Source organism: Streptomyces sp. TRM68367, from assembly GCF_014495685.1.
Lineage (GTDB): Bacteria > Actinomycetota > Actinomycetes > Streptomycetales > Streptomycetaceae > Streptomyces.
On the sequence record NZ_JACTVI010000016.1, the window covers coordinates 1 to 56,342 of the forward strand.

The window sequence follows — 56,342 nt, forward strand, 5'->3', positions numbered from 1 at the left end:
TGGCTGGTGGAGCTGCCGGACGCCCAGTCGGCCTGAGACTTCGGGGCGGCCTGACCCGCGCGGGGGGCGGGTCAGGCCGCCCCGAACGCCGTGAACGCCCACCCCGTGGCCTGGTGCAGCGCGTCGCCCGGCAGCGCCGCACGGGCGTCGCGCAGCGCCTCCGCCAGCGACAGACCGGCGCTGAGCCCCTTGTGCAGGGTGAGCATCAGCGGCACCACCGCGGCGTCGTTGACGGGCGCGCTGCACGCCACCACGCCCGCCGTGCCGAGCGGCAGCGCGCCGTGACCAGGCCGAGCAGCTCGTCGGCGCCCACCGACGCGAACCGGGCGGTGTCGCAGCAGGACAGGATGATCCGGTACGGGCTGCGGTCCAGGCGCTCCAAGTCGTGCACGACGATCGGCCCGTCGGCCATCCGCAGCGCGGAGAACAGCGGGCTGTCGGCGCGGAACGTGCCGTGCGCGGCGATGTGCGCCAGCGCCGCGCCGTCGAGTTCCTCCAGCACCCGCGGCACCCGCGCCCCGGCGCCCTCCAGGACGGCCGCACCGGCGTACCGGTCGGCCAGTTCGGCCACTTCCACACCACCGGTCGCCAGGCCGGGCCCGCGCACCAGCACCTGGCGGCCACCGGGCGGCGGCGCGGTCTCCCGGGCGCGCAGCCAGCTGCTCGCCGACGGCGACACACTCAGCACCCGCTCCCGCAGAGACGGCAGCAGCGCCCACGGCACACGGTGCAGCCGCCCCGGCGGTACGACCACGACGGGGCCGGTCCCCAGCTGCGCCGCCGCCGGGCCGAGCAACAGCTCCTCCAGACGCCGCCCCGCGGCCTCCACCAGCGGCAGCCGCGCCTCGGCACCCGGATGCGCCAGCCGCCGCAGCCCGGCCTGCACGTGCTCGGCCTCCGTCTCCGCCTCGGCGAGCAGCCCCGCCTCGAACCGCCGCACCCGACCCTGCGCGCACAGCAGCACGTGCACCCGCCCGTCCAGCACGGCGAGTTCCACCAGCCGTACGTCGTCGCCCAGCCGCCGCAGCAGCCTGCCCACGTCGAACCGGTCACCGCCGCCGGGCGCCGCGCCCCTCAGGTGCAGGGTCCGCGCGCGGATCTCCCGCTCCAGCCGCCGCTGCTCCCGCTCCAGGGCCGGCACGGGCCGGCCCTCCATGCGGGCGGCCTCGGCGCGCGCGGCGATCTCCCGGAACGCGGTCATCTCGCCGAGCAGCGCATGGTCGGCGGGCGGCCTGGTGGGCGGCGTCGACAGGGCGGTGGCCCGCCAGCGCTCGCTCCACAGCAGCAGCCGGCGCGGCCCGCCGGAGACCAGACTGGCCCGCTGGGCCAGCGCGGCCAGCTCCGCGCCCTGCGCGCTGGCCCGGGCCCGCAGTTCGGAGGCGCCCAGGGTCATCCGGTGGTCGTCGAGCACGTCCAGGCCGCGCCGGCCCGCCTCCAGCACACCCCGCGCCGACCCGGCCGCCTGCGCGCGCAGCGCCTGCGCCACCCAGCCCGTCATCCGGGCGAGCGGCGGACCGCTGCGCCTGCTGCGGGCGGCGACGGCCAGATGCCGTTCCGCGTCCGCCGTCCAGCCGAGGTCCAGCGCGATCCGGCCGGCCAGCAGCGAGGCCTCCGGGGCGGCCGGCGCGCCGAAGGAGGCCAGCTTCTCGGCCACCGAGGCCGCCTCCGCGACCAGTCGGCCCGAGCCGCGCCCGGCGGCCGCCCGCGCCTCGATCAGCACCAGCCGGGCGTGCGTCTCCCACCAGGTGCGCCGCTGCCCCGCGAACAGCCGTACCGCCAGGGCCGCGCGGGCGATCGCGGTCTGCGGATCGCCCGCAAGGCGGGCCGCCTTCGCGGCGGCCAGCAGCAGCTCGGCCTTGCGGGTCGACTGCCCGCCGATCCCGTCCAGCGCGGCGATCGCCCCGTCCGCCTCGGCCAGCGCCTCGGGGGCGAGCCCGGCGGCCATCAGGACCTCGCAGCGCCGGATGTTGAGCATGAACGTCGGGGTGCCCAGCTTGGCGTACCGCTCCTCCGCCTCGTCCAGCAGCGCCAGCGCCGCCGGGATGTCCCCGGACCGGAACGCCGCGAGCCCCCGGCTCTCCACCGCGTCCGCCTTGTCGTGCTCCTGGCCCGTGGTGTCCCACAGCGCCTCCGCCGCCGTGAAGTCGGCGTCCGCCCGCTCCACCGCGCCGAGCGCCAGATGCACGGTGGCCCGCAGGGTCAGCGCTCGCGCCGTCCAGATCACATCGTCCGCCTGCCGCAGCACGGGGACGGCCCGCCGTACGTCCTCCAGCGCCTCCCGGTGGCGGCCGAGCACCCACCACACGTACGCCCGCTTGTACAGCACCCGCGCCCTGGTGTGCCCGCTGCCCCGCCCGACCCCCTGCTCGAACGCGGCCAGCCCCTGCCGGGTACGGCCCGCGTGCACCAGCGCCACGCCGAGCGTGCCGAGGATGTCCGCCTCCCGGTCGGCCGACTCCGCGCGCGCCGCCAGGTCCCGGGCGCGCCGCAGATGCGTCAGGGCGAGCCTCAGATCGCCGAAGTCCCGCTGCCAGATGCCGATCACCTGGTGGGCGATCGAGGCGTGCAGCGGTCCGGGATCGGCGTCGAGCACCTTCTCCGCCCGGGCCAGCGCCTCGCCCGGGTCGGCGAACACCATCGGCAGCAGTTCGAGAACCGAGTCGCTTCCCGCTGTCACCCCTCGGATGGTAGTCGCCACGCTTGCCCACCACACTGGTTTGACCCTGTATCAAACGACGGCCCCGTGGCTCTGACCAACGACCGCCCGCGGCCGCAGCCGCCTCGCGGCCCGTCCGGGCCGTGCACACCGCGACCCGGACGGACACCGTCGTCTCAGCGGGAGGACACGCCATGGCACCACAGCGATTCCATGAGCAGTTCGACCAGATCCAGCGCTCGATGCCCGACATCCCCCTGGCGATGGGACCGGACGACTCCGCCGAGTTCCTCTACGAGAAGGGCGTCGTCCTCGTCCGCGACGGCGAGGAGGCCCGGCTCGTCGAGGACTCCGTGCGCGCGCACTTCACGGCAGCCGCCGACCTCGACCAGAACCAGGTACGCCGGGCGGGACCCGGGACCAACCGCAGCGGCATCACCCGCATCAGGGTCGGCGACCCCGGCGAGGGCGGCCGGGGCGCCGATCGCACCGTAGCGCGGGCGCTGCGGGCCGTGCGCGAGCAGGAGGTCCGGGCCGGGCGCCGGCTGGTCACCCGCAACCACGTGGTGCACATCGCGGTCAACGCCTGCCCCGGCGACGAACCCGTACCGGCCCCGCTCAGCCAGCCGCCGAACCCGGCCGCCGCCGAAGCCTCCCACGATCCGGACACCGCCGTCGGCGTCCTCGTCGTCGACACCGGCCTCGTGCACGACTACCGCTGCTACCCGCTGCTGGCCCACACCCACGGCGACGCCCAGACCGCGGAGTGCGACGACAAGGGCGTCCTGCAGGAGTACGTCGGCCACGGCACGTTCATCGCCGGACTGGTCGCGGCTGTCGCCCCCAACACCGACATCACCGTCAGCAACGCCCTGACCGACGCCGGCGCCATCCTGGAGTCCGAGTTCGGCCAGAAGCTCTTCGAGGCCGTCGACGACGGCTGGCCCGACGTGCTCAGCCTGTCCGCCGGCACCTCCAACGGCCGTACCGACGGCCTGCTCGGCCTCGAGACCTTCGTGCGGGAACTGCGCGCCCAGCGCACCCTGCTCGTCGCCGCCGCCGGCAACAACGCCAGCGCCACCCCCTTCTGGCCCGCCGCCTACGCCACCCTGCCCGGCTACGAGAACGCCGTGCTGTCGGTCGGCGCGCTGCGCGGCGACGGCGAGTTCGGCGCCTGCTTCAGCAACCACGGTTCCTGGGTGCGGGTCTACGCCCCCGGCGAGCGCCTCACCAGCGCCCTCACCGGCTTCGACACCCCGGTGCCGTACATCTACCAGCACTCCACGTACGACGCCTGCCGGTTCGGCTTCGGCTACGCCTGCACCTGCCGGCACCCGCGCCACACCGGAGTGCTCAGCGACCAGACCGCCGCCAACAAGCCGGACCAGGTCATGTTCGAGGGGTTCGCGCAGTGGAGCGGCACCTCGTTCGCCACCCCCGTGGTCGCCGGGATGATCGCCGCCCACATGACCGCGCACAAGGAGACCGACCCGCGCGCGGCCCGGCGGCAACTGCTCGCGGCCGTCGCCGACGTCGCGGAGGTGCGTGGCGCCCACGTACCGGCGCTGCTGCCGCCCACCTGGAGCCCGGTCGCCGTCGAGTCCCTCCCCACCGGCGCATGAGGACCGAAGCAGCCCCCTCCACGGCGTACGATGACTTGCCGTACACGAGGGGTGGGGCCGTGGACCGTATGGATGTCGGGGCGCTCGTCCAGTCCGCCGCCGACGGTGACGCGGCGGCCTGGAAGGCGCTGGTGGAAGGGCTCAGCCCGCTGGTGTGGTCCGTCGTGCGCGCCCACCGGCTCTCCGACGCGGACGCGCACGAGGTGTACCAGACCGCTTGGTTCCGCTTCGCCCAGCACCTCGGGCGGATCCGTGAGCCGCACAAGGCGGGCGCGTGGCTGGCGAGCACGGCCCGCAACGAGTGCCTGAAGGTGCTGCGGAGCTTGAGGCGGCTGACGCCCACCGACGATCCGCAGCTGCTGGACCGGGTCAGCGAGGACCGTACGCCGGAGCAGTCGCTGCTCGACTCGGAGGAGGCGGCCGCCGAGAGCGAGCGGATCCGGCGGGTGTGGCAGGAGTTCGAGGAACTGGGCGAGCGGTGCCGGGAGTTGCTGCGGGTGCTGATGGCCTCGCCGCCGCCCAGCTACCAGGAGGTGTCCGCCGCCCTGGGTATCGCGGTGGGCAGCATCGGGCCGCTCAGGCAGCGCTGTCTGCGCCGCCTGCGGGCCCGGCTCGAGGCGCGGGGGGCGATGTGAGCGGCATGCACGACGAGGATGCTGAGGATGCTTTCGACGAGGGCGCCTTCGGCGAAGTCACCGGGAACGGCCGGGACTTCACGGACGTCGACGCGGAGCTGCTGGAGGAGGAGCTGCGGCAGGCCGCCGCCGTCCTGGATCCCGTCCCGGACGACCTCCGGCAGATCGCCGTCGAGGCCTTCGCGCTGCGCGACCTGGACGCCCGGATCGCCGAGCTGACCTTCGACTCGCTGACCGACGCCATCCCGGTCAGGGGAGCGGCGGACCCGCCGCGGATGCTGACCTTCCGCGCGGGCGACGTGACCGTGGACGTGGAGGTGTCCGCGCAGGGCCTGATCGGGCAGGTGCTGCCACCGCAGCCCGCCCGGATCGAGGTGCTCGGCGGCCCGCAGCAGGCCGCCGCGCTCACCGCCGACGACATGGGCCGGTTCACCGGCGACCCACCGCCCGCCGGCCCGTTCGCACTGCGCCTGCGGGCCGGCCGGGACGTGGTCGTGACGGAGTGGCTGCGCGCGTGACGCACGCCCTGCTCACCACGTGCAGGGCAGGGCCGGCGTTCCGCGGATCATCGTTCGGGCCAGGCCGACGGAGCTGCGGTGCGGGACGTACCGCAGCGGCTCGTCCAGGACGGCGCCGCGCGCCCTGGGCCGCTCCCGCGTCCGGCGCATCAGCTCCGGCCGGGTCAGCAGCAGGCACGGCATCTGCCCGCAGTAGTGGGTGACGGCCTCCCCGCCGCCATGACCTCGCGGTGAACGCACCGGCGACCGCCCGCCGCAGCCGGGTGTGGCCGGGCTGGTCGGCGAACGCCGGGGAGCCCGGCCGGGGCTTGAAGTGCGCGGCCGGTCAGCTGGTGGTGGTCTCCTCCGCACCCCCTCGCCGGGCCCCGTCCGCCTGTCGCGCGGGAGTGCTCCGGCCGGTGGTCAGCCGTGCACGGCGTCGACGAGGGCCGCGAGCGCCGTGGCGAGCCGGTGCAGACCGGGTCCGGCCGGGCCGCCCGGCTCGGTCATGTACGTGTCCCGGCGGATCTCCACCATCAGGGCGGCGACCTCGGGCCGCGTGCTGTAGAACTCCAGCGGGACGTACGTCCCCGCGAACGGGCTGTCCAGCCCGGTCTCCCCGCACCCGGCGAACGCCTTCCGGGCCGCGTCGAGCAGCGCGGGCGGCGTGTGGAAGGTATCGGTGCCCAGGCAGACGGGCGGGCGCGGGCCCTCGCCGTGCAGCTCGTACGGCAGCGGGGCGGTCGGGTAGGAGTGCACGTCGATGATCACGGCCCGTCCCGTGGCCGCGAGCCGGTCCGCCACGGCCTCGGTCATCGCGCGCGCGTAGGGCCGGAAGTACCGCTCGACCAGCGGCCCGGGATCGGTGGCCGCGGTCCGCAGTACGGCCCGGTGCGTGGTCCGCGTGTAGACGGCGCCCATTCCGACGGCCAGCATCTCCTCCCGCTCGTCCGGGAACCGCTCCGGGTCGACCACCAGCCGCGACAGCCGGTTCAGGAACCGCCACGGCGCCACCCCGCACAATCCGGCCGCCCCCTCGGCGATCTCCGCCGTGTGCGCGTCGGTGATGTGGTCCAGCTCCCGCTCCAGCCCCCCGTCGTCCAGCACGATCCCCGCGCGCACGTCGGGGGGTATCTCCCGCGCGGAGTGCGGCACATGGAGGATCACGGGGGAGTCGTCGGCGCCGGGCAGCAGCTCGAAGGAGGCCGGGGCGTCGGTCATGGGGCCGCTCCAGAGGCGTGGTCGGTGTCGTACGGCATGATCACGGTGCCACATGCCGAAGAGCCGGGGGCGTTGTCAGATCCCTCGCCCAGCCTCGTGGGCGTGACCGTACACAAGGTCCCCCGGCGCCGACGCACGGCGGCTGACGCTGCTGCAGATCGACCCGACCGCCACCGTCGCGCCCAGCGCCGACCTCGTGGCGTGGAGCAGGATGCCCCGCCCGGCTCGGGCAGCCGTTCACCGGACGCGCCGCCCTGCTCTCGCCCTTCGACCGGCTGATCCACGACCGCGGACGCACCGCCGACCTCGCTCGACGCCACGGCCGACCGCAGGGCGGGCGTGTTCAGGGTCGCCGCGATCCACCAGGACGAACCGTTCGGCGCGACGATGAGCGAGGCGGTCGACCGGGAGATCGAGGATCTGGCCCACAGGCCCGACCTCGAACTCACCTCGCCCGGACCGCCGGCATGGCTTGCCCCGCCCGTATCTCTGCCCACCGCATGACTCCGCCCCGGCAGGGCGGTGCGCCGGCCGGGGCGGAAGGGGTGGTACGGCCCTGTCGGGCCGGGTGCGTCAGCTCAGGGACGCGAGCGCCTCGTTCCACGTGGCGGACGGGCGCATGACCGCGGCGGCCTTCGCCGGGTCGGGCTGGTAGTAGCCGCCGATCTCGGCCGGCTTGCCCTGGACGGCGTTCAGCTCGTCGACGATCTTCTGCTCGTTGGCGGCGAGCGTCTCGGCGATCGCGGCGAAGGCCTTGGCCAGCTCTGCGTCGTCGGTCTGCCTGGCCAGCTCCTGCGCCCAGTACACCGACAGGTAGAAGTGGCTGCCGCGGTTGTCGATGCCGCCGACGCGACGGGTCGGGGACTTGTCCTCGTTGAGGAAGGTCGCCGTGGCGCGGTCGAGGGCGTCGGCCAGCACCTTGGCGCGGGCGTTGCCGGTGACCGTGGCGTACTGCTCCAGGGACGGCACCAGGGCGAAGAACTCACCCAGCGAGTCCCAGCGCAGGTAGTTCTCCTTGACCAGCTGCTGCACGTGCTTCGGCGCGCTGCCGCCGGCGCCCGTCTCGAACAGGCCGCCGCCCGCCATCAGCGGGACGACCGACAGCATCTTGGCGCTGGTGCCCAGCTCCAGGATCGGGAACAGGTCGGTGAGGTAGTCGCGCAGGACGTTGCCGGTCGCGGAGATCGTGTTCTCGCCGCGGCGGATGCGCTCCACCGACAGCTTCGTCGCCTCGACCGGGTTGAGGATCCGGATGTCCAGGCCCTCGGTGTCGTGCTCCGGCAGGTACTGCCTGACCTTGGCGATCAGGTTGGCGTCGTGGGCGCGGGTCTCGTCCAGCCAGAACACCGCCGGGTCGCCGGTGGCGCGGGCCCGGGTGACGGCCAGCCTGACCCAGTCGCGGATCGGGGCGTCCTTGGTCTGACAGGCGCGGAAGATGTCACCGGCGGAGACGGTCTGCTCGATGACGGCGTTCCCGGCCTGGTCGACCAGGCGGACCGTGCCGGTGACCGGGATCTCGAAGGTCTTGTCGTGGCTGCCGTACTCCTCGGCCTTCTGCGCCATGAGGCCGACGTTCGGCACCGAGCCCATGGTCGACGGGTCGTAGGCGCCGTTGGCGCGGCAGTCCTCGATCACGGCCTGGTAGACGCCCGCGTAGCTGGAGTCCGGCAGCACCGCGAGGGCGTCGTGCTCCTGGCCGTCCGGGCCCCACATGTGGCCGGAGGTGCGGATCATGGCCGGCATGGAGGCGTCCACGATGACGTCCGACGGGACGTGCAGGTTGGTGATGTCCTTGTCGGAGTCGACCATCGCCAGCTCGGGGCCCTCGGCCAGCTCGGCGTCGAAGGAGGCCTTGATCTCGGCGCCCTCCGGCAGGCCCGCCAGGCCCTTGTAGATGCCGCCGAGACCGTCGTTCGGGGTCAGGCCGGCCGCGGCGAGCTTGTCGCCGTACTGCGCGAAGGTCTTCGGGAAGAAGGCGCGCACCACGTGGCCGAAGATGATCGGGTCGGAGACCTTCATCATCGTGGCCTTCAGGTGCACGGAGAACAGCACACCCTCCTGCTTGGCGCGGGCGACCTGCGCGGTCAGGAACTCGCGCAGCGCGGCGACGCGCATCACGGAGGCGTCGACGACCTCGCCGGCGAGGACGGGTACGGACTCGCGCAGCACGGTGGTGGAGCCGTCGTCGCCCTTCAGCTCGATGCGCAGGGCGCCGTCCTCGGCGATCACCACGGACTTCTCGGTGGAGCGGAAGTCGTCCACGCCCATGGTCGCCACGTTGGTCCTGGACTCGGGGGTCCAGGCGCCCATGCGGTGCGGGTGGGTCTTGGCGTAGTTCTTGACCGAGGCCGGGGCGCGGCGGTCGGAGTTGCCCTCACGCAGCACCGGGTTCACCGCGGAGCCCTTGACCTTGTCGTAGCGGGCCTGGATCTCCCGCTCCTCGTCGGTCCTGGGGTCGTCCGGGTAGTCCGGCAGCGCGTAGCCCTGGGCCTGCAGCTCGGCGATCGCGGCCTTCAGCTGCGGGATGGACGCCGAGATGTTCGGCAGCTTGATGATGTTGGCCGCGGGCGTCTTGGCCAGCTCGCCCAGCTCCGCCAGGGCGTCCGGGACGCGCTGGTCCTCGGTCAGGTACTCCGGGAACACGGCGATGATGCGCCCGGCCAGCGAGATGTCACGCGTCTCCACGGCGACACCCGCCTGCGAGGCGTACGCCTGGACCACCGGCAGGAAGGAATACGTCGCCAGGGCCGGGGCCTCGTCAGTGTGCGTGTAGATGATGGTCGAGTCAGTCACCGGGTGCTCCGCTCCACGTCTGCAACATTGCTCGACATCAAGATATCTCGTGATCGACCCCGGCTCGACAGGGGTCCGGGCAGCTCTTCGGCGGACCGGGGGAAAAAGACGTGCGGGGCACGTGAGGCAGTCCTCACGTGCCCCGGGGCAGGCTCCGCCGCCCCTCAGTCGTACAGGACGGCGGCCCCGCCCGGCACGATCCCGTCGCCCGCCCGCTGCTGCGGAATGGCGACCGCTCCCGACTGGACCGTCAGCGTGCGCTGCGGGAACGGTATGCCGATGTCGGTCTCGCGGTAGCGGCGGTGCAGGCGCTTGATGAACTCGTGCTTGATCCGGTACTGGTCGCTGAACTCGCCGACGCCCAGGATCACCGTGAAGTCGATGCTGGACTCGCCGAAGGTGTGGAAGCGGATGATCGGCTCGTGGTCCGGGACGGCGCCCTCGACCTCGGCCATCGTCTCGGCGATGACCTCGTTGGTCACCCGCTCCACGTGGTCCAGGTCGCTGTCGTAGGCGACGCCCACCTGGACCAGGATGGTCAGCCGCTCCTCGGGACGCATGTAGTTGGTCATGTTCGACCTCGCGAGTTCCCCGTTGGGGATCACGATCAGGTTGTTGGACAGCGCGCGGACCGTCGTCTGCCGCCAGTTGATGTCCTCGACGTAGCCCTCCTCGCCGCTGCTTAGGCGGATGTAGTCGCCGGGCTGCACGGTCTTCGAGGCGAGGATGTGGATGCCCGCGAAGAGATTCGCGAGGGTGTCCTGCAGGGCCAGCGCGACCGCCAGGCCGCCCACGCCGAGAGCGGTGAGCATCGGCGCTATGGAGATGCCGAGCGTCTGCAGCACCACCAGGAAGCCGATCGCCAGGACCAGGATCCGGGTGATGTTGACGAAGATCGTGGCCGATCCGGCGACCCCGGAGCGGGACACGGTGACGGCTCGCACCAGCCCGGCCACCACCCGGGCCGCCGTCACGGTCGCCACGAAGATCAGCAGCACGGTCAGCACCTGGTTGGTGTGGTGCTGCACCGACCCGGTCAGCGGCAGCGCCGCCGCCGCGCCCGCCACGCCGGCCGTGACCGCGATCCACGGCACGACCGTGCGCAGCGCGTCCACGATCACGTCGTCGCCGTTCCAGCGGGTGCGGCCGGCGTGCTTGCCCAGCCAGCGCAGCAGCACCCGCAGCAGGAAGGCCCCCACCAGACCGGAGAACAGCGCGATTCCGGCGAGGACCAGGTCGTCGACCGTCAGGCCGCGGTTCACCGGTCACCTCCGGAAGAAAGAGCTGCGGCGAAGGTCCTCGCCGCCGGCCGGATGTGCAGTCTCGTCACGTCGTCACCTGTCCGAATGCCTGGATTCCGGGATTGCCGGCGCGCCGCCGCCTGGCCCCCGTGACCGGCGCGAGGGCTCATCCTGCCGCATCCGGCACGTGAGTTCGAAGCGGGCCGTCGGCCACTCTCCCGGTGATGATACGAGCGCTCAGACGATGCCCTCGGCCAGATCCGCCCTGGTCACGGTCGGATCCGTACGCCGCGGTCGTGGGCGTCCCGTACGAACGGCGGGCGACGAACCACCACACGGTGGCCAGGACGAGTACGGCGACGAGCGCCACCGAGGCGCAGTTCATCGTGTCCACCGTCACCGGCGACGACTGCGGCAGGCAGAACAGCACCGTGACGAAGGCCACCCACGTCACCGCGATCCAGCCGATCGGTTTGCTCCACCGGCCCAGGTTCCAGGGGCCGGGCCGGAAACGGCCACCGGCGCGCAGGCGCAGCAAGGGCGTGATACCGATGACGTTGATGGCGGTGACCGCGCCGTACGCGGTCTCCGAGTACAGCGACGGCAGCGCGAGGACGCAGGGCACCGCCACCGACAGCCAGGCGGCCGGGAGAGGGGTCTGGGTGCGGCTGGAGACCCTGCGCCACAGCGCCGAGCCGGGCAGCGCGCGGTCCCGGCTGAACGCGAACACCATGCGGCTGGCCGCGGCGACCTCGGCGTTGCCGCAGTCCCGGTCGAGCCGGGCCAGCGCCGGCAGACACACCCACGGCACCGGGTCGTACGGCGCCGCCCGCGCCGCCGCGTCCGTCCCGTGCCAGGCCTCCGACCACAGCTCGTCGGTACGGCGGTGACCCTCGCGGTGCGCCCGCAGCGCGCGCTCCACGGCGCCCCGGGCGTGCATCACCGCGGCGGGCACGCTGTCCGGCTCCTCCGCGCGCCAGGCCGCCACCACATCGGTGCCGGCCACCGCGGCGGCGAGAACCTGGGTGCGCTGCGTCCACTGCCACCAGCCCGCGGTCTCCTCCAGCAGCGCGCGCATCGACATCCAGCGCCCGGCGCGCACCTCCTGCAGGGCTCAAAGGCGACTCGTTCCGCATGCGAGGACGCGAACTCGGACGCGTCCCCCGGCGCAGGGCCGCGTCGTGTCCGGCGGGATCGTAGGCGGGTCGTGGATCGTCGGCGCCGGGGTCGTCGGCTGCGCGATCGCCCGCCAACTGGCCCGCCGCCCGCGGCTGCGCGTGGCCCTCGTCGAGGCGCAGGACGATGTCGGCCAGGGCACCTCGAAGGCCAATACCGCGATCCTGCACACCGGGTTCGACGCGACGCGCGGCACGCTGGAGGCCCGGCTCGTCCGCGAGGGCGCGCGCCTGCTCGCCGCGTACGCCGCCGAGTCCGGCATCCCCGTCGAACCGGTCGGCGCGCTGCTCGTCGCCTGGGACGAGGAACAGCTCGCCGCGTTGCCCCGGCTCGCCGAGAAGGCCGCACGCAACGACTACCGGGACACGCGCCTGATCGGCCCCGCCGACGTGTACGCGCGCGAACCCCGCCTCGGCCCCGGCGCGCTCGGCGCCCTGCACGTGCCCGGCGAGAGCATCATCTGCCCGTGGACGACCACCCTGGCGTACGCCACCCAGGCGGTGCGGCACGGCGTGGACCTGCACCTCAACTCGCCCGTCCGGCAGACAAGTCGACAAGGCGACCTGCATCACCTGACCACGCCCCGGGGCACGCCACGCACCCACTGGCTGGTCAACGCGGCCGGCCTGCACGCCGACACCCTCGACCGGCGGCTTGGCCACCACGACTTCACCGTCACCCCGCGCCGCGGCCAGCTCATCGTCCACGACAAACTCGCCCGCGACCTGGTCCGCCACATCCTCCTGCCGGTGCCCACGGCCCTCGGCAAGGGCGTCCTGGTCGCCCCCACCGTGTACGGCAACGTCCTGCTCGGCCCGACCGCCGAGGACCTGGACGACAAGACGGCCACCGGCTCCATGGCCGACGGCCTGGCGCTGCTGCGCGAGAAGGGCCGCCGCATCCTGCCCGACCTGCTTCACGAGGAGGTCACCGCCGTGTACGCCGGGCTGCGCGCCGCCACCGAGCACGACGACTACTGCATCCGCGCCCACCCCGACCATGCTTGCGTCACCGTCGGCGGCGTCCGCTCCACCGGCCTGACCGCCTCGCTCGCCCTCGCCGCGCACGTGACGGACCTGCTGGTGGCCGGCGGCCTGGAAGCGGGCCCGGAGGAGGAGTTGGAGCCGGTGCGCATGCCGAACCTGGGCGAGGCCTTCCCGCGTCCCTAACAGCGGCCCGACCTGATCGCCGCCGACCCGGAGTACGGCACCCTCGTCTGCCACTGCGAGCGCGTCTCGTGCGGCGAGATCCGCGACGCCCGCGCCAGTACGATCCCGCCGCGCACTCTGGACGGGTTGCGCCGCCGCACTCGCGCCCGGGCGGGCCGCTGCCAGGGCTTCCACTGCCGAGCGGCGGTGCGCCCTCGCCCCGCGCCCGGGCGGCCCCGCTGTCGACGCCGCCCTGCGCACCTCACGCCCCGGCGTGTTCGCCGCCGGCGGCCTGCTGCACGCGGGGGAGCCCGCGGCGCGAGCGGCGCGCGAGGGCGCGGACGTGGCCGGCGCCGTCAGCGACTGGCTCGCGGGGGCAGCCTGGTCCGGGCCCCGGAGGTAAGGCGTCTGCGACGCGGAACGGCATGGTCGTACGGCCTTCAGATCACCTTCAGCCGCACCAGCGCCCCCAGCGTCAGCGCCCCCGGCAGCAGCGGCAGCCAGACGGTGATGATCCGGAAGGCCAGGACCACCGCCGTGGCCACGGCCGCGGGGCCGCCCACCGCCACCAAGGCAACGACCAGCGCCGCCTCGACCGAGCCGACGCCGCCCGGCGTGGGCACCAGGGCGACGGCGACCGTCGCCGCGAGATACGCGAGCGCCATGTGCACCGGCGGCACCGGCAGCCCCAACGCCAGCCCGACCAGGACGAGGCACGCGGCCTGCAGCGCGGGGAAGGCGAGCGAACCGCCCCACAGGGCGAGCGCCCGCGCCGGACGGGTGTGCACCGTGCGGGCTTCGCCGAGCGCCGTGCGCAGGAAGGAGACCGCGCCCGCCCGCAGCCGCCGTACGCACACGAGGACGGCCACCGCCACGACCAGCGCCGCGCCGATCCCGAGCAGCAGCGGGCCGACGGCCCCCTCGGGCAGCAGGGGGCCGAGCCGCAGCGCGCCGGGGAACGCGATCAGCAGCGCGCCCAGCAGGGCCACCCGGCCGATCGACTCGGCCAGCAGATACAGCGCGAGAGCCGCCGAGGAGCGGGCGAGCGGCAGCCCGCACACCGTCATGAACCGCAGGTTGACCGCGCTCGCACCGAGGCCGGTGGGCAGCAGGTGGTTGGCGGCGCCGGCCGCGAACTGCGTGGCCAGCAGCCGCCGTTTGGGGAGCGCCTCGACCACCGCGCCCTGCCGGGTGCAGGCCGCGGCGACCCAGGTCAGACAGGTCGCGCCGGCCGCGGCCAGCAGCCAGGGCCACTCGGCGCTGCCCAGATGGGCGAAGCCCGCCGCGAGCACATCTCGGTGCTGCACCGCGACCACGGCGACGAGCACGAGCGGCAGCAGGCACAGGACCTGGCGGATACGGCGGACCGGGACGCGACGGGGGAGCCGCCGAGGGGTATCGGGGGCTTCGGGCGGACTGTCGGGGAGTTGTACCGCTGTCACACCCGCACAGGCTCGCCCCGCCGCGCCAACTGCGGGTTGCGGCAGCGCGGACGGCGGCTTACGGACGGACAGCGGGCGGGGAGTCGAAGCCATCGGAGCCTTTGCACGGGGGGACGCCGGGCGGAGAAACGCGCGGGCTGGGCCGGAGCGTACCTTGCCGCCCTTGACCTCAACAAAGCTTGAGGTCCTACCGTCGCTGCCATGAGCATGGAGACCACAGCCTGGACACAGCTGCACGGCGTGCTGAACGCCGAGCACAAAAGCCGCCCCTTTGCCCGCGCGACGCTGCGCCGCATCGGCGCCTTCGCCCGCCCGCACCGCGGACGCATCACCCTGTTCGTGCTGCTCGGGGTGGTGACAGCCCTGCTCGCCGTCGCCACACCCGTACTGGCCGGGCAGGTCGTCGACGCGATCGTGTCGGACGGCGACGAGGGAACCGTCGTACACCTCGCCCTGCTCATCGCGCTCATCGCGGTCGCGGAGGCCGCGCTCGGCATCCTCTCCCGGAGGCTGTCGGCGAGGCTCGGTGAGGGGCTGATCCTCGATCTGCGGACGGCTGTGTTCGATCATGTGCAGCGGATGCCGGTGGCGTTCTTCACCCGCACGCGTACGGGAGCGCTGGTCTCCCGTCTCAACAACGACGTCATCGGCGCGCAGCGGGCCTTCAGCAACACCCTGTCCGGCGTGGTCAGCAACCTGGTCACGCTGGTGTTCACGCTCGTCGTGATGCTGACCTTGTCCTGGCAGATCACCCTGCTCGCGCTGGCGCTGCTGCCGGTGTTCGTGCTGCCCGCCCGGCGCATGGGCGCCCGCATGGCCCGGATGCAGCGGGAGGCGGCGGCGCTGAACGCGGCGATGGGCACCCGGATGACCGAGCGGTTCTCCGCGCCCGGCGCCACGCTGGTCAAGCTCTTCGGCCGCCCGGAGGAGGAGTCGGAGGAGTTCGCGGTGCGCGCCCGCCGGGTCGCCGACATCGGCGTCCGCACGGCCACCGCCCAGGCGGCGTTCATCACCGCGCTCACCCTGGTCTCCGCCCTGGCGCTGGCCCTGGTCTACGGCCTCGGCGGCTTCTTCGCCCTGCGCGGCAGCCTGGAACCGGGCGCGGTCGTGTCCCTGGCGCTGCTGCTCACCCGTATGTACGCGCCGCTGACCGCGCTCGCCGGGGCCCGGGTGGAGGTGATGAGCGCGCTGGTCAGCTTCGAGCGGGTCTTCGAGGTGCTCGACCTGAAGCCGCTCATCGAGGAGAAGCCGGACGCGCGCGACATCCCCGACGGCCCCGTGACGGTGGAGTTCGACGACGTCCGCTTCGGCTACCCGTCCGCCGACAAGGTCTCCCTCGCCTCCCTGGAGGAGGTCGCGTCCCTGGACACGCGAGGCGGCGCCGAAGTCCTGCACGGCGTCTCCTTCCGCGCCGAACCCGGCCAGACCGTGGCACTCGTCGGTTCCTCCGGCGCGGGCAAGTCGACCATCGCGCAGCTGCTGCCGCGCCTGTACGACGTCGACGACGGCGCCGTGCGCATCGGCGGCGTCGACGTCCGCGACCTGACCGCCTCGTCCCTGCGCGCGACCCTGGGCATGGTCACCCAGGACGGCCACCTCTTCCACGACACCGTTCGCGCCAACCTCCTGCTGGCCCGCCCCTACGCCACCGACGCCGACCTGTGGGACGCCCTGCGCCGCGCCCGCCTCGACGACCTCGTTCGGTCCCTGCCCGACGGCCTCGACACGGTGGTCGGCGAACGCGGATACCGCCTCTCCGGCGGCGAACGCCAGCGCATGACCATCGCCCGGCTCCTGCTGGCCCGCCAGCGCGTGGTGATCCTCGACGAGGCCACCGCCCACCTGGACAACACCTCGGAGGCGGCCGTCCAGGAAGCACTCACCGAGGCACTGGAGGGCAGGACCGCACTGGTCATCGCCCACCGCCTGTCCACGGTCCGCGCCGCCGACCAGATCCTGGTGATCGAGGCCGGCCGCGTCGTGGAACACGGCACTCACGACCAGCTGCTGACCGCGGGCGGCCGCTACGCCGAGCTGTACCGCACGCAGTTCGAGCGGCGGGCGGGGGAGGCGACGCTGGCGGGGGAGGCCGCGGCGTAGGGGGCCGCGGCCTCCCCGGTGGGGCCGTCAGGTCGAAGTTCCGGCCCACCGTCCCCGGTACGGCCGTCCCGGCGGTCTCGCCGGCCGCGGTCACCGCGCGCTCCTCGCGCAGCGCGAGGAGTTCCGCGGCCGGCCGCTGCCGCAGGGAGCCGTCCCCGGCGAAAGTCACCTAGCTGTATTGCCCTGAGAGGTCAGCAGCCCGGCCCAGCCTGCCTCACGTACCCACTGGTCGCGGACCTCCCACGACCAGGCCCACAGCAGCCACCGGCCGCCGGGAGCGGGCAGCGGCGCCGGGGCGTAGAAGTCGCGACTTCGCCACCGGTGACCTCACCGGATGGACGGCTCTCTGACCAAGGCGACCGGGCGCGTGAGTGACATCCCGGCACCGACACGTCCTGCGGCAGCCCCGCCGGGGTGGCTGGTCCTCGCCCCTGTGCGCCGCGTCGGGTTGATCCGGCGGGCGGTGACGTGCTTAGGGTGCTGGCAATGATCAGCTCAGCCGTCACAGCCGTATCTGTGGGAAGACGCGCCACAGGCGACGCGGGTTGGTTCGGGAGGGCTGATGACTGACACCGTGGCCACGGCAGGGCGCCTGGCCGAAGAGCGGCAGGAGCACCTGCCGTCCGCGGGCGCGCGTCCCGTCAAGCAGCGGGACGCCTTTTTCGACAACGCCAAGTACCTGACGATCGTGCTGGTGGCGGCGGGACACGCGTGGGAGCCGCTGCGCGACGGCAGCCGGGCCGTCACCGCCCTGTACACGCTCGTCTACGCCGTCCACATGCCGGCGTTCATCGTCATCTCCGGCTATTTCTCACGCACCTTCGACGCCGGCCCCGGCCGGCTCAAACGCCTGATCACCGGTGTCGCCGTCCCGTACGTCGTCTTCGAGGTGGCGTACACCCTGTTCACCCGGTGGACGGACCAGGCCCCCGACCGCCCGGTCAGCCTGCTGGACCCCCTGTACCTCACCTGGTTCCTGGCGGCCCTGTTCATCTGGCGGCTGACCACCCCCATCTGGCGGCTCGTCCGCCGGCCGCTGCCTCTCGCGCTCACCCTCGCGATGGCGACGACCCTCTCGCCGTCCATCGGCGACGACCTCGCCCTGCGCCAAGCCCTCCAGTTCCTGCCGTACTTCGTGCTCGGCCTGCTGCTGCGGCCGGAGCACTTCCGGATGGTGCGCCGCCGCGCCGTACGCGTCCTGGCCGTGCCGGTCTTCCTCTGCGGCCTGGCGGTGGCGTACTGGACCGGCTCGCGGGGGATGAACTACGTCGCGTACTTCCACAGCGACAGCCCCGAAGGACTCGCCGTACCCGTCTGGTACGGGCCCGTGATGACCCTGGCCTCCTTCGGCTGCTCGATCGTCCTGGTCGTCTGCTTCCTCGCCTGGGTGCCCGGACGCCGGATGTGGTGCACCGCGCTCGGGGCGGGCACCCTCTACGGCTACCTGCTGCACGGCTTCGTCGCGCAGGGCGCCAAGTTCTGGGGCTGGTACGACCCCACCTGGATCCACCGGCCGGCCGGCGCGATCGCCGTCACCCTGGTCGCCGCCGTGACCGTGACCGCCCTGTGCACCCCTCCCGTCCAGCGGCTCTTCCGCTGCGTGACGGAACCGCGCATGACATGGGCCTTCATTCCTGGGCGAGGCAACGGGTTGTAAGGTAGGCAACGGGCCCTTGACCTTCACAAACAGCACGCCAGTTGCGGACCAAGAAGTCCCCGGGCGCGACGTCGGTGACGCCCTCACCGACCGACTCCACCACCCCGGCGGCCTCATGTCCCAGCAGGAAGGGGAGTCGTCGCTGATCCCGCCCTGCGTGTAGTGGAGGTCGGTGTGACACACCCCGCAGGCCTGGACGCGCACCATCGCTTCGCCCGGCCCCGGTTCGGGCACGACGACGGTCTCCACCCGCACCGGTGTCAGAAGTGAGGGGACGATCTCCACGAGGTCCAGCACCGGCACCGGGTTGAAGAAGTGGACCCCGATCACCTGGTGCGGGCGTGCGGTGGCCATGCCCAGTTTCATGATGGGGAGGGAGGAGGTGTTCGACGCGAGCAGCGCGTCCTCCCGGGTGACGACCCGGTCCAGCTCGGCGAACAGCTCGACCTTGACCTTCTCGTCCTCCGCCGCCGCCTCCACCACCAGGTCCCGGTCGGCCAGTTCCGCAAGGTGCGTGGTGACCCGCACCCGGTCGAGGGCGGCGTCGCGTTCCGTTCCGGAGAGCTTGCCGCGTCGTACGCCGCGCTCCAGCGAAGTGGCGATCCGGGACCGGCCGGCTCCGGCCGCGCCCGCGTGCACCTCGTGCACCACCACGTCCAGCCCGGCCCGGGCGCAGACCTCGGCGATGCCCGCGCCCATCAGGCCGCAGCCGACGACCCCGACCCGGCGGATGCCGGGCCCTGGCGCGTCGCTCACCGGAACGCCGCCTGGCCCGTCAGTGCCTGCCCGATCATCAGGGTGTGCATCTCCACGGTGCCCTCGTAGGTGAGGATCGACTCCAGGTTGTTGGCGTGCCGGATCACCGGGTACTCCAGCGAGATGCCGTTGGCGCCGAGGATCGTCCGGGCGGTGCGGCAGATCTCCAGTGCGGTACGGGTGTTGTTGAGCTTGCCGTGGCTGACCTGCTCGGGGCGAAGTCCGCGGTCGTCCTTGATGCGGCCGAGGTGGAAGGCGAGCAGCGTGCCCTTGGCCAACTCGACGGACATGTCGGTGAGTTTGGCCTGAGTCAGCTGGAAGGAGCTGATCGCGCGGCCGAACTGGACCCGGTCGCCCGCGTAGGCCAGCGCCGCCCGGAAGGAGGACCGCGCGGCTCCCATCGCTCCCCACGCGATGCCGTACCGCGCCTCGTTGAGGCAGGACAGCGGCCCGCGAAGACCCCGTACCTCCGGCAGCACGGCGGATCCGGGCAGTCGTACCGAATCCAGCACGAGTTCGCTGGTCACCGAGGCCCTCAGGGACATCTTGTGCTTGATCGCGGGGGCCGAGAAGCCCGGGGTGTCGGTCGGGACAACGAAGCCGCGCACGCCGTCGTCCGTACGGGCCCAGACGACGGCCACATCGGCCACCGAGCCGTTGGTGATCCACATCTTGCGCCCGTCGAGGACCCAGTCTCCCCCACTCCCGGCTCCGCTCGAGCGGGAGGTGCCCCCACCGTCGCGGCGCGCCGCGGTGCGCATGCTGCCCGGGTCGGAGCCGGAGTCGGGCTCGGTGAGGCCGAAGCAGCCGATGGCGGTCCCTGCGGCGAGGCGGGGCAGCCACTCCGCCCTCTGCTCCTCCGAGCCGAAGGCGTGGATCGCGTACATGGCCAGCGAGCCCTGGACCGAAACGAGGGAGCGCAGTCCGGAGTCGGTCGCCTCCAGTTCCAGGCAGGCGAGACCGTAGTCGACGGCGCTCATGCCCGCGCAGCCGTAGCCCTCCAGGTGCATGCCGAGCAGGCCGAGTTCGCCGAGTTCCTTGGTCAGGCCACGGATGTCCTCGATCGCGCCCTGCTCGAACCACTCGGCGATGTGGGGCTCCACGCGCCGGTCGCAGAACGTGCGAACGGCGTCGCGGACGGCGCGCTCGTCCGGGGTCAGCAGGCTGTCGAGTTCGACGAGGTCGAGAGGGTCGGCCGGGCGTGGGGCGTGCTGGGCGTGCATCAGGTGTCTCCAGGCTTCGGGAGGTTACGAGGTGAGGAGGTCGCCGGTCAGGGGAGTACCGGCGGCCTCCGGCTGGTGGCAGGGAGGTATACCGGCGGCCTCCGGCTGGTGGGAGGCCGCCGGGTGGCTCACGAGGCGCCGGTCGGGCTGATGATGAAGTTGCTGAAGCCGCCGTTGCGCCGGGCGATGCCGCCGATGGCGTCGTTGACCTGTTCCAGCGGGAAGACCTGGTGCTCCAGCGGCCCGAGGTCCAGCAGACCAGCCTCCACCATGTCGGCCATGGCCTGGCCCTCGCCGGAGGTGAACCAGGCCGATCCGATCAGCCGCAGCTGCTGGTCCATCATCCGGTGGATGTCGACGGGCAGATCGCCGGCGACCGCGCCGATGTTCACCGCGATGCCGCCGCGTGCCATCGCCCGCATGCCGGCCAGGAACGTCTCGTGCGGAGCGCCCGGGCCGAGCGCGTCGATGTAGATGTCGGCGCCGTAGCCGTCGGTCTCCCCGCGGACCCAGTCGTCGAGCGGGCCGTCGTCCAGGGCGTGCAGCCGCAGGCGTCCGTCGGCGAGCTTGCCGACCTGGTCGAGCAGGCCCTTGTCGCGACCGGTGCCGTAGACGTGGGTCAAGCCCATGGCGGGGGCGAGGAGTGCGGCGCCGATGCCGAGGGTGCCGCTGATGCCGTTGACCAGGATCGTCTTGCCCGGACCGGCCCCGGCCTTGCGGAGGGCGGAGTACATGGTGCCGAGGTAGCCGAAGCGGGCCGCCGCCTCGAACGACAGCACGTCCGGCAGCTTCACCAGGGAGTACGCGGGCGCCACCATGTATTCGGCGAGGCCCCCCTGGTAGCGGTCCAGTAGGTCCAGGGCGGTCGGCGAAAAGCCGAAATATCCGGCGAAGGCGTAGCTGGCGCAGTTGATCGAGTCCTCGTTGCGGCAGGAGCGACACGACCCGCAGGAACGGCCCGGGTTGACGTACACCCGGTCGCCCGGCTTGAACGCCTGGACACCCGGGCCGACGGACTCCACCACACCCGCGGGGTCGAGACCGAAGATGGCCGGCAGGGTCGGCAGGGGACTGTGCGGGAACCAAGTCGTCCACATGTTCAGGATGTTGGCGAGGTTCGGAACGATGTTGACGGCGTGGACGGCCACGCGGACGTCACCGGGGCCGGGCTCGGGAACGGGCAGTTCCTCGATCCTCATCGGCTCGCCGACGGCGTGCATCCGCGCGGCTCGCATGGTCGCACTCATGGCGTCTCCTCGGGTTCGGCTTCGGGTTCGGCTTCGGGTACGGCTTCGGGAGACGGCGCCAACGGTGGTGCGGCCTCTGGGAGTTGTGGAGGGTGGGTCAGTTGTCCAGCAGCGTCGTCAGCCGCGCGCGCTGCAGCTTTCCGGTGGCCCCGCGGGGCAGGGCGGGCACGACGCACAGCCGCCGGGGCCACTTGTGCCGGGCGAGCCTGCCATCGAGGTGGGCACGGATGTCGTCCAAGGTGGGGCTGCCGGAGTCGGTGACCAGGAAGGCGGTCACGAGCTCGCCCCAGACCGGGTCCGGCGCCCCGGAGACCGCGACTTCGACGACACCTGGGAAGTCGGCGAGCGCGTTCTCGACCTCGGCGGGATCGACGTTCTCCCCGCCGGTGATGATGGTGTCCTTGAGCCGCCCGACCACCGAGAGCCTGCCCTCCGCGTCGAACAGCCCCCGGTCCCCGGTGTGGAACCAGCCCGCGCGGTCGGTCACGGCCGTCGGCCCGGCAGCGGTCCAGTAGTCGGCGGCCACCGACGGCCCGCGCACCCAGATCTCGCCGGGCGTGTCCGGCGGGACGGGCGACCCGGCAGCGTCGACGACCCTCAACTCCACCTGCGGGACGGGTGCTCCGGTGGAGTCGGCCGGCTCGTCGGGCGCGGAGTACGTCACCCCGGCCGCGGTCTCGGTCAGGCCGTAGGAGTTGACCACGCCGACCCCGCGGGCCCGGAACTCCTCGCGGGTGGCGGTCTGGGCGGGTGAGCCGCCGGACAGGATCCACCGCAGGGTGTCCAGGTCCTGGCTGCCGAACCGGGGGTGGCGGGCCAGCAGGGCGGACATGGCCGGTACGGCGAAGGCGCAGGTGACCTTGTGGTCGCGTACCAGGTCGACGAACAGGTCCGGATCGAAGCGCGGGGCCAGGATCACCGTGCCGCGCCTCGCCCATGTGTACTGCGGAAGCCCGCCCAGTACGGCGACATGCGCCAGCGGGGTGGAGACGAGCGCGGTGTCGTCTGCGCCGAAGGGCAGCCGCGCCAGCCCGCCCACCATGCTCCAGTACAGGTTGTCGTGGGTCAGTGCGACGCCCTTGGGACGGCCGGAGGTGCCGGACGTGAACGCGATGATCGCGATGTCGGAGCCGACCGGGGTGGTGTGCGCGACAGCCTCGGGTCCGTCGTTCTCGGGATGCAGTTCCCCCCAGGCCAGGCGGAGACCGGAGACCGTCGGAAACGTCTCGTCGGCGACCAGGGCCGTCGGGCCGGTTTCCTCGTACACGACGGCGAGTTCGCCCTCGGTCGCCTGCGGGTGCAGCGGTACGAGCACCGCCCCCATCCGCGTCACCGCGAACAGCGTGATCAGCGCCTCGGGCCGGGCCGCCCCCTGCATCACCACCCGATCGCCCTTGCACACCCCGAACTTGTCGAGCCGGGCGACGGTGCGCCGTACCGCGAGGTCGAGTTCGGCGTAGGTCCAGGTCCGGTCCTCGAAGACGAGGGCGGTCCGGGAGCCGGCCTCGGCCGCGCTGACGGCGAGGTGCGCGCCGAAGGTGCCGGTCATGCCCTCACCTCCGCGGCCCGTCTGGCTCGGGCGAGCGCGCCGAGAGTCGTTCCCGCGAGGTCGGCGGCCGACACCGGCGTTCGCCCCTCCAGCAGCCGACGGGCGGCCAGGTGCTCGGCGGGCCAGTTCAGCGTCTCCACAGCCACCAGCCGGTCCGCGCGGAAGGCGTACGCGGCCAGCCGCTCAGGGGATTCGCCCGGCACCAGCAGTACGTCGTCGGAAGCAGAACGCAGCCCCGCGATCTGCAACTTGACGTCGCCCTGGTCGCTCCAGAACCACGGCAAGCTCTCGTACACCGCGGGTGACCCCGCGATCCGGCGGCCCACCAACGTCCCCTGGTCGATGGCGTTCTGCACGGACTCCAGCCGCACCAGTCCCTCCGCGTGCGGATGGGGATGCCGGGCGCAGTCGCCGACGGCGGAGACCCGCGGATCGGTGACCGAGCGCAACTGCTCGTCCATGACCACGCCGTCGGCCACTTCCAGCCCGGCCTCCCGGGCGAGTTCGTCCCTGGGTACGGCGCCGATGCCGTAGACCACGAGGTCGGCGGGCAGAACGCCGTGCGAGGTGACGACCCGCTCGACCCGTCCCGCGCCTTCGAGGGCCTGTACGGCAGTCCCGGTGAGGACCCGGACACCGGCGCGCTCATGCCGTTCCCGCAGTCGCGGTTCCAGCTGCGGCGACACGGCCCGGCTGAGCAGCCGGTCGGCCAGTTCCACGACGGTCACCCGGGCGCCGCGGGCCAGGGCGACCCGGGCCAGCTCCAGTCCGATGAACCCGCCGCCGACGACCACCACGTCACGGGCCGTCTCCAGCGCCCGGCCGATCGTCAGGGCGTCGTCGAGGGAGCGCAGGGCATGGACGCCGGACAACTCGGCGCCGGGGACGGGCAACCGACGGTTGCTCGCGCCCGTCGCCAGCACCAGGTGGTCGTAGGAGAGACGGGTGCCGGCCCGGGTGAGGACCGTGCGGGCCGCGGTGTCGAGGGCGACCACCTCGTCCCCGAGGCGGATATCGATGTCCCGCTCGCCGTAGAAGGGCTCCGGCACCAGCTCGACGCGCAGGCCGTCCGGGTCGGTGTGCGCCTTCTTCGACAACGGCGGGCGCTGGTACGGCAGATGGGGTTCCGCGGCGAACACGGTGACGGGACCGTCGTAGCCGGATGCGCGCAGCGTCGAGACGACGCTGAACCCGGCCTGCCCGCCGCCGACGACGACCACGCCCGCTGGGCTCGTCATACCTGCTCCTCGGGCACGTGGACGACCAGTCCGTCCAGGGCGTCGGAGAGCTGGATCTGGCAGCTGAGCCGGCTGGTGGGCCGGCGTTCGGCGGCGGTGAAGTCCAGCATTTCGTCCTCGACGTCGCCCGGCGGGCCCACCAGCTCGGACCGGTCCTCGGCGACGTAGACGTGGCAGGTGGCGCAGGAGGCGTTGCCTCCGCACTCGGCGACGATGCCCTCGACGCCGTTGGAGACGGCCGCCTGCATGAGGACGGTCCCCGACTCGGCGGTGACCTTGCGTTCGGTCCCGTCGGGCGACCGGAAGATGACGGTGGGCATGAAGTTCTCCCGATGGGGACGGCTCAGGGGGTTTGCCAGGTGACGTGCAGCGAGGTGAGTCCGCGGAACACCCAGCCGTCCATGCGGTCGTCCTGGTCTGCGACGAGGCGCAGTCCCTTCAGACGGCTGAAGACGAGGGGCCAGGCGATCGCGCTGACCTCGTGGCGGGCGACCCACGCGCCCATGCAGAAGTGGGGTCCGCCGCCGAAGGCGAGGTGGGGGCGGTGCGGTCGGTCCAGGTCGAACTCGTCGGCCCGCTCGAAGACCGACTCGTCGCGGTTGCCGGAGGCGATGACGAGGGCGACGCGGCTGCCGGCGGGCAGGGTGACGCCGGCGATCTCGTAGTCCTGGGTCAGCTGGCGGGGATACATGCCGATCGGGGAGATCCAGCGGGCCGTCTCCTCGAAGACCCGCTTCCAGGACGCCGGGTCCTTCAGCACCCGCTCCAGCGCGTCGGCGCGTTGCAGCAGCGCCCAGGCGCCCACGCCGAAGACGTCGCGCGGCTCGTTGACGCCTCCGCCGATGATGACCTTGATGTTGTTCTGGATCTCGGCGAGTTCCACCGGCTCGGCCGCGTGGACCATGGAGGAGATCACCGAGCCGTCCGGCTCGCGGCGCACGGCCTCGGCCGTCTCGGCCACCGCTTCCTCGATGGCCCGGGTCGCTTGCTCCGCGCGGAGCCAGAGGTCGGGGTCGTCGGCGTAGTTGCCGTTGCCGGCCATCATCGCCCGCGACCAGTCGGCGATGTCGTCGGCGCTCGCGTTGCGCAGGCCCAGCACCAGGGCCAGGTTGGCGGCGGCGAGCGGCTCCGCGAAGTCGGCGATGAGGTCGGCCTCGCCGCGGCCCTCGATGCGGTCGAGCAGTTCGTGCGCGGTGCGCTCGAAGGCGCCGGCCCACAGGTCGCGGACCTGGCGGGGGCGGGTGGGCGGTTCGGCCGCGGCCCGCAGGCGCCGGTGCTCCGGGTCGTCCTCGCGGAGCATGTTCGGGCCGACCGTGCGCAGCAGCAGCGAGCCCTCCTCGCGGGAGCTGAACACCTCGGGGAGCTTCTCGGCGCGGACGATGTCCTCGTACCGGGTCAGCAGGTGGCGGCCGACGGACGGGACCCAGGCGAGCGGTGCGGTGCGGCGCAGCTCGGCATAGGAGGGATACGGGTCGCGGCGCAGCTCGGCCAGGTCGAGCTCGACGACGGGCGCGCCGGGCGCTGCCGTCGTCAGGGGGCTCATGACGTGCCGCCCGCACCGATCAGGACGAAGAACGCCGTGGCGGGCTCGGTGCCGTTGTTGCGCCAGGCGTGGCGGGTGGCGTTCTGCACGACGATGTCGCCGGGCCCCAGGACCGCGGTCTCCCCGCCGTCCAGGTCGAGGACCAGCTCTCCGGAGAGCACGAGGCCGTAGTCCACGGTGGGCGTCGTGTGCATGCCCGGGTTGTCCGGTTCGAAGAGCTCGGCGAGACCGGGGCTGAACTCCAGCTGCTCGGCCGCCGCGGCAGCGGGGTCCCAGCTGGGGTCGGCGTAGACACTGGCCGGCGGGAAGGTGACGGTCAGCGCGACCGTCTCGCCCGGCGCGGGTACGAAGGACTCCAGGGATGCCGTCGGATCGGCCGACGGGACGGCGGGAGCCGCCGTATTCCACACGAGGGAGCGGGCGAAGCCGGGGGTGTGCACGGACCGACTGGTGCGCGGCGGCTCGCCGTCGCTGACGATCACGGGCTTGCCGCTCGGGCTGACACCGGTGATGACTCGACGGACCATGATTCTCTCCCTTGAGAAACCAACCTACTGTTAGATGTTTGACGGTAAAGGTTCTAACTGGTTTCGGCGGTCGTGCTACGGCGGCTCCGAGCACGAGTCGGTGGACGGCCGGTTCCCCGGGGCCCGGTCACTCCGCGGGCGGGGTCTCCTGGTTCACCAGAGTACGCAGCAGATGCACCAGCTCACTGAGCTGGTCATCACGGAGTACGCCGGTCCAGGCGCGCTCGCGCTTGGTCTGGGCCTCGATGGCCTGCCGCAGCGTCTCGCGACCTTCCGAGGTCAGCTCGACGAACAGCTGACGGCGGTCGGACTCGACGCGTTCGCGGGTGACCAGGCCCCGGCTCTCCAGGGTGGTCAGCGCGCTCGAGATGCTGGCACGGGTGGATCCCGAGACCCGGCCGATGTCCTGCTGGCCGAGCGGGCCGTAGATCCACAGGGCGTTCAGGATCCTGAAGCCCGCCCAGGTCAGGCCCAGGGGCCGGTGGACGTGCTTCTCGAAGTCCTTGGTGAGCCGGGCCTCGAGACGGGTGAGGTCGGTGACCATCTCGATCGCGTCGAGGTCCCGGGAATCGGTCGTGCCCAGCTCACGATGGTGGTGGCGCAGCAACTCCGAGAACTCCCGGGTCCGGCTCGCGGGGGCGCTCCCCGTCTCGCGCACGATGTCCGTCACGGTCTCCCGCCCTTCCCTCTGCCTAGCCGGCGACGACCGGATTGACCATAGTGCCCACGCCCGTGACCTCGGTGCGCAGGACCTTGCCCTCGGTCAGGTACAGCCGCGGGGTGCGGCGGACGCCGCAGCCGGCCGGGGTGCCGGTGAAGATCAGGTCGCCCGGTTCGAACGTCACCCGCTTCGACAGCCAGGCGATCAACGCGGGCACGGGGAAGATCAGGTCCGAGGTGCGGCCCCGCTGCACTTCGAGGTCGTCGACCCAGCCGGCCACCTCGATGTCGTCCGGGTTCTCGAACTCGTCGACGGTCACCAGGTACGGGCCGATCGGGCTGAAGGTGTCGTACGACTTCGGCAGCGTGAACTGGTTGATCGGCTTGCGCCACTGCTCGCGGCGGTCGCTGATGTCCTGCCCGGCGGTCACTCCCGCGACGTACGACCAGGCGTCCGCCTCGGAGATGTTCTTGCCGGTCCTCCCCATGACTGCGACGAGTTCGGCCTCGTAGTCGACCTTGTCGTACTGCGGCTCGACCACGATCCGGTCGTAGGGACCGACGACGGACGAGGCGAACTTCGCGAACACCGACGGCTCGTCCGGCACGGGGAGGTTGGACTCCTCGGCGTGTGCCCGGTAGTTGAGGGCCACCCCGATCGCCTTGTACGGCTTGGCGACGCGGCCCAGGTCGCGCGGGTCGAACGGCTTCCAGTCCGCCTCGTCGGCACGCTCGGCGAGCGCGCGCAGCTCCTCGTGGAGGGAGAGGTCGGACAGGACCTCCAGGCGCGGCTCGATCGCACCCTTGCCGGCGTCCGCGATGTCGAGGGCGCGGTCGCCCTGCACGAGGACGGGACGGCCGGCGAGGTTGGCGAGCTTCATGCGGGCACTTCCTTCTGGTGGGGCTGCGGGAGGGGGAGTGCGAGCTCGCCCTCCGTCCGGACGCCGAGCGTGTTGATGACGGTGGCGATGGTCAGGTACTGGCCGACGGTGTAGAGGACGTCGATGACCTGCTCGACAGTCAGGTGGGCGGTCAGCCGGTTCCACAGCTCGTCGTCGACGCCCTGGCGGTCGACGAGCGAGTCGGTGGCGGTGAGCAGCACCTGGTCGAGGTCGTCGAGCCCGCCCCACGCGCCGGTCGCGGCGGCCAGGATCGTCTCGTCGGCAAGGCCCGCGCGGCGGGCGATGCGGACGTGCTGGTCCCACTCGTAGGCCGCCTGCGCCCGGGCGGCGATCCGCAGGATCATCAGCTCCCGGGACTTCAGCGGCAGGGTGTTCTTGCCCAGCACGTGGTTGCTGAAGACGAGGTAGCGGCGCAGCGCGTCCTCGTGGTGGGCCAGGGTCGCCCAGATCGCGTAGATCCGGCCGTCCTGATCGCGGTACGGCGCCAGTGACGCCAGCGTCTTCTCCTGCAGGTCGGCCTCGTCGACGGGCTGCAGGCGGGGCTTCTCCGGCATCGGAGTCCTCCTCGGCTCGATGACGGCAACGTATTCGTCAGAGCCTTGACCGTCAAGGGTCTAACAAATATTGTCCTCGGCATGACGATCCAGAGCCTTGGTTACGTAGGGATCGGCGCGCCCGATCCGACAGCGTGGGCGGAGTACGCCCGCACGGTGATCGGCCTCGCGGTCGAGCCCGGGGCTGCGTCCGACAGCGGCTCTGCCGCGGGCGAGGGGCCCGTGCGCTATCGCCTGCGGATGGACCAGCATCCGTTCCGCATGTGGCTGGCGGAGGCGGAGACCGGTGGTGTGACGGTCATCGGCTGGGAGGTCCGTGACGGGGCGGCGATCGACGCGCTGACGGTGCGGCTCAAGGAGGCCGGCGTCGACGTCACGGCGGGCACCGAGGAGGAGTGCCTGGAACGTCAGGTGACCCGCATGGTGCACTTCGGCGGCCCGCTCGGTATCCGCACCGAGCTGTTCTGCGGCCGCCGCCTGGCCCCCAGCCAGTTCGTGTCACCGCTCGGCGTCGACTTCGTGACCGGGGAGCAGGGGCTCGGGCACGTCGTGATGAAGACGCCGCACGTCCAGGAGGCGATCGACTTCTACTGCGACATCCTGGGCTTCCGGCTCAGCGACACCGCCGACTACCCCTGGGGCACGTTCTACTTCCTCGGCTGCAACCCTAGACACCACAGCGTCGCCTTCATCCGCTCGTACAAGAACGAGGGCACCCACCACATCCTGTGCGAAGTGACCAGCCCGGAGGAGGTCGGCCGCGCCCTCGACCGCACGCGCGAGCACGACGTCGAGCTCATGGCCACACTCGGCAAGCACGCCAACGACGGAATGTTCTCGTTCTACATGAAGTCGCCCGCCGGCTTCGGCATCGAGATCGGCGCGGGCGGCGTGCAGGTCGACGAGAGCACCTGGGTCAGCCGTACGTACACGGCCGACATCTGGGGTCACCACCCGGTCCCGTAGTCCGACTTCGCGTCCCTCGACCCCTCTGAAAGAAAGCGGGCCGTACCCCATGCTTCTCGAGAGCTATCTGCAGGACACCTGGGTCGCGCCGTCTGCCGACGACGCAACGGCAGTTGACGTGCATGACGCCGTCACCGGTGAGACGGTCTGCCGCGTCTCCTCCCAGGGCCTCGACCTCGCGGGCGCGTTCGACCACGCGCGCCACGCCGGCGGCCCCACGCTGCGCGCGCTGAGCTTCCACCGACGGGCCGACCTCCTGGACGCGCTCGCCGCGGCCGTCCGCGCCCGCCGTGAAGAGCTGTACGCCCTCTCGACCCGCGCGGGCGCCACCCTCAACGACGCCCGCTACGACGTCGACGGCGGCATCCGTGTCCTGCGCGACTACGCGGCCCGCGCCCGCACCGAGCTGCCGGACGCGCCCCACCTCGTGGAAGGCCCCGCCGAACGCCTCGCCCGGGGCGAGGACTTCCTGGGCGTCCACCTCGTCAGCCCCTCCCCGGGCCTGATGCTCCAGGTGAACGCCTTCAACTTCCCGGTGTGGGCGCCGCTGGAGAAGCTCGCCCAGGCCCTGCTGGCGGGCATGCCCAGCGTGGTGAAGCCGGCCACCCCGACTGCGTACCTCACCGAGCACCTGGTCCGGATCGTCACCGACGCCGGCGCCCTGCCGCCCGGCGCCCTGCAGATGGTCGCCGGTTCGGTGCGCCCGGCCCTCGGCCTGCTCGGCGAGCAGGACGTCCTCTCCTTCACCGGCTCCGCCGCCACGGCTGAAACGCTGCGCACACACCCCAACCTGGTGGCCCGTTCCGTCCGCTTCAACGCCGAGGCCGACTCCGTCAACGCCATCGTGCTGGCCCCGGACGTCACGCCGGGTTCGCCGCTGTTCGAGGCGTTCGTGCGCGAGGTGGTGACCGAGATGACCGTCAAGGCGGGCCAGAAGTGCACCGCGATCCGCCGCGTTCTTGTCCCCCGCGAGCACGAGGCCGCGGCGCTGGACGCGATCGCCGCCGAGCTCGCCGGGGTCACCATCGGGAACCCCGCCGCGGAGGGCGTGCGAATGGGGCCGGTCGTCAGCCTCGCCCAGCGCGACGACGTACGACAGGCGGCACGGAAGATCGCCGAGTCCGGACGCTTCGTGCATGGCGACCCCGAGAAGGTGCGCGTGATCGACGCCGACTCCGAACGGGGGGCTTTCCTCGACACCCTTCTCGTCTCCGCCGACCCGGACGCCGCCGCCCCTCACGAGGTGGAGCCGTTCGGACCGGCCGCGACCGTGCTGGCGTACCGCGACACGGCCCACGCGACGGACCTGGTGGCGCGTGGCCGAGGCAGCCTCGCGGCCTCCGTCGTCGGCGACGACCTCGCCTGGACGACCGCCTTCGTCCAGGAGGCGGCCCCCTGGCACGGGCGACTGCACCTGTTGGACTCGACGAACATGGCGCAGACCACCGGCCACGGATCGCCGCTTCCCGCCCTGAGGCACGGGGGCCCCGGCCGGGCCGGCGGCGGATCGGAGATGGCAGGCACCCGTGGTGTCGTGGACCTGATGCAGCGCACGGCACTGCAGGCCTCGCCACGGGTCCTCGACTCGCTGCGGAGCGCCCCGTCGTCATCGCCTGCCGACTACGCCTGACGCCATGCGGGCCGGACGGGCACGGTCCGAACGACATGACCCCGTCGACTGGGTTGCATTGATCAGGCTGGCTTTTCGACGTCACGACGATGCCCTGACTCCCGGTCGCCGGGCAGCCAGGGCAGCATCGGAGCAGTGGTTACGGTGCGCAACCCGACCCGACCCGACCCGACCCGACCCGGCCCGCACCGCCAGCGCCCTCGCGTCCGCCTTCCACGCCAAGGCGACCACGGTACGATCCGCTCAACCTCGGACCGTCCCCGAACCACCCGAAACGATCACTCCGGAATCAAGCCGGTGGATCCGGGCTGAGTCGTGTTGGAGCCGTCGCACTGCTCGATGTCGTGGCAGGCAGTGGGGACCAGCTGAATGGTAAGGAGGCGATTTCCGAGGTACCTGGCGACAGCTGACCGAACATGCGAATCCTTGTAGTCTCCGGAGACCGCCCTTGACCTGCAAAGCAGGCAGGGAGCAGACAACCCGGGAGTTTCGCCATGTTCCGTACCATGTTCAAGTCCAAGATCCACCGCGCCACCGTCACCCAGGCCGACCTGCACTACGTGGGATCGGTGACCATCGACGCCGACCTCCTGGACGCCGCCGACCTGCTGCCCGGCGAGCTGGTGCACATCGTCGACATCACCAACGGCGCCCGGCTGGAGACGTACGTCATCGAGGGCGGGCGCGGCTCCGGTGTCATCGGCGTCAACGGCGCCGCCGCCCACCTCGTCCACTCCGGTGACCTGGTGATCATCATCAGCTACGCCCAGGTGACCGACGCCGAGGCGCGGGCACTCGAACCCCGGGTCGTGCACGTGGACCGCGACAACCGCGTCGTGGCCCTGGGGGCCGACCCGTCCGAGCCGGTGCCGGGCTCGGACCAGGAACGCAGCCCGCAGGCCGTCACGGCCTGACCGACGTACAGGGACCAGGAGCGTGCCCATGAGCGAGATCGACATCCGGGACGACCGGGCGGCGGGCCGCCTGGAGGCGGTGTCCGACGGCGAAGTCGTCGGCCGCGTCGAGTACTTCGTCCTCGACGCCCCCGGACACGCCCTGGTCCCCGTCCACACGATCGTCGAGCCGGCCCACGAGGGACAGGGCATCGCGGGCTCACTCGCCCGCGAGCTGTACGCCCTCGCCGCGCGGGAGGGCATCGCGGTGGCCCCGCTGTGCCCGTACGTCGTCAGGTGGGCCGAACGCCACCCCGACCAGGCCCCCGCCGCCGACCCGGAACTGCTGCGCGCGGCGAAGGACTGGCTGAAGGCACATCCGGAACGCTTCTGACGGCGGGCGGTCCGGCTTCCGGACTCCCTGACTGCCTGGCCCGCCCACCTGACGGCTCCTGGACCGCTCGACCGTCCTGCCCGCCCGGCGGCGGTATCGTCGGCCGCATGCTCGCGCTCCTGCACACCTCACCCGCCCACATCCCGGTCTTCGACGCCCTGCGCGACAAGGACCACCCGGGCCTGACGCTGCGCCACATGGTCGACGAGGAACTGCTGGACCGCGCCCGCGAGGCAGGCCCCGAGGCGGTCGCGGACGACGTGCGCGCAGCGGTGCGCCAGGCCGTCGTCGAGGGGGCCCGGGCCGTGCTGTGCACCTGCTCGACGATCGGCGGCGTCGCGGAGGAGACCGGAGCCGGGGCCGGGGTCCCCGTGCTGCGCGTCGACCGTCCGATGGCGGCCGCGGCGGTGGCCGACGGCCCGCGCGTCGTCGTTCTCACCACCGTGGAGAGCACGTTCGCCCCGACGGTCGCCCTGGTCGAGGAGGAGGCCCGCCGCGCCGGCCGCGCCGCCGAGGTGCGCACCCGCCTCGTCGAGGGCGCCTGGGCCCGCTTCGAGGCGGGGGACACCGAGGGCTGCGCCCGCCTGGTCGCGGCGGCGGCCGACGCGGTCACCGACGCCGACGCGATCGTCCTGGCCCAGGCCTCCATGACCCCGGCCCAGGACCTGACGGCGACCACGACCCCGGTGCTTTCCAGCCCCCGCCCGGGCCTTGCGGCCGGGGCAGCGGCGGCCCGCCTCCCGTAGGGCCACCTGGGCCCCGTACGTCATGCGGTGGGGTGACTGCCGGCGCCGCCGCCGGGTACGCGGGGGAGTAGTCCAGAGCCCAGGTCGACCGACTGGCCGGAGGACAACATGACCAACCCTCACCCGGACCCCGTCCCTCCGGGTCCGACACCGGGCCCGGACCCCAGCCACCCGGAACCACCACCCCCGAGCCCGGTCCCACCCCCCGAACCACCCCCGGGCCCAGGCCCGGCCCCGACTCCGCAACCCCCACCCCCGGGCCCCCGCCCGGTCCCGGACCCCGACCCGTCCCCCATCCCCCCGGGCCCAGAACCCCCACCAAGCCCCGAACCGGGCCCACCCCTCACCTGATTCACCGACCACCGCCCCGCGCCCCAACGGGGCGCGGGGAACTGCGCGACAAGCCACAAACAATGGGCACCCGCACTACAACGGACCCCCCGAGCTCTTAGGCTTAGGCGGACACTTCCGCCCGCTCCCCACCCCACAACGTGTGGAACGACCCCTCCCGGTCCACCCTCCGATACGTGTGCGCCCCAAAGAAGTCCCGCTGCCCCTGCGTAAGCGCCGCAGGCAACCGCTCCGCACGCAACGCGTCGTAGTAGGCCAGCGCCGCAGCGAACCCCGGCGTCGGCACCCCCTGCCGCACCGCCGCGATCAGCACCTCACGCCAGTCGTCCTGCGCCGCCGCGATCTCCGAGGCGAACGTCTCGTCCGACAGCAGACTCGGCAGATCCGGCCGCGAGTCGTACGCGGCCCGGATCCGGTCCAGGAACGCGGCCCGGATGATGCACCCGCCACGCCAGATCGCGGACACCGCACCGAGGTCGATGTCCCAGCCGTACTCCTCCCGCGCCGCGTCGATCTCGTGGAACCCCTGCGTGTACGACACGATCTTCGACGCGTACAGCGCCTGCTCGACCCGGTCGGCAAAGACCCCCGCCTCCGCCTCGCTCAGCGGCGCCGCCTTCGGCCCGGCCAGCCCGCGGGACGCGTCCCGCAGCCCCGCGTGCCCCGAAAGCGACCGCGCGAAGACGGCCTCCGCGATGCCCGACACCGGGACACCCAGGTCGAGCGCGATCTGCACGGTCCACCGCCCCGTGCCCTTCTGCTCCGCCTGGTCCACCACCACGTCCACGAACGGCTTGCCCGTCGCCGCGTCCACGTGCGACAGCACCTCGGCCGTGATCTCGATCAGGTAGGAGTCCAGCCGCCCGGTGTTCCACGTGCGGAAGATCTCCGCGATCTGCGCGGGCTCGTACCCGGCGACATTGCGCAGCAGCTGGTACGCCTCGCCGATCAGCTGCATGTCGGCGTACTCGATGCCGTTGTGCACCATCTTCACGAAGTGCCCCGCGCCGTCCGGACCGACGTGCGTCACACACGGGGCCCCGTCCGCCGCCTTCGCGGAGATCTTCTCCAGCATCGGGCCCAGCGAGTCGTACGACTCCTTCGGGCCGCCCGGCATGATGCTGGGCCCGTTGAGCGCGCCCTCCTCGCCGCCCGAGACGCCCATGCCGACGAAGTGGATGCCCTTCTCGCGCAGTTCACGCTCCCGGCGCCGGGTGTCGGCGAAGTGCGCGTTGCCGCCGTCGATGATCATGTCACCGGGCTCCAGCAGCGGGGCGAACTCCTGGATCACCGCGTCGGTCGGCTCACCGGCCTTCACCATGACGACCAGACGGCGCGGGCGCTCCAGCGCCGCCACGAAGTCCTTGGCGGTCTCGGCCGCAATGAACTCGCCCTCGCTCCCGAACTCCTCGACCAGGGTGCGGGTGCGCGCTGGAGTCCGGTTGTGCACCGCGACCGGGTAGCCGTTGCGGGCGAAGTTGCGCGCGAGATTGCGGCCCATGACCGCCAGACCTGTGACGCCGATCTGCGCTTTTGTGCTCATGGGGTGGGCTCCTAGTTGCCTCGGTATCGGTGGTGCCGTGCCCGCCAGTATTGCCCCTCGACCGTCCTGACGTGCCGCCGAGCCGCCCGCACATCGCGTGGCGCGGCGTCGCGCAGGCAGATACGCGCAAAGGGCCGCGCGGTACTCAGCCGACCCGGCGGCCCGCGAACGGCGCGGACGTCGCCCGCCCGGCGCATGCGGCGCACATGCGCAACAGAGGCCGACTCCTCGCCAATTGGTGTCACCAAGCGGCCGATTGCCGCCTTGTCCTGGCCTGTTCGCAGCGCTTACTTTTGCCCCTCCTGACGCATGTCGAGGGGGGCTTCTTCATGGCCGTACGCGGTCGGCACCGCCGGTATCAGCCGAACAGGATCAACCGCGCCTCACTCACCGTCACCGCGGGCGGGGCCGGAATAGCCCTCCCGTTCGTCGGCACCGGCACCGCCCAGGCAGCCGATGCGGACACCTGGAACAAGGTCGCCGCGTGCGAGTCCAGCAACGACTGGAACATCAACACCGGCAACGGGTTCTACGGCGGGCTGCAGTTCACCCAGTCCACCTGGGAGGCGTACGGCGGTACGCGGTACGCGCCGCGCGCGGATCTGGCCACGAAGGACCAGCAGATCGCCGTGGCCGGGAAGGTGCTGGACGGACAGGGACCCGGCGCCTGGCCGGCGTGCTCGGTCCGGGCCGGACTCTCCCGGGGCGGCGAAACGCCCGGCATGCGTCCCGCCGGGACCTCCACCAAGGACGAGAAGAAGTCCGGCAGGACCACCGTGCAGGACGTGCAGCCGCAGAAGACGCCCCAGTCCCGGGCGGGCAGGGCCGAGATGTACACGGTGGTGCGCGGCGACACGCTCTCCGGCATCGCGTCGGACCAGCGGGTCGAGGGCGGCTGGCGGGGCCTGTACGACGCCAACCGGTCGACCATAGGAGCGGACCCCGACCTGATCGTGCCCGGTCAGCACCTCGACCTGCGCGGCGGGCCGGAAAAGGCTTCGCACAGGACACCGCAGAAGGGCGGGAACAAGACCGGCAACAAGGCGGAGAAAACCGAGCAGAAGACCGAGAGGAAGACCGAGAGGAAGGCCGAGCAGCGGACCGAACAGCGGAAGTCCACCGACCGGGCGTCCTCGGACCGCAGCGACAGGGGTACGACGAGGGCACGTGACTTTCTCGTGGCCCCGGTCAGCGCCTCCGTCGGCACGCCGTACCGCCAGGCGGGCTCCGCCTGGTCGAAGGGCTACCACACCGGCGTCGACTTCGCCGTGCCCACCGGAACCTCCGTGAAGGCGGCCGCGGCGGGCCGCGTCGTCAGCGCCGGCTGGGGCGGTTCGTACGGCTACGAAGTGGTGATCCGGCACGACGACGGCCGCTACACCCAGTACGCCCACCTGTCGGCGATCTCTGTGAAGACCGGCCAGACCGTGGGCGCCGGCCAGCGCATCGCCCGCTCGGGCTCCACCGGCAACAGCACGGGCCCGCATCTGCACTTCGAGGTGCGGACGGGGCCCGGTTTCGGATCGGACATCGACCCGGTGGCCTACCTGAGGGCCGGCGGCGTCAGGATGTGACTCCTTCGCGATGCCGGTCAAGGACCGGTAAGGGGACGTACGGGCCGCCGTACAAGGGTCCGTAGGAGTACGCGGAGCCGTCGGTGTCCGGCGGCTCCGCGCCCTCGTGAGCGGGAGACGGCACGAGCGCGTCCTCGCGCAGCGCGGTGACCTGCCGCTGGGGCAGCCCGGCGAGCAGGTCCCCGACCGTCGCCGAGCCTGCGATTCGCGCCTCGACGGCGAGTCCGCCCCGGGGCACCGGCACCCGCTCCGGCACGACGCCCTCCGCCGCGAACCGCGCTTGCCTGCCCGATCCCGTCGGCACGCCTTCCGCGCCTACGAGAGCGGCGTCCGCCGGCTCCGCCTGCGTCCGGGCGATCCGCTCGGTCGTCAGCAGGATCAGTCCACCGGCCGCCACGACCCCGCAGCTCAGGGCGAGCGCCGTGCCCGTCGTGCCGTAGCGGAAGGTCTCGCCGAACATCGTGATGCCGACCACGGCCGCCACCACCGGGTTCACCACCGTCAGCGTGGCCAGCGGGGCCGCGAGACCGGCACCGCGGTAGGAGGCCTGCGACAGCAGCAGTCCGGCCGTGGCGAACACGCCGATCGCGGCCAGGGACGGCAGGTCCGCGGCCGACACGCCGCCGGTCCAGTCGACCGCGACCGTCTTGGTGAACACCGAGGACATGCCGAAGGCGATACCGGACGCCGTCGCGAGCAGCATGCTGCGCACCGCTGGATGCCGGTGCGCCGCCCGGCCCGCGACCATCAGCGCCACGACCAGGCCGCCGCTGACCAGGCCCACGGCCACCCGCTGGGCGGAGTCGAGCGACCGCGCGTCGGACGCGGCGACCAGCGACAGCAGACCCGCCAGGCCCACCGTCGCCATGATCGCGCCCCGCCAGGCCGTCGCGCCCGCCCTGCGGCCCACGATCAGCGCCGCCATCGGCAGCGCGAACACGATGGTCAGGGCGCCCAGCGGCTGGACCAGGCTGAGCGGGCCGTAGGCGAGCGCGACCACGTGCAGCAGTCCGCCGAGCCCGATGAGCGCCACCGCCGCCCACCAGGCCGGCCGGTGCAGCGGCGCGTAGTGTTCGCCGGGCGAGGACACCGCGACCCGCTCCTGCACGATCGCCCCGCCCGCGTACGCGACCGCGGAGACGAGCGAGACCAGGACGGACAACGCGAGGGCGCTCATCGGCTGCTCCTCTGCGGGAGGCGGGGGCGAGGCCCGGTCACAGGACCCTGCCTGATCCGGCGCGGCGAACGGTCGGCTTTCATAAACCAACACGATGCCGCGTCCGGTTCTTCCCGTCGTCGTCCCTGAGCAGTCAATACGTCGTACCGCCGATGGAGTACGACGCCTCGTACCTCCTCCCCTGGAGGGGGGACGACGACCGGCCACCTCCTGCTCCGGTATTCCGCCGGGCTTGGTACTACTGCTCTTCGTGGACCTCGACCCCGATCTCGCCGCCCTCCGCCCGCTCGGCGGCTTCTTCGTCCTGCGAACGGTCCCAGGCACGGCAGGAGCACCCCATGGCACGACAGGAGCCCTGCGCGGCCCGCTGCCGGCCCTCGCGCAGGCCTACGAGGGAGCGGAATCGGAACGTTATGGCGATTCCATCGCTTTTCGTGTCGGCAAGGTAGCGGACGCCCTCCGCGCGCCGGAACCGCGTGTCGCGGCGTCTGTGGCCCACCAGGGGCTCGCGGCCCGCCTGTGGTCGGTGGCGCTCGGGTGCGCCGCCCTGTATGGCCGCGTACCGGACCTCGGTCCGCGGCTGCTGCACTGGGACCCCGACGCCGGCGCTCCTGACGACCTGTGGCTGTCCGGCGTCCGGCCCCTGCCCGGCGACGCGGCGACGCTGGCCGGCACCGTGCTGGACGATCACCTCGAACCGCTCACGGCCACCCTGCGCGTCCGCTACCGCCTCGCCTCCGGCCTGCTGTGGGGCAACGCGGCCTCCGCGCTCGCTGGCGCCGCCCGGCAGCTCGACGGCTGGGCGCGGGCGCACGGCCGTACGGACGCCGCCGCCCGGGCCCGCTCCCTGAGCGCCGATCTCCTCGCCCACCCCCGGCTGGCCGGAACCGGCACCCTCACCGGCACCGCCTTCCGGCGCCGCAGCTGCTGCCTGTACTACCGCGTGCCGGGCGGAGGCGTCTGCGGCGACTGTTGCTTCCCACGACCCCCGCGGTCTTCCCCGCGCGCCGCATCTGGGTGACCATGAGAGGGATCAACCACGAGACAGGGGGTTCCGGGTGCGTGTGGGACTGTTGACCCGGGAGTATCCCCCGGACGTGTACGGCGGCGCGGGCGTCCACGTCGAGTTCCTCGCCCGGGAGCTCGTCCCCCTCGTCGACCTCGACGTGCACTGCTGGGGCGAGGGCCGCGCACCGGGCGTGCAGCGGCACCGGCCCTGGAGCGCGCTCGACACCGCCAACGACGCGCTGCGCACCTTCTCCGTGGACCTCGCCATGGCCGCCGCCCTCGAAGGCCGCGAGCTCGTCCACTCCCACACCTGGTACGCCAACCTCGGCGGCCACATGGCCAAGCTTCTGTACGGCATCCCGCACGTGATGACCGCCCACTCCCTGGAGCCCCTGCGCCCCTGGAAGGCCGAGCAGCTCGGCGGCGGATACACCCTGTCCAGCTGGGCCGAGCGCACCGCGATCGAGGCTGCCGACGCGGTGATCGCGGTCTCCGGCGCCATGCGCGAGGACATCCTGGGCTGCTACCCGGCGCTGGACCCCGCCAGGGTGCACGTCGTGCACAACGGCATCGACACCGGCCTGTACCAGCCCGACCACGGCACCGACGTCCTGCGCCGCATCGGCCTCGACCTCGCCCGCCCGTACGTCCTGTTCGTCGGCCGCATCACCCGCCAGAAGGGCGTGCCCCACCTGCTGCGCGCCGTGCGGGACCTCGACCCGGCCGCCCAGGTCGTGCTGTGCGCGGGCGCCCCGGACACCCCGGAGATCGACCGCGAGTTCCGCGACCTGTTCGACGAGCTGAGCCGGGTGCGCGAGCACGTGCACTGGATCCCGCAGATGCTGCCGCGTCCCGAGGTGATCCAGCTCCTGACGCATGCCGCGGTGTTCGTCTGCCCCTCGGTGTACGAGCCGCTGGGCATCGTGAACCTGGAGGCGATGGCCTGCGGCACACCCGTCGTGGCCTCCCGGGTGGGCGGCATCCCCGAGGTCGTGGACGACGGCAAGACGGGGCTGCTCGTGGACGTGAACGATGACGACGGCGCCTCCGAGACCTTCGAGGCGGGCCTCGCGCGGGCGCTGAACGAGATACTCGGCGACCCGGAGGCGGCCCAGCGGATGGGCGAGACCGGCCGGGAACGAGCGGTCGGCCAGTTCGGCTGGGACGCGGTCGCCCGCCGCACGGTCCGGCTCTACGAGGAGATCCTCAAACAGACGTAGGACGCGAGGAGATTCTCGCTTAGTCGGCCCTGCTCAGGGGCAGGCATGGATCAACGGTGTGAGGGGAGCGGCCATGCGTCGTGGTGGTCCTTCGGTGCTCGGTATCGTCCTGGCAGGCGGCGAGGGCAAACGCCTGATGCCCCTGACCGCGGACCGGGCGAAACCCGCGGTCACATTCGGCGGAACGTATCGCCTCGTCGACTTCGTCCTGTCCAACCTCGTCAACGGCGACATCCTGCGCATCTGCGTGCTCACCCAGTACAAGTCGCACTCGCTGGACCGGCACATCACCACCACCTGGCGGATGTCCAGCCTGCTCGGCAACTACGTCACCCCCGTCCCGGCCCAGCAGCGCCTCGGCCCGCGCTGGTACCTGGGCAGCGCCGACGCGATCCTGCAGTCACTCAACCTGATCTACGACGAGCGGCCGGAGTACGTCGCCGTGTTCGGCGCCGACCACGTCTACCGCATGGACCCGCGCCAGATGCTCGCCCAGCACATCGACAGCGGGGCGGGCGTGACGGTGGCCGGGATCCGCGTGCCGCGCACGGAGTCGTCGTCCTTCGGCGTGATCACGCCCGGCACGGACGGCCAGACCGTCGAGCAGTTCCTGGAGAAGCCCGCCGACGTGCCCGGCCTCGCCGACGACCCCGGGTCCGTGTTCGCGTCGATGGGCAACTACATCTTCACCACCAAGGCCCTCATCGAGGCGCTCCAGCGGGACGCCGAGGACGAGAACTCCGTGCACGACATGGGCGGCTCGATCCTGCCGCAGCTCACCGAGCGCGGCGAGGCGCAGCTGTACGACTTCAGCTCCGGCCACGTGCCCGGCGAGACCACCCGGGACCAGGGCTACTGGCGCGACGTCGGCACCCTGGACGCCTACTACGAGGCTCACATGGACCTCATCGCCGAGCGTCCCAAGTTCAATCTCTACAACACCAGTTGGCCCATCTACACGCACTCCTACCAGCTCTCTCCGGCCCGCTTCAACGCCGGCGGCATCGCCAGCGAGTCCATCATCAGCGCGGGCTGCCTGATCCGCGGCCAGGTCACCCGGTCGGTGCTCTCACCGGGCGTGGTGGTCGACCCGGGGGCCGTCGTGCAGGGGTCGGTGCTGCACGACAACGTGCACATCGGGCGGGGCGCGGTGGTGCGTGGCGCGGTCCTGGACAAGAACGTCGAGGTGCCGCCGGGCGCGACGATCGGCGTCAACCCCGAGCGGGACGAGGCGCTGTACACGGTGTCCAAGGGCGGCGTGATCGCGCTGGGCAAGGGGCAGCAGGTGCCGTAGACCCCGGCTGCTCCTCGCGAGGTATCCGGAGTCGGGCGAGCAGGTCTCGCACACCACCAGCCTCCTCGCCGACACCGCCGTCGACCTCCCCCGAGGTCTCGGCTCCGCTCGACCAGGGGGCCCACCACCGGAACGGATCCACGCCGCATGGCAGGACTCGCGGTCAGCGGCGGCGCCGAAGGGTGGCCCTCGGCTCACCTAACGATCGCAAGGTGCTGAAGCCGGACCCGGCACGGCTGCGGGCGGCCGCCGCCCACGAGGCGCTGATCCGCGACGCCTCCCGGGCGACCCCGGCGGGCTGCCCGGCTGGGTCGCGCTGACCCCGTGCGGCAAGCGGGCCGGCCCACCGGTCGGCCCGCGCCCGTCGGAGTGGGGAACCTCACCACAGAGCACGCCACCACCTGCGCCGATGTGACCCATGCGCCCCATGAGTCCCGCCTCTCCCGGGCCCTCCTGCGGAGCGGCGGGACGGCGGCGGGACTTAATCTGCTGTTAACTGTGCGTAGCTTGATCGTACTTGACCGTAATCGCTTACCCACGTTTGACTGCTGATCCACCCATCGTCGACGCGAGGCAAGCCCTTGACTGCTGACCTGCTCGCTCCCCTCGACCTGGCGTTCTGGAACATCGAGTCCGCCGAGCACCCGATGCACCTCGGCGCGCTCGGGATCTTCACGGCCCACTCGCCCGCCGCGGGCGCCCACGCGGCGGACCTGCTGGCGGCCCGCGCCGCCGCCGTTTCCGGCCTCAGGATGCGCATCCGGGACGTGTGGCAGCCGCTCGCCCTGCCGCTGACCTTCCCGCCCGCCTTCGGCGGCGCCGCGCGCGAGCCCGACCCGGGCTTCGACCCCCTGAACCACGTCCGGCTGCACGCCCCGGCCGACGACTTCCACACGGCGGCCGGACGGCTCATGGAACGCCCGCTGGAGCGCAGCCGCCCGCCGTGGGAGGCCCATGTGCTGCCCGGCGAGGACGGCATGTCCTTCGCCGTGCTGTTCAAGTTCCACCATGCCCTCGCCGACGGGCTGCGGGCGCTGACCCTGGCCGCCGCGATCCTCGACCCGATGGACATGCCCGCGCCCCGCCCCCGCCGCGAAGAGCCCCCGCGCGGGCTGCTGCCGGACGTGCGCAGGCTGCCGGGGCTGGTCCGCGGCGCCCTGTCCGACGCGGGCCGGGCCCTCGACATCGGCGCCTCAGTCGCCCGCTCCACCCTGGGCGTGCGCTCCTCGGCCGCGCTCACCTGCGAGCCCTCCGGCACCCGCCGCACCGCCGGTGTGGCCGTCGACCTCGACGACGTGCAGCGCATCCGCAAGTCCGAGGGCGGCACCGTCAACGACGTCCTGATCGCGGTCGTCGCGGGTGCCCTGCGCCGCTGGCTCGACGAGCGCGGCGACGGCAGCGCGGGTGTGGCGCCCCGCGCCCTGATCCCCGTCTCCAAACGCCGTCCGCGCACCGCCCACCCACAGGGCAACCGGCTGTCGGGCTACCTGATACGGCTCCCCGTCGGCGACCCCGACCCGCTGGGGCGCCTGGAGACCGTCCGTACGGCCATGGACCGCAACAAGGACGCCGGCCCCAACCGGGGCGCGGGCGCCGTCGCGCTGCTCGCCGATCACGTCCCGGCGCTCGGCCACCGGCTCGGCGGACCCCTGGTCGGCCAGGCCGCGCGGCTCTGGTTCGACATCCTCGTCACCAGCGTCCCGCTGCCCAGCCTCGGCCTGAAGCTCGGCGGCCACCCGCTCGCCGAGGTCTACCCCTTCGCTCCGCTGGCCCGCGGCCAGTCCCTGGCGGTGGCGATCTCGACGTACCGCGGGCGCGTCCACTACGGGCTGGTCGCCGACGGAGAGGCCGTACCGGACCTCGGCCGGCTCGCCCGGGCCGTGTCCGAGGAGGTGGAGACGCTGCTCACAGCCTGCGGCCCCTGACGGGACGGGTTTGGCGGCACGGCCCGGCGCTCCGTAAAATCCCCGGTTCGACAGCCGACGCGAGCAGAGCGCGGCGGCGCACGAGCAGGGAAACGGCAACGGCGATGACGGTGACAGAGGACGGCCCGCAGACCACGGACGAGGTGACTGCGCCCGCGTACGGTCCCGGCATCGCCCCCGAGCGCCTGGCCGTCTGCCTCAGCGTGCTCGAAGAACTAGACAAGCTGGACGTGGACCACCCCGACGCGATCAAGGTACGCCGGGCCACCTCGCACATCTACCGCAGCGTCAAGCAGCGCCGCCGCCAGCAGCGCCGGGCCGCCAAGACCGCCCACGACAAGGCGGTCACCGAGGCCACCGCCACCGGCTCCGCCGAGCGCGTCGACGACGAGACCGAGGGCATCCTGCCCTCGTCGAAGATCGAGCCGGGCAGGATCGCGGGCGTACTCCAGCGCCCGCGCTCCTGCTACATCTGCAAGACCCGCTACGTCGAGGTCGACTACTTCTACCACCAGCTCTGCCAGAAGTGCGCCGCCGAGAACCGCGCCCGGCGCGAGGCCCGCACCGACCTCACCGGCAAGCGGGCGCTGCTCACCGGCGGCCGTGCCAAGATCGGCATGTACATCGCGCTCAGGCTGCTGCGCGACGGCGCCCACACCACCATCACCACGCGGTTCCCGAACGACGCCGTCCGCCGCTTCAGGGCCCAGCCCGACAGCGACGACTGGATCCACCGCCTGAAGATCGTCGGCATCGACCTGCGCGATCCCGCACAGGTCGTGTCCCTGGCCGACTCGGTGGCCGCCGCGGGCCCGCTGGACATCCTGATCAACAACGCGGCCCAGACCGTGCGGCGCTCCCCGCAGGCCTACAGCGAGCTGGCCGCCGCAGAGTCCGCCCCGCTGCCCGCCGGTGAACTGCCCGCCGCCGAGGTGATCGGCACCTTCGGCTCCGGCGCGGTCGCCGCGCTGCCCGTGGCCGGGGGCGGCGCCTTGACCGCCCGGGACGTCACCGACCTCGCGCTCGTCTCCGGCTCCGCGTCCCTGGAGCGCATCGCGGCCGGTACGGCGATCGACGCGGGCGGGCTCGTCCCCGACCTGCACGACAGCAACAGCTGGGTGCAGACGGTCGAGGAGGTCACGCCGGTCGAGCTGCTGGAGGTCCAGCTGTGCAACTCGACGGCTCCGTTCCTCCTCATCAGCCGCCTGCGCCCGGCCATGGCCGCCGCCACGGCCCGCCGCACCTACATCGTCAACGTCTCCGCCATGGAGGGCGTCTTCGCCCGCGGCTACAAGGGCGCAGGGCACCCGCACACCAACATGGCCAAGGCCGCCCTGAACATGCTCACGCGCACCAGCGCCCAGGAGATGTTCGACAAGGACCGCATCCTGATGACGGCCGTCGACACCGGCTGGATCACCGACGAACGCCCGCACCCCGACAAGGTCCGCCTCGCCGAGGCCGGCTTCCACGCCCCGCTCGACCTGATCGACGGCGCGGCCCGGGTGTACGACCCGATCGTGCGCGGCGAGGCGGGCGAGGACCTGTACGGCGTCTTCCTGAAGGACTACGCGCCGGGCAAGTGGTGAGGCCGGTTGTCCGCTGGTTCGTCGGCAGGGCGTCGGCCTACCGTGATGCGCGAGCGCCGGAGTGCCCGGTGCGCAGGTCATGTGTTCTTCGTGGTTCGATCCCAGGCAGGTCCGCCCGCGGGCCTGTCGCCCTGCCGGAGGGCACCGCGTTGCCGACGTGACCTCGGGCACCGCGGACGTGCATGCGCCGGGCTCAGGGCGCCTGCGTCCGCAGCCGCTCGTGCACCGTGTACGCCCCCGAGGTGTTCGCGGCCCGCACCCGTGTCCCGCCGTCCACCAGCAGGTCCGCCCCCGTCACCCAATCGGCCGCGTCCGACGCCAGCCACAGCACCGCCCGCGCGACATCCTCCGGCTCCCCGATCCGCCCGAGCGGCAGCCCGGCCGCCACCTCGCGCTCGCCCGGCTCCCACACGAAGCGTGCCATCTCGGTGCGGACCAGGCCGGGGGAGACGGAGTTCACCCGCACCCGGGGCGCCAGCTCTCCCGCCAGCTGCCGGGTCAGATGCAGCAGCGCCGCCTTGCTCGTGCCGTACGCGCCCACGTTCGGGCCGACGTGCCCCGCTCCCTCCGTGCACACGTTGACCACCGCGCCGCCGTGCTCGGCCAGCCACGCCCGCCACGCGCACTGCACCAGCCTCAGCGGCGCCTCCACGTTCACCGCGAACGCCGTACGCCACGCCTCGGGATCGGCGTCCATGAGCGGCCCGTACGGCTGGTTGGTCGCCGCGTTGTTCACCACGATGTCGATCCGCCCGAACGCGCGCAGCGCCAGCTCCGTCACCTCACGCGGATGATCCGGGTCGGCGACGTCCCCCGCGAGCCCGACACCGTCCAGCTCCCTCGCCGTGCGCCGCACCGCGCCGGCGTCCCGCGCGGTCACGCACACCCGTGCCCCCGCCGCGGCCAGTGCCGCTGCCACGGCGCGCCCGATCCCGCGCGTGGCCCCGGTCACCACCGCGGCCCTGCCCTCGAGCCCGTACGACGCCATCACCGGCGTACCGTCTCATGACGAACCGTCAGTCAACAGCCCCGAGGCGGGAGTTGCGGGCCGCGAGCAGTTCCAGCACGGTGCGCCAGTCCTCCGGCACCCCCGCGTCGAACCCGGCGAGGCGGCCCTCCACGTCCGCCTGGCGGAGCAGGAGCAGGTCGTCGTCGGCCGGGGCGTACCCGCGCACCAGGGCGGAGACCCGCTCACCGAGCAGCGCCCGCACCGCGTCGGCCGCGTGGTCGGCGCGCCCCGCCGGGTCGCCGGGGCCCAGCAGCTGCCCGAGGGGACGCACCAGACCGGCCACCTGCAGCTCCTTGTCCGCGGGCCGGCTGCGGCGCAGCAGCGCGGCCGTCCGCAGCGCGTGATCGTGCGCGTCGACCGGGGTGCCGCCGGGGCCGGGTGCGTCCCGGGTGCCCCGGCAGGCGTACAGCAGATCCATCAGCTCCTCGACGCTGCGCAGCTCCATGCGTCAGTCCTCCCGCGAGACAGCCGTTGCCGTACGGCAGCAGATCATGGTGAGCTTTCGATTCAGCCAACGGCACTTGAACTGCGTCACAGGGCGTCCATCCGGCGCTACGCCGTACGAGTGAAGCGCATATCCCCTGATACTTAACAGAGATGCGCAATTCACGGCAGGGAATGCGGGCGACTTGCAAAGTTAACCCATGTTTTCAGCCCCATCGAGCGCGCCCCCGCTCATTTGGTTAATCTGGGAGCCGACGGACAGCAGTACGGGGTCCTACCCACACCCATGGTCCGTCATGGGACAAGCCGGTACACAACGGCCTGATCTCGTACGAGTTACCGGCGCCACCGCGTCCGAACTGCTTTCGACTCAGACCCGAGCGGACGTCAGGCACCAGGCCGTAGAACTGGGTCGAGATGTCCCGAGGGTGACCGACACATAAGGAGTGCGCGGTGACACCGGAGAAGACGAATCGCGAACAGCGCCCCAAGGAACGCCCGGAGCGCGCGGGCCGCCGGCCCGAGGAGATCGGCAGCCTCGACGTGTGGGCCCGCTCCGCCCCCATTCGCCTGGCGGGCTACGAGGACGACCTCGCCGAGCCCCACATCCTGCCCAGCGTCGACTGATTCCACGCTGCACCCCCTTCGCGATCGCCGACGGCATGGGCGTGCGACACTCACGCCCATGCTGATCAGGCAAGCAACGGCCGACGACTGGCCTCGCATCTGGCCCTTCTGGCACCGCATCGTCGCCGCCGGCGAGACCTACGCCTGGGACCCGGACACCTCCGAGGAGCAGGCCCGCGCCCTGTGGATGGCCCCGGCCAAACGCGTCTACGTCGTCGAGGACGACACCGGCACGGTCGTCGCCTCCGCGTACCTCACCCCCAACTACGGCGGCCCCGCCGCTCGCATCGCCAACGCCGGCTTCGTGGCCGATCCCGATCACGGCGGCCGCGGCGTCGGCCGGGCCCTCGCCGAACACCTCCTGGCCGAGGCCCGCACCGCCGGCTACCGGGGCATGGTGTTCAACGCCGTCGTCGAGACAAACCCGGCCGTACGCCTGTGGACCTCCCTCGGCTTCACCGTCCTCGGCACCGTCCCGAAGGCCTTCGACCATCCCCGGCACGGCCTGGTCGGCTTGCACATCATGTACAGGGCTCTGTGACTCCGCGCGCCTCCATGTCCGGCCCGCGCACCATCACGGGCCGCCGCCCGGTGGGCACCAGGTGCGCGGAGAGTGCTTTCGCGTCGGTCACCGCGACACCACGGCACTGAGCAGGATGGCCACGGCGGCGCCCTGCTGCGGGTCGCGGTCCGGCTCACCGCTGACGATGTCCGCCGGGATCCAGATCGCGAGCGTCAGTGCCTCCGTGAGCACGCACAGGACAGCGAGGACGATCGCCGTGCGCGTACGGGCGAGCCGCCGCAGGGTCTGCATGCGCATCGTCGCCCAGGGACGCCGGGCGGGCGCCCTCTCCGGCGCCGTGACGAGCAGCCGGACCAGGGCCTGGTCGACGGCGCGTTCCGACGTCCCGACCAGCCGCAGGGCGGTCTCCCGCTGATCGGCGGTGAGCCCCGAGGTGACCCCGGTCAGCGCGAGGTCCGCGGCGTTCGTGGTGCGCTGCTCGGCGGTGAGGTGTGCGGTTTGGCCGCCCGCCTGCGTATCAGGTGGGTCAGGACGAGCAGCGCGGCGAAGCTCGCGTAGATGATGCCGGCGGCCGGCTGGTAGAAGTAGCCCGGCTCGTCCGTGACCTGCTTGCCGACCTCGTCGATGAAGAGCCCGAAGCCCACGCCTCCGACCCCGGCGGCCACCCTGCGGGCCGCCCGTCCGATCAGGCAGAGCGCGAGGAGCACCGCCGCCATCATCAGCAGTCCGCCCCACAGCATGTGGGTTATGTGCAGATGACTGTCGCCGCCCCCGCCCAGCTTGGGGTAGCCGGCCTGCGCCAGGAAGGCCCGGGTGGCCAGCACCGTGGCGATCCCGGACAACGCGAACAGGTTGACGTACGCGGCGGCGCCGGCGGCCCGCACCAGGGCGCGGGAGCGTGCGGTGCCGGCCCCGCGCGCAGTGCCGACTTCGCGCGCGGTGCCGCCCTCATGTGACGCACGAGGCGCACGTAATGGCCAAGCCATGGTTCCCCCTCCTTGCCGGACCCCCGCGGGGGCCGGACTCCCGCAGGACTTCCAGCATGGCCCGGCGATCACGCCACCGTGATCCGGGAACACCCCGACCCGACCCTCACCCGTCCCCTAGGGCCAATCCGGTCCGGCTCCCGCCCGGCGGCTCAGTCCAGCGGTGCCGTCCGCCGCCACGGATGCCGCTGCTCCAGCTGCCCGGCCAGGTCCAGCAGCTCCGCCTCCGTCCCCGGACGGCCCACCAGCTGGACCGCGCACGGGGCGCCCGAGGGAAGGGTGCCGAACGGGACGGACATCGCGGGCCAGCCAGTCAGGTTCCACGGGGGTGTCAGGGGCGAGTACTGGGAGTTGGCCAGCACGTTGCGCAGCCAGCCCCGTTCGTGCCAGGCGGCGGCCTTGGGGGAGCGGCGGGCGAGTGTCGGCGTGAGGAGGACGTCGTACTCGGCGAAGAAGGGCTCAAGGCGGCGGCGCAGCTCCTCGCGGGCGGTGCCGGTGCGCACGGTGTTCACGAAGCGGCGGCCGATGGTGGCGTGCACCCGGGTGCGCCGGGGCAGCCGCCGCGGGTCCAGGCCGTCGGCGTCTACGGCCGTGCCCGCCGTCCAGTGGGCGAGCGAGGTGAGGGTCAGCGACGCCGGGTAGGGCGGGTCGGCGCGCCGTACCTGGTGGCCCGCCTTCATCAGCACGCCGGCCGCCTCGCGCGCGGCGGTGGCGTACGGCTTGCTGATGGTGACGCCGGCGACGGGGCTGCGCAGCGACACGGCGATTCTGCGCATGCCGGGCGCGTCCTGCCGTACGACCTCACCGTCGGCGAGGACGGACAGCAGCAGGCGGGCGTCCTCGACCGTGGTCGCGAGCGGGCCGTTCTCGGACATGCCGAACCAGTCGCCGTCGCTGATGCCCGCCGGGACCACGCCGTGCCCCGGTTTGAGGGTGACCAGGCCGCAGTTGGCGGCGGGTATGCGCAGCGAGCCCATGCCGTCGTTGCCGAGTGCGATCGGCACCATGCCGGCGGCGACCGCGGCCGCGCTGCCGCCCGAGGAACCGCCCGCCTGGCGGGAGAGGTCCCACGGGTTGCGGGTGGTGCCCAGCACGCCCTCCGTGGTGCCGAAGACGCACAGCTCCGGCACGTTCGTGAGCCCCACGACCACCGCGCCCGCCGCGCGCAGCCGGGCCACGGTCACGTGGTCCTCCCCGGCGGGCGTGTCCGGCGTGGCGGTGGTGCCCAGGCGCCGGGACTCGCCGCGCACGGGGAGGTTGTCCTTGACGGCCACGGGCACCCCGGCCAGCGGGAGTCCGGTCAGGTCGGCGCGGGCGGCCACCTCGTCCGCCTCGGCGAGCGCCCGCTCCGCCCGCACCGTGCGGAAGGCGCCGACGCGGTCGTCGAGCCGCTCGATCCGGGCAAGGTGCTCGGCCACCACCTCGCGGGGCTCGGCCCGCTTCTCGCGTACGGCGGCGGCTATCTCGACGGCGGTGCGGCCGACCCAGCTGGTCACTCGGGCTCCTCGGGGTGCGGTGGGACGGGCGTACTGGCGAGTATGTCAGGAAGAACTGTGCACCGGAGCGGGCCGTACGTCGAGAGTGTCGTCCTTGGACACGAGGGTCATCCGACCAATTGCTCAACTGCTCTGACTTGCCGCCTGATCTACGAGGTGCCGCCGCTGCCGCTGCCGCTGCCGCTGCCGCTGCCGCTGCCGCTGCCGCTGCCGCTGCGTCGCTCGTCGCTGCCGATGCTGTTCCCGCTGGGCCGGGCCCTGACGAAGGGCAAGAAGGACCGCACGACCTGGGTCGGGTACGACGCGCTCGCCCGCATGCGCCAGTACATCGACCAGGACCGGTCTGCGTCGGCCGAGGGGTTCGTGTGGCGTCCGCCGTGGCGGTTGGGGGGGAGCCGCTGCACGTGGAGGCCCCGGGCTGGGAGGGCACCACGATCAACGGCGTGCGTAGCCGTGGGTGTTGACCTGATCGACCAGGGGACGTGTGTTCCTCCGAACGAGTGGCAAGGGGGCGCTCAGGGGCGTTCAGAACAAGGGTGTGTACTCACACGCGGGACATCACCTCCTGTGCGCCGCCCCTCACCCATTCGGCGGCTATATGCACCCATATGGCGCCCATATCTTTGCAAAGGCACATCAGCTCATGGCGCTCTGTCCGGGAGGACCCATGCCACATCTGCGTACACGCATCGCTGCCGTCATCGCGGCCAGCCTTCTTGCCGCCACCGCTACCGGTGCCGCCGTCAGTGCCGCGGCAGCCGCACCGCACCGCCCCGCCGTCGTCGCCGCTGAACCGCATGGAGGCATCGCCTACCTGCCATCGAACTTCGACCTCCAGCCGCTCGCTCCAAACAGCTGGCACAGCACCGGCCTGCAGGTCACGCTCCCCGAGGCCGGGACCTACGACCTCGACCTGGACGTCCGCGGGCTGGTCGGCGCCGTCCCCCCGGTCACCGCCTGGGTCTCCGCCCAGCTCTACAACGTCACGGACAGCAAAGCCCTGCCGGACAGCGACCGGTTGGTTGCCCACCTGCGCGAACCCGTCCCCGCCCCAGGCGTCTACGTCGACAACCAGAGAACCGCACCGATGAGTGAGCGCATCACGGTCGACAAACCGACGACCATCCGGCTGGAGGCCAGGCGGACCGGCGCAACGACGGCTTCCCGGATCATGTCTGACTCCAACGGCAAGACATCGTTCCGCTACGAGCGGGTCTTGCTGCCCTGATCTGACGCCTACCTGACGGGTCCGGAGGCCGGCGTCACTGCCTGAGATGACACGCCGTCGAGTAGTACACGGCCTTCGGACTCGCTGAGATCCTTCGCCGACTCCATGCGCCGGTACGGCCTCAAGACCGGCGTCTACTCCCCGGGCGACGAGAACCAGTACCTGCACGGCCTGTACGCCAACGGCAGCCCGCACAGACCGCGTGGTCCCGGCACCCGGTCGAGGGCGACGACCGGGTGCCGGGCCGCACGTTCACCCTCCCTGCCACCGACTACGGCGCCCACGTGCTCAACCAGCTCTACGAAGTCCTCACCGAGTACGGCCCCGTCGACGAGGTCTGGGCCGCAACTCCGTGCTGCTGCTCAACGTCCCGCCGGATACCGACGGGTTGCTGCCCGCCGCCGACGTGGCGCGGCTGCGGGAGTTCCGTGAGCGGGTCGACAGGGAGCTGCCCGAGGACCTGGCGCGCGGCGGCCGGACCAGTGCGGCGCCGGGGCGGGTCACCGTCGACCTCGGCGCGGACCTGGAGGCGGACCGGATCCGGCGGGCGGAGGACATCCGGTACGGGCAGCAGGTGGAGGGCTTCGTGGTCGAGGCGTTCCGCGACGGCCGCTGGGCGGAGGTGACGCGGGCCGGCGTGATCGGCGCGAGCCGGATCCTGCTGCTGGCAGCTCCCGTGCGGGCGCGGCGGTGGCGGGTGCGGGTGACGGCGGCCCGAGGGGCCGTACGGATCGCGGAGTTCGGGATGTCCCGGTCCCGGGTCTGAGAGTTCCCAACGGACCGCACTCGCTCGCGGTGGAGGTCTGGGGTCCGAACTACGAGAAGTTGGTGGCGCCGGGCAAGACCTGGCTCGGATCCGCCGGCAAGATCGACGGCGCGTTCTGCACCGGGCGGACCTGCTGACCGCCGCACAGGTCCTTCCGGGGCGGACGAGGGCCCCGGAGCAGTGGCCGGATGCCGAACGGTGGGTTCAGCGCAGATGGCGTTCGAAGAAGGCCGTCGTGGCGTCCATCGACTCCGGCCACTGGGGGCCGAACGTGTGGCCCTCGCCCTCGTACGTCCTCAGCTGGACGTCCTTGCCCGCCGCCTCGAACCCGGCGACGGTGCGGCGCGTCCAGGCGATGGGGCAGGTGTCGTCGGCGGCGCCGTGGTGGATCAGCAGGGGCTCGGTGACGCGGTCGACGTAGGTGAGGGGTGACGCCTCCCGCCAGAACTTCGGGTTCTCCTCGGGGGAGCCGTGCGCGGCCTCGATGTCGTCGGCGACGGCATCGCCCTCGCGGCGCTGGAAGTGCTGGAAGTTGTCGGCTGCGCGCGAGCTGACCGGCGCGAACACCGCCGCCGCGTCGACCAGTCCGGGCGCCACCACCAGCGCGTTGTAGACCACGCCGCCGCCGACGCGCGAGGGCCCGCACCACCCGGCGGGCCTTCTCGTGTCGCGGTTCCCGTCGCCACGCGCTACCTACTGCGTGAGCTGACCGGGTCGGCGGCGCAGCCACGCGCCACCTACTGCGCGAGCCGACTGCGCATCCACTGCTCCACCTCGCCCACGTGCGCGGCCGCCGCCGCCCGCGCCGCTTCCGGGTCGTGGGCGACCAGGGCGCGGTGGATCGCGGCGTGCTCGCGGCGGGTGCGGGCGAAGGCGCCCTCCTCCTGGTAGCCGCGCCAGACCCGGGCGCGGAAGGTGCGCGAGGACAGGCCCTCCAGGATCGCGGCCATCGTCTCGTTCCCGGCGGCGACCGCGATCTCGCGGTGGAACGCCAGGTCGTGCGCGAGGATCTCCTCGGGGTCGTCGGTGGCGTTCATCGCCGTCAGGTGCTTCTCGACCTCGGCGAGCTGGTCCGGCGTGATCCGCGCGGCGGCCAGTGCGGTCGCCGTCGACTCCAGGATGCGGCGCACCTCCAGCAGTTCGACCAGGCGCGGGCCGCGGGAGAGGTCGGCGACGACCCCGAACGTCTCCAGCAGGTCGCCGGCCTCCAGCTGCGTGACGTAGATACCCGAGCCGTGCCGGGCCTCCAGCACGCCCAGCACCGTGAGCGCGCGGATCGCCTCCCGCATCGAGCTGCGGGAGATGCCCAGCTGCGCGGCCAGGTCACGCTCGGTCGGCAGCCGCTGGCCCGGCTCCAGGCGGCCCTCGGCGATCATCGCCTTGATCTGCTCGATGGCGCGCTGCGTCACGCTGCCCTTCTGCGGGGCCGTCTCGTCCACGCCGTTCCTCCTGTCGCCCGGTGCGCCAGCAGTCTAACCCTGGAGTGGTCCGACCAATATGGGTCAGAACCGGAAAATCTGCCGTCCGAGGGTGTTGTTCCGGGGAAGTGGTCTGATAAATATGCGGGCATCTGCTCGAACTCTGCTCCAGACCCAGCTCGAACACGCTCAACGAGGAGCCGCCAGATGCCCGGCAGGACAGTGCGGAAGAAGCGGAACAGGTCCCGGATCGTCGGCGCGGTGGCCCTGGCCGCAGGCGCCTCCCTCGCGCTCGCCGCGTGCGGCAGCACCAAGGACACCGGCGCCGCGAGCGCCGGGGGCGGCGACGGCAGCGGCAAGGTCGGGGTGATCCTGCCCCTGCTGACTTCGCCGTTCTGGCAGTCGTACAACGACTACGTGCCCAAGATGGCCAAGTCCGAAGGCGTGGACGCGCTGAAGACCGTCAACTCCAACAGCGATCCCTCGCAGCAGATCACCGACATCAACAACCAGCTCAACCAGGGCGTCAAGGGCCTGGTCGTCGCCCCGCTGGACAGCGCCGCCATCGAGGCCGGACTCGATCAGGCCGAGCGCAAGGGCGTGCCGGTTGTCGCCGTGGACGTGGCGCCGGACAAGGGCAAGGTCGCCATGGTCGTACGGGCGAACAACGTCGCCTACGGCGAGAAGGCCTGCCAGTATCTCGGCAAGCGGATCCCCTCCGGCAAGGTCGTGCAGATCATGGGCGACCTCGCCTCGGTCAACGGCCGCGACCGCTCCGAGGCGTTCCGCGCCTGCGTGAAGAAGAACTTCCCCAAGCTGAGGGTCCTGGAGATCCCGGCCAAGTGGGAGTCCGACACCGCGGCCTCCAAGCTGGACACCCTCCTCAACGCCAACCCGGACATCAAGGGCATCTACCTGCAGGCGGGCGGCGTCTACCTCGCACCCACCCTCCAGACCCTGAAGTCCAAGGGCATGTTGAAGAAGGCCGGTCAGCCCGGCCACATCGCGATCGTCTCCAACGACGGCATCCCGCAGGAGTACGACGCCATCCGCAGGGGCGAGATCGACGCGACCGTCTCCCAGCCCGCCGACGCCTACGCCAAGTACGGCATGTACTACATCAAGGCGGCGATGGAGGGGAAGACGTTCAAGCCGGGCCCGACGGACCACGACTCCACGATCGTGAAGCTGCCCAGCGGCATCCTGGAGGACCAGCTGCCCGCGCCGCTGGTGACCAAGGACAACGTCGACGACCCCAAACTCTGGGGCAACACGGTCAAATGAGGACGACCGTGATCACAACCCTCGCCGAGGCACGCGACGTCGTCAAGCGGTACGGCCCCACCACCGCCCTCGCCGACGGCCGCCTCACTGTCCTCCCCGGCGAGTCCCACGCCCTCGTCGGCCGCAACGGCGCCGGCAAGTCCACCCTGGTCCGCATCCTCACCGGCCTTGAGGCACCCGACGGCGGCACCGTCCGCTTCGACGGCGACCCCGCGCCCCCGCTCGCCGACCGCGACGCCTGGCGCCGCAAGGTGGCCTGCGTGTACCAGCACCCCACGGTCGTCCCGGAGCTGACCGTCGCCGAGAACCTCTTCATCAACCGGCAGCCGCTGCGGCGCGGGTTCATCAGCTGGCGCCGGTTGCAGTCCGAGGCCACCGAGCTGCTCGACACCTGGGACGTGCGGGTCGACCCGGAGGCGCGCACCGACGACCTCAAGGTCGAGGACCGGCAGATGGTGGAGATCGCCCGGGCACTCAGCTTCGGTGCCCGCTTCATCATCCTCGACGAGCCCACCGCACAGCTCGACAACCGTGAGATCGAGCGGCTGTTCAGCCGCATGCGGGCGCTCCAGGACTCCGGCGTCACCTTCCTGTTCATCTCGCACCACCTCCAGGAGGTCTACGAGGTCTGCCAGACCGTCACGGTCCTCAGGGACGCCCGCTGGATCACCACCGCACCGGTCGCCGAACTCCCGCGCCAGGCGCTGGTGCAGGCCATGGCGGGCGAGGCCGTCGCCGAGCAGGAGGCGATCGCCGAACAGGCCGTACAGGAAAGGGTCGTCGACACATCCCCTGTCCTCCTCGACGTGCGTGGCCTGAGCGCGCAGGCGTACGAGAACGTCGACCTCAGCGTCCGCCGCGGTGAGGTCGTCGGACTCGCCGGGTCCAGCGCCAGCGGCAAGATCGAGCTGGCCGAGTCCTTCGCGGGCCTGTACACGCCGGACAGGGGAGCGGCCCGCCTCGACGGAGACCCCCTGCCGTTCGGGGACGTGCGGGCCGCCCTCCGGTCCGGTGTCGGCTGCGTGCCCCGCGACCGGCACGAACAGGGCCTGGTCGCCGGGATGACCATCGGCGACAACGCCACCCTGAGCGTCCTGGACCGGCTCGGCCGCCACGGCTTCGTCGGCACCGACCGCAAACGCGGCGTGGCCACCGCGCTGATCGAACGCCTCGACATCCACACCGAGGGCCCCGAGCAGCCCGTCTCCGACCTCTCCGGCGGCAACGCCCAGAAGGTCGTCATGGCCCGCGCCCTGGCCTCCGACCCCCGGCTGCTGGTGCTCATCAACCCCACCGCGGGCGTCGACGTGAAGTCCAAGGAGTCCCTGCTCGCCCGCGTGGACAGCGCCCGCGACGACGGCACCGCCGTTCTCGTCGTCTCCGACGAACTCGACGACCTCAGGCGCTGCGACCGCGTCCTCGTCCTCTTCCACGGTCGCGTCGTCGCCGAGCACCCGGCGGGCTGGCGCGACCACGAGCTGATCGCCTCCATCGAAGGAGTGGACCATGGCTGAAGGAGTGGACACGGCCGACACCGAGGCGGCCCCGCCGCTCGCGCCGGACAAGACCCCGGCCGCGCGGTCGGCCCGGACCGTCCTGCTGCGCCGCGCCCGCGAACTCGCCCTCGTCCCGGCCCTGTTGCTGCTCATGGTGCTCGGCACGCTGGTCAACGACTCGTTCCTCACCGAGCGCAACCTGATCTCCATCCTCGGCGCCTCGGCCGCCCTCGCGATGGTCGTGCTCGCCGAGTCGCTGGTGCTCATCACCGGCAAGTTCGACCTGTCCCTCGAATCCGTCGTCGGCATCGCACCCGCCGTGGGAGCCCTTCTGGTGCTGCCGGCCGCCCAGTCCGGCTGGGGCACCG

49 protein-coding genes and 6 pseudogenes (1 of these 55 running past the window's edge) are annotated in these 56,342 nt (G+C 72.4%); 26 read left to right on the forward strand and 29 right to left on the reverse strand.

Annotated elements, in window-relative coordinates:
- Positions 1 to 71: 71 nt before the first annotated feature.
- A pseudogene (locus H8R17_RS13540) lies at positions 72 to 2,638 on the reverse strand (CHAT domain-containing protein).
- A 212-nt stretch (positions 2,639 to 2,850) separates the two neighbouring features.
- Between H8R17_RS13540 and H8R17_RS13545 the strand changes: the two are divergent.
- Genes H8R17_RS13545 through H8R17_RS13555 form a run of 3 tightly spaced genes read left to right on the forward strand, consistent with a single transcriptional unit; the run spans position 2,851 to position 5,431 of the window.
- The gene (locus H8R17_RS13545) at positions 2,851 to 4,278 is read left to right on the forward strand and encodes a S8/S53 family peptidase (RefSeq protein ID WP_187823422.1); all 1,428 of its coding nucleotides are present in this window, start codon (positions 2,851 to 2,853) and stop codon (positions 4,276 to 4,278) included.
- Entirely contained in the window at positions 4,275 to 4,913 is a 639-nt protein-coding gene (locus H8R17_RS13550; protein WP_187823423.1) for an RNA polymerase sigma factor, read from the forward strand. The genes H8R17_RS13545 and H8R17_RS13550 overlap by 4 nt, the downstream gene beginning before the upstream one ends.
- 5 nt (positions 4,914 to 4,918) lie before the next feature.
- Positions 4,919 to 5,431: a hypothetical protein gene (locus H8R17_RS13555; protein ID WP_187823424.1), complete on the forward strand. Its 513-nt coding sequence runs from the start codon at positions 4,919 to 4,921 to the stop codon at positions 5,429 to 5,431.
- Positions 5,432 to 5,485: 54 nt separating this feature from the next.
- On the opposite strand, the pseudogene H8R17_RS49205 reads toward H8R17_RS13555, so the two are convergent.
- Both H8R17_RS49205 and H8R17_RS13565 read right to left on the reverse strand, forming a co-directional pair.
- Positions 5,486 to 5,647, reverse strand: a pseudogene (locus tag H8R17_RS49205) (cytochrome P450); the annotation flags it as partial.
- A 186-nt stretch (positions 5,648 to 5,833) separates the two neighbouring features.
- Entirely contained in the window at positions 5,834 to 6,631 is a 798-nt protein-coding gene (locus H8R17_RS13565) for an N-formylglutamate amidohydrolase (protein WP_187823425.1), read from the reverse strand.
- 339 nt (positions 6,632 to 6,970) lie between these two features.
- Here H8R17_RS13565 and H8R17_RS13570 point away from each other — a divergent pair, with 339 nt between their 5' ends.
- Entirely contained in the window at positions 6,971 to 7,135 is a 165-nt protein-coding gene (locus H8R17_RS13570; protein WP_187823426.1) for a hypothetical protein, read from the forward strand.
- Positions 7,136 to 7,204: 69 nt separating this feature from the next.
- Here the strand turns inward: H8R17_RS13570 and H8R17_RS13575 are convergent, their stop codons facing one another.
- From H8R17_RS13575 to H8R17_RS13585, 3 genes and pseudogenes are all read right to left on the reverse strand, one after another.
- The gene (locus H8R17_RS13575) at positions 7,205 to 9,424 is read right to left on the reverse strand and encodes an NADP-dependent isocitrate dehydrogenase (RefSeq protein WP_187823427.1); all 2,220 of its coding nucleotides are present in this window, start codon (positions 9,422 to 9,424) and stop codon (positions 7,205 to 7,207) included.
- Between the two features lie 164 nt (positions 9,425 to 9,588).
- Positions 9,589 to 10,686 (reverse strand): mechanosensitive ion channel family protein, encoded by a 1,098-nt coding sequence (locus H8R17_RS13580; protein ID WP_187823428.1) that lies wholly within the window; start codon positions 10,684 to 10,686, stop codon positions 9,589 to 9,591.
- A gap of 216 nt (positions 10,687 to 10,902) precedes the next feature.
- Positions 10,903 to 11,431, reverse strand: a pseudogene (locus tag H8R17_RS13585) (amino acid permease); the annotation flags it as partial.
- A 415-nt stretch (positions 11,432 to 11,846) separates the two neighbouring features.
- On the opposite strand from H8R17_RS13585, the pseudogene H8R17_RS13595 reads away from it, so the two are divergent.
- Positions 11,847 to 13,202: pseudogene (locus H8R17_RS13595) on the forward strand (FAD-dependent oxidoreductase); the annotation flags it as partial.
- 227 nt (positions 13,203 to 13,429) lie between these two features.
- Here H8R17_RS13595 and H8R17_RS13600 read toward each other — a convergent pair.
- Positions 13,430 to 14,431, reverse strand: a complete 1,002-nt coding sequence (locus H8R17_RS13600; RefSeq protein ID WP_316959397.1) for a lysylphosphatidylglycerol synthase transmembrane domain-containing protein — start codon at positions 14,429 to 14,431, stop codon at positions 13,430 to 13,432.
- A 207-nt stretch (positions 14,432 to 14,638) separates the two neighbouring features.
- Between H8R17_RS13600 and H8R17_RS13605 the strand changes: the two genes are divergently transcribed.
- The gene (locus tag H8R17_RS13605; RefSeq protein ID WP_187823522.1) at positions 14,639 to 16,531 is read left to right on the forward strand and encodes an ABC transporter ATP-binding protein; all 1,893 of its coding nucleotides are present in this window, start codon (positions 14,639 to 14,641) and stop codon (positions 16,529 to 16,531) included.
- Between the two features lie 562 nt (positions 16,532 to 17,093).
- Positions 17,094 to 18,188 carry an acyltransferase family protein gene (locus tag H8R17_RS13610; RefSeq protein WP_187823430.1) on the forward strand — a complete coding sequence of 365 codons (1,095 nt, stop codon included), beginning with the start codon at positions 17,094 to 17,096 and terminating at the stop codon, positions 18,186 to 18,188.
- Positions 18,189 to 18,213: 25 nt separating this feature from the next.
- Here the strand turns inward: H8R17_RS13610 and H8R17_RS13615 are convergent.
- The 12 genes and pseudogenes from H8R17_RS13615 to H8R17_RS13670 form a co-directional block, all read right to left on the reverse strand.
- Positions 18,214 to 18,491: pseudogene (locus H8R17_RS13615) on the reverse strand (alcohol dehydrogenase catalytic domain-containing protein); the annotation flags it as partial.
- A 15-nt stretch (positions 18,492 to 18,506) separates the two neighbouring features.
- Positions 18,507 to 18,887: pseudogene (locus H8R17_RS46665) on the reverse strand (3-hydroxyacyl-CoA dehydrogenase NAD-binding domain-containing protein); the annotation flags it as partial.
- 53 nt (positions 18,888 to 18,940) lie between these two features.
- Entirely contained in the window at positions 18,941 to 20,167 is a 1,227-nt protein-coding gene (locus H8R17_RS13625) for an acyl-CoA dehydrogenase family protein (protein ID WP_187823431.1), read from the reverse strand.
- Positions 20,168 to 20,295: 128 nt separating this feature from the next.
- Positions 20,296 to 21,414, reverse strand: a complete 1,119-nt coding sequence (locus H8R17_RS13630; RefSeq protein WP_187823432.1) for an alcohol dehydrogenase catalytic domain-containing protein — start codon at positions 21,412 to 21,414, stop codon at positions 20,296 to 20,298.
- Between the two features lie 97 nt (positions 21,415 to 21,511).
- The gene (locus H8R17_RS13635) at positions 21,512 to 22,963 is read right to left on the reverse strand and encodes a class I adenylate-forming enzyme family protein (protein WP_187823433.1); all 1,452 of its coding nucleotides are present in this window, start codon (positions 22,961 to 22,963) and stop codon (positions 21,512 to 21,514) included.
- A complete protein-coding gene (locus tag H8R17_RS13640; protein ID WP_187823434.1) occupies positions 22,960 to 24,201 on the reverse strand; it encodes an NAD(P)/FAD-dependent oxidoreductase in 1,242 nt (413 codons plus the stop codon). The genes H8R17_RS13635 and H8R17_RS13640 overlap by 4 nt, the downstream gene beginning before the upstream one ends.
- Positions 24,198 to 24,521 (reverse strand): 2Fe-2S iron-sulfur cluster-binding protein, encoded by a 324-nt coding sequence (locus H8R17_RS13645; protein ID WP_031135482.1) that lies wholly within the window; start codon positions 24,519 to 24,521, stop codon positions 24,198 to 24,200. The genes H8R17_RS13640 and H8R17_RS13645 overlap by 4 nt, the downstream gene beginning before the upstream one ends.
- A gap of 23 nt (positions 24,522 to 24,544) precedes the next feature.
- Positions 24,545 to 25,744: a cytochrome P450 gene (locus H8R17_RS13650; RefSeq protein ID WP_187823435.1), complete on the reverse strand. Its 1,200-nt coding sequence runs from the start codon at positions 25,742 to 25,744 to the stop codon at positions 24,545 to 24,547.
- Positions 25,741 to 26,271: a cupin domain-containing protein gene (locus tag H8R17_RS13655; RefSeq protein WP_187823436.1), complete on the reverse strand. Its 531-nt coding sequence runs from the start codon at positions 26,269 to 26,271 to the stop codon at positions 25,741 to 25,743. The genes H8R17_RS13650 and H8R17_RS13655 overlap by 4 nt, the downstream gene beginning before the upstream one ends.
- Before the next feature lie 127 nt (positions 26,272 to 26,398).
- Positions 26,399 to 26,941 carry a MarR family transcriptional regulator gene (locus tag H8R17_RS13660; protein WP_316959392.1) on the reverse strand — a complete coding sequence of 181 codons (543 nt, stop codon included), beginning with the start codon at positions 26,939 to 26,941 and terminating at the stop codon, positions 26,399 to 26,401.
- Positions 26,942 to 26,963: 22 nt separating this feature from the next.
- Positions 26,964 to 27,812 (reverse strand): fumarylacetoacetate hydrolase family protein, encoded by an 849-nt coding sequence (locus H8R17_RS13665; RefSeq protein WP_187823437.1) that lies wholly within the window; start codon positions 27,810 to 27,812, stop codon positions 26,964 to 26,966.
- A complete protein-coding gene (locus tag H8R17_RS13670) occupies positions 27,809 to 28,387 on the reverse strand; it encodes a carboxymuconolactone decarboxylase family protein (protein ID WP_187823438.1) in 579 nt (192 codons plus the stop codon). Before H8R17_RS13670 ends, H8R17_RS13665 begins: the two co-directional genes overlap by 4 nt.
- 81 nt (positions 28,388 to 28,468) lie before the next feature.
- Between H8R17_RS13670 and H8R17_RS13675 the strand changes: the two genes are divergently transcribed.
- The 5 genes from H8R17_RS13675 to H8R17_RS13695 all read left to right on the forward strand — a co-directional run bounded on the left by H8R17_RS13675 (position 28,469) and on the right by H8R17_RS13695 (position 33,016).
- Entirely contained in the window at positions 28,469 to 29,353 is an 885-nt protein-coding gene (locus tag H8R17_RS13675; protein ID WP_187823439.1) for a VOC family protein, read from the forward strand.
- Positions 29,354 to 29,402: 49 nt separating this feature from the next.
- The gene (paaZ, locus tag H8R17_RS13680; RefSeq protein ID WP_187823440.1) at positions 29,403 to 30,983 is read left to right on the forward strand and encodes a phenylacetic acid degradation bifunctional protein PaaZ; all 1,581 of its coding nucleotides are present in this window, start codon (positions 29,403 to 29,405) and stop codon (positions 30,981 to 30,983) included.
- A gap of 494 nt (positions 30,984 to 31,477) precedes the next feature.
- On the forward strand, positions 31,478 to 31,897 hold the full coding sequence (gene panD, locus H8R17_RS13685) for an aspartate 1-decarboxylase (protein ID WP_187823441.1): 420 nt from the start codon (positions 31,478 to 31,480) through the stop codon (positions 31,895 to 31,897).
- Between the two features lie 28 nt (positions 31,898 to 31,925).
- A complete protein-coding gene (locus H8R17_RS13690) occupies positions 31,926 to 32,270 on the forward strand; it encodes a GNAT family N-acetyltransferase (RefSeq protein WP_187823442.1) in 345 nt (114 codons plus the stop codon).
- 107 nt (positions 32,271 to 32,377) lie between these two features.
- Entirely contained in the window at positions 32,378 to 33,016 is a 639-nt protein-coding gene (locus tag H8R17_RS13695) for an aspartate/glutamate racemase family protein (protein WP_187823443.1), read from the forward strand.
- 454 nt (positions 33,017 to 33,470) lie between these two features.
- On the opposite strand, the gene gndA is transcribed toward H8R17_RS13695, so the two are convergent.
- Entirely contained in the window at positions 33,471 to 34,910 is a 1,440-nt protein-coding gene (gndA, locus tag H8R17_RS13700) for an NADP-dependent phosphogluconate dehydrogenase (RefSeq protein ID WP_187823444.1), read from the reverse strand.
- 329 nt (positions 34,911 to 35,239) lie between these two features.
- Between gndA and H8R17_RS13705 the strand changes: the two genes are divergently transcribed.
- Positions 35,240 to 36,484 (forward strand): peptidoglycan DD-metalloendopeptidase family protein, encoded by a 1,245-nt coding sequence (locus H8R17_RS13705; RefSeq protein ID WP_187823445.1) that lies wholly within the window; start codon positions 35,240 to 35,242, stop codon positions 36,482 to 36,484.
- Here H8R17_RS13705 and H8R17_RS13710 read toward each other — a convergent pair.
- Entirely contained in the window at positions 36,474 to 37,661 is a 1,188-nt protein-coding gene (locus H8R17_RS13710) for a DMT family transporter (protein WP_187823446.1), read from the reverse strand. The genes H8R17_RS13705 and H8R17_RS13710 overlap by 11 nt on opposite strands.
- Before the next feature lie 232 nt (positions 37,662 to 37,893).
- Here H8R17_RS13710 and H8R17_RS13715 point away from each other — a divergent pair, with 232 nt between their 5' ends.
- The 5 genes from H8R17_RS13715 to H8R17_RS13735 all read left to right on the forward strand — a co-directional run bounded on the left by H8R17_RS13715 (position 37,894) and on the right by H8R17_RS13735 (position 44,697).
- The gene (locus H8R17_RS13715; protein WP_262505232.1) at positions 37,894 to 38,682 is read left to right on the forward strand and encodes a (2Fe-2S)-binding protein; all 789 of its coding nucleotides are present in this window, start codon (positions 37,894 to 37,896) and stop codon (positions 38,680 to 38,682) included.
- A 37-nt stretch (positions 38,683 to 38,719) separates the two neighbouring features.
- Positions 38,720 to 39,889: a glycogen synthase gene (glgA, locus tag H8R17_RS13720; protein ID WP_187823447.1), complete on the forward strand. Its 1,170-nt coding sequence runs from the start codon at positions 38,720 to 38,722 to the stop codon at positions 39,887 to 39,889.
- A 73-nt stretch (positions 39,890 to 39,962) separates the two neighbouring features.
- Positions 39,963 to 41,183: a glucose-1-phosphate adenylyltransferase gene (gene glgC / locus H8R17_RS13725; RefSeq protein ID WP_187823448.1), complete on the forward strand. Its 1,221-nt coding sequence runs from the start codon at positions 39,963 to 39,965 to the stop codon at positions 41,181 to 41,183.
- A gap of 581 nt (positions 41,184 to 41,764) precedes the next feature.
- Positions 41,765 to 43,108 (forward strand): wax ester/triacylglycerol synthase family O-acyltransferase, encoded by a 1,344-nt coding sequence (locus tag H8R17_RS13730; protein ID WP_187823449.1) that lies wholly within the window; start codon positions 41,765 to 41,767, stop codon positions 43,106 to 43,108.
- A gap of 104 nt (positions 43,109 to 43,212) precedes the next feature.
- Positions 43,213 to 44,697, forward strand: a complete 1,485-nt coding sequence (locus tag H8R17_RS13735) for an SDR family NAD(P)-dependent oxidoreductase (protein WP_187823450.1) — start codon at positions 43,213 to 43,215, stop codon at positions 44,695 to 44,697.
- Between the two features lie 193 nt (positions 44,698 to 44,890).
- On the opposite strand, the gene H8R17_RS13740 is transcribed toward H8R17_RS13735, so the two are convergent.
- Both H8R17_RS13740 and H8R17_RS13745 read right to left on the reverse strand, forming a co-directional pair.
- Entirely contained in the window at positions 44,891 to 45,688 is a 798-nt protein-coding gene (locus tag H8R17_RS13740; RefSeq protein ID WP_187823451.1) for an SDR family oxidoreductase, read from the reverse strand.
- 25 nt (positions 45,689 to 45,713) lie between these two features.
- A complete protein-coding gene (locus H8R17_RS13745) occupies positions 45,714 to 46,151 on the reverse strand; it encodes a hypothetical protein (RefSeq protein WP_187823452.1) in 438 nt (145 codons plus the stop codon).
- A 452-nt stretch (positions 46,152 to 46,603) separates the two neighbouring features.
- On the opposite strand from H8R17_RS13745, the gene H8R17_RS13750 reads away from it, so the two are divergent.
- Together H8R17_RS13750 and H8R17_RS13755 are read left to right on the forward strand one after the other, a co-directional pair.
- Positions 46,604 to 46,777: a hypothetical protein gene (locus H8R17_RS13750; RefSeq protein ID WP_187823453.1), complete on the forward strand. Its 174-nt coding sequence runs from the start codon at positions 46,604 to 46,606 to the stop codon at positions 46,775 to 46,777.
- A gap of 58 nt (positions 46,778 to 46,835) precedes the next feature.
- Positions 46,836 to 47,318, forward strand: a complete 483-nt coding sequence (locus tag H8R17_RS13755) for a GNAT family N-acetyltransferase (protein ID WP_187823454.1) — start codon at positions 46,836 to 46,838, stop codon at positions 47,316 to 47,318.
- An 87-nt stretch (positions 47,319 to 47,405) separates the two neighbouring features.
- Here the strand turns inward: H8R17_RS13755 and H8R17_RS13760 are convergent, their stop codons facing one another.
- The 4 genes from H8R17_RS13760 to H8R17_RS13775 form a co-directional block, all read right to left on the reverse strand.
- Positions 47,406 to 47,597 carry a hypothetical protein gene (locus H8R17_RS13760; RefSeq protein ID WP_187823455.1) on the reverse strand — a complete coding sequence of 64 codons (192 nt, stop codon included), beginning with the start codon at positions 47,595 to 47,597 and terminating at the stop codon, positions 47,406 to 47,408.
- Positions 47,598 to 47,743: 146 nt separating this feature from the next.
- Positions 47,744 to 48,286 (reverse strand): hypothetical protein, encoded by a 543-nt coding sequence (locus H8R17_RS13765; protein ID WP_187823456.1) that lies wholly within the window; start codon positions 48,284 to 48,286, stop codon positions 47,744 to 47,746.
- A gap of 152 nt (positions 48,287 to 48,438) precedes the next feature.
- The gene (locus H8R17_RS13770) at positions 48,439 to 49,782 is read right to left on the reverse strand and encodes an amidase (RefSeq protein WP_187823457.1); all 1,344 of its coding nucleotides are present in this window, start codon (positions 49,780 to 49,782) and stop codon (positions 48,439 to 48,441) included.
- Positions 49,783 to 49,931: 149 nt separating this feature from the next.
- Positions 49,932 to 50,186 carry a hypothetical protein gene (locus H8R17_RS13775; RefSeq protein ID WP_187823458.1) on the reverse strand — a complete coding sequence of 85 codons (255 nt, stop codon included), beginning with the start codon at positions 50,184 to 50,186 and terminating at the stop codon, positions 49,932 to 49,934.
- A gap of 263 nt (positions 50,187 to 50,449) precedes the next feature.
- Here H8R17_RS13775 and H8R17_RS13780 point away from each other — a divergent pair, with 263 nt between their 5' ends.
- The 3 genes from H8R17_RS13780 to H8R17_RS45680 all read left to right on the forward strand — a co-directional run bounded on the left by H8R17_RS13780 (position 50,450) and on the right by H8R17_RS45680 (position 51,913).
- Positions 50,450 to 51,010 carry a hypothetical protein gene (locus H8R17_RS13780; RefSeq protein ID WP_187823459.1) on the forward strand — a complete coding sequence of 187 codons (561 nt, stop codon included), beginning with the start codon at positions 50,450 to 50,452 and terminating at the stop codon, positions 51,008 to 51,010.
- Positions 51,011 to 51,362: 352 nt separating this feature from the next.
- The gene (locus H8R17_RS46670; RefSeq protein WP_262505233.1) at positions 51,363 to 51,776 is read left to right on the forward strand and encodes a hypothetical protein; all 414 of its coding nucleotides are present in this window, start codon (positions 51,363 to 51,365) and stop codon (positions 51,774 to 51,776) included.
- A gap of 29 nt (positions 51,777 to 51,805) precedes the next feature.
- Entirely contained in the window at positions 51,806 to 51,913 is a 108-nt protein-coding gene (locus H8R17_RS45680; RefSeq protein WP_316959393.1) for a DUF6355 family natural product biosynthesis protein, read from the forward strand.
- Positions 51,914 to 51,980: 67 nt separating this feature from the next.
- Here H8R17_RS45680 and H8R17_RS13790 read toward each other — a convergent pair whose 3' ends face one another.
- Complete coding sequence (locus H8R17_RS13790; RefSeq protein ID WP_187823460.1) at positions 51,981 to 52,394, reverse strand: prolyl oligopeptidase family serine peptidase; 414 nt, start codon at positions 52,392 to 52,394, stop codon at positions 51,981 to 51,983.
- Between the two features lie 119 nt (positions 52,395 to 52,513).
- Positions 52,514 to 53,215 (reverse strand): FadR/GntR family transcriptional regulator, encoded by a 702-nt coding sequence (locus H8R17_RS13795; protein ID WP_187823461.1) that lies wholly within the window; start codon positions 53,213 to 53,215, stop codon positions 52,514 to 52,516.
- 186 nt (positions 53,216 to 53,401) lie between these two features.
- Here H8R17_RS13795 and H8R17_RS13800 point away from each other — a divergent pair, with 186 nt between their 5' ends.
- The 3 genes in view from H8R17_RS13800 to H8R17_RS13810 are tightly spaced (each overlapping or abutting the next) and all read left to right on the forward strand, a layout consistent with a single transcriptional unit that may run on beyond the window.
- Entirely contained in the window at positions 53,402 to 54,478 is a 1,077-nt protein-coding gene (locus H8R17_RS13800; RefSeq protein WP_187823462.1) for a sugar ABC transporter substrate-binding protein, read from the forward strand.
- A complete protein-coding gene (locus H8R17_RS13805) occupies positions 54,475 to 55,992 on the forward strand; it encodes a sugar ABC transporter ATP-binding protein (RefSeq protein ID WP_187823463.1) in 1,518 nt (505 codons plus the stop codon). Before H8R17_RS13800 ends, H8R17_RS13805 begins: the two co-directional genes overlap by 4 nt.
- Positions 55,985 to 56,342: the 5' portion of an ABC transporter permease gene (locus tag H8R17_RS13810; protein WP_187823464.1), read on the forward strand. Its footprint extends 689 nt past the window's final position; only the first 358 of its 1,047 coding nucleotides appear in the window; its start codon is at positions 55,985 to 55,987; its stop codon lies off the right edge, out of view. Before H8R17_RS13805 ends, H8R17_RS13810 begins: the two co-directional genes overlap by 8 nt.

Excerpts from the sequence above, each read along its gene's own strand:
- H8R17_RS13780 (WP_187823459.1), top strand. The coding sequence starts at position 50,450 with ATGCCACATCTGCGTACACGCATCGCTGCCGTCATCGCGGCCAGCCTT.
- H8R17_RS13630 (WP_187823432.1), bottom strand. The coding sequence starts at position 21,414 with ATGAGTGCGACCATGCGAGCCGCGCGGATGCACGCCGTCGGCGAGCCG.
- H8R17_RS13670 (WP_187823438.1), bottom strand. The coding sequence starts at position 28,387 with ATGCCGGAGAAGCCCCGCCTGCAGCCCGTCGACGAGGCCGACCTGCAG.
- paaZ (WP_187823440.1), top strand. The coding sequence starts at position 29,403 with ATGCTTCTCGAGAGCTATCTGCAGGACACCTGGGTCGCGCCGTCTGCC.
- H8R17_RS13710 (WP_187823446.1), bottom strand. The coding sequence starts at position 37,661 with ATGAGCGCCCTCGCGTTGTCCGTCCTGGTCTCGCTCGTCTCCGCGGTC.
- H8R17_RS13675 (WP_187823439.1), top strand. The coding sequence starts at position 28,469 with ATGACGATCCAGAGCCTTGGTTACGTAGGGATCGGCGCGCCCGATCCG.
- H8R17_RS13635 (WP_187823433.1), bottom strand. The coding sequence starts at position 22,963 with ATGACCGGCACCTTCGGCGCGCACCTCGCCGTCAGCGCGGCCGAGGCC.
- H8R17_RS13640 (WP_187823434.1), bottom strand. The coding sequence starts at position 24,201 with ATGACGAGCCCAGCGGGCGTGGTCGTCGTCGGCGGCGGGCAGGCCGGG.
- H8R17_RS13735 (WP_187823450.1), top strand. The coding sequence starts at position 43,213 with ATGACGGTGACAGAGGACGGCCCGCAGACCACGGACGAGGTGACTGCG.
- H8R17_RS13800 (WP_187823462.1), top strand. The coding sequence starts at position 53,402 with ATGCCCGGCAGGACAGTGCGGAAGAAGCGGAACAGGTCCCGGATCGTC.
- H8R17_RS13610 (WP_187823430.1), top strand. The coding sequence starts at position 17,094 with ATGACTGACACCGTGGCCACGGCAGGGCGCCTGGCCGAAGAGCGGCAG.
- H8R17_RS13805 (WP_187823463.1), top strand. The coding sequence starts at position 54,475 with ATGAGGACGACCGTGATCACAACCCTCGCCGAGGCACGCGACGTCGTC.
- H8R17_RS13605 (WP_187823522.1), top strand. The coding sequence starts at position 14,639 with ATGGAGACCACAGCCTGGACACAGCTGCACGGCGTGCTGAACGCCGAG.
- H8R17_RS13755 (WP_187823454.1), top strand. The coding sequence starts at position 46,836 with ATGCTGATCAGGCAAGCAACGGCCGACGACTGGCCTCGCATCTGGCCC.
- H8R17_RS13705 (WP_187823445.1), top strand. The coding sequence starts at position 35,240 with ATGGCCGTACGCGGTCGGCACCGCCGGTATCAGCCGAACAGGATCAAC.
- H8R17_RS13690 (WP_187823442.1), top strand. The coding sequence starts at position 31,926 with ATGAGCGAGATCGACATCCGGGACGACCGGGCGGCGGGCCGCCTGGAG.
- gndA (WP_187823444.1), bottom strand. The coding sequence starts at position 34,910 with ATGAGCACAAAAGCGCAGATCGGCGTCACAGGTCTGGCGGTCATGGGC.
- H8R17_RS13565 (WP_187823425.1), bottom strand. The coding sequence starts at position 6,631 with ATGACCGACGCCCCGGCCTCCTTCGAGCTGCTGCCCGGCGCCGACGAC.
- H8R17_RS13655 (WP_187823436.1), bottom strand. The coding sequence starts at position 26,271 with ATGGTCCGTCGAGTCATCACCGGTGTCAGCCCGAGCGGCAAGCCCGTG.
- H8R17_RS13550 (WP_187823423.1), top strand. The coding sequence starts at position 4,275 with ATGAGGACCGAAGCAGCCCCCTCCACGGCGTACGATGACTTGCCGTAC.
- H8R17_RS13745 (WP_187823452.1), bottom strand. The coding sequence starts at position 46,151 with ATGGAGCTGCGCAGCGTCGAGGAGCTGATGGATCTGCTGTACGCCTGC.
- H8R17_RS13645 (WP_031135482.1), bottom strand. The coding sequence starts at position 24,521 with ATGCCCACCGTCATCTTCCGGTCGCCCGACGGGACCGAACGCAAGGTC.
- glgC (WP_187823448.1), top strand. The coding sequence starts at position 39,963 with ATGCGTCGTGGTGGTCCTTCGGTGCTCGGTATCGTCCTGGCAGGCGGC.
- H8R17_RS13650 (WP_187823435.1), bottom strand. The coding sequence starts at position 25,744 with ATGAGCCCCCTGACGACGGCAGCGCCCGGCGCGCCCGTCGTCGAGCTC.
- H8R17_RS13765 (WP_187823456.1), bottom strand. The coding sequence starts at position 48,286 with ATGGCTTGGCCATTACGTGCGCCTCGTGCGTCACATGAGGGCGGCACC.
- panD (WP_187823441.1), top strand. The coding sequence starts at position 31,478 with ATGTTCCGTACCATGTTCAAGTCCAAGATCCACCGCGCCACCGTCACC.
- H8R17_RS13555 (WP_187823424.1), top strand. The coding sequence starts at position 4,919 with ATGCACGACGAGGATGCTGAGGATGCTTTCGACGAGGGCGCCTTCGGC.
- H8R17_RS13545 (WP_187823422.1), top strand. The coding sequence starts at position 2,851 with ATGGCACCACAGCGATTCCATGAGCAGTTCGACCAGATCCAGCGCTCG.
- H8R17_RS13695 (WP_187823443.1), top strand. The coding sequence starts at position 32,378 with ATGCTCGCGCTCCTGCACACCTCACCCGCCCACATCCCGGTCTTCGAC.
- H8R17_RS13625 (WP_187823431.1), bottom strand. The coding sequence starts at position 20,167 with ATGCACGCCCAGCACGCCCCACGCCCGGCCGACCCTCTCGACCTCGTC.
- H8R17_RS13665 (WP_187823437.1), bottom strand. The coding sequence starts at position 27,812 with ATGAAGCTCGCCAACCTCGCCGGCCGTCCCGTCCTCGTGCAGGGCGAC.
- H8R17_RS13760 (WP_187823455.1), bottom strand. The coding sequence starts at position 47,597 with ATGCGCATGCAGACCCTGCGGCGGCTCGCCCGTACGCGCACGGCGATC.